We start from the raw sequence: 56,612 nt of genomic DNA, 5'->3' as shown, positions 1-56,612 counted from the left end.
CGCTGCGGGCTGTTGATCACCAGCAGCGACGCGGTGGGCAGCAGCTTGTCGAGCTGTTCCAAGTCGAACGAGAACGACGGGGCGACCAGCGGGGCGTGCACCACCTCGGCGCCCTGATACTTGATCCAGATCTCGGTGGGCGGGTAGCCGGGGTTCGGCGTGATCACCCGCGCCCCCGGTGTCAGGAGCGTCATGAGCGACATCGTCAGCGCATGCTTGGCGCCGAAGGTCACGAGCACCTCCGACGGCCGCGTGGGCCTGCCGCGCGCGGTGTTGTCGGCCGCGATGGCCTCGCGCAGCTCGGTCAGCCCCGCGCCCGGCGCGTAACGTACCTTGCCGTCCTTGAGTGCGCGGCAGCACGCCTCGATCACGTGTGGCGCCGGCAGGAACTCCTCTCCCTCGAAGTCGCCACGTTCGAAGTGGATGATCCGGACCTTCGCCTCGGACTCGAGAGCTGCGGCGGAGCGCATCGGCGCCCACTGCACGGGCATCTCGAAACGCGCCGCCGCGGGTGCGGGCTGCAGGGTTGACGTCATCTGTCGGTTTGCCTTTCTGCGCGAGTACGGCCCAGTCGTTCGAAGACGAAGCGATACCAACCGAGAAGGAGAACCACCCCCCAGGTGATGTCGGGCGTCGTGGCCGGATCGTCGTGGAACGCGGTGGCCAGCCGGCGCAGCCCGGTCCTGCTCAGCCCCAGCTCCTCCGCGCCCGCGCCGTCGTGGAGCAGGTCGAGCGCCAGCGGGCGCAGCGGTCCCGCCAGCCACGACGCGGCGGGGGCGGAGAACTTCTGCTTGGGGCGGTCGACGATGTGCCGCGGCACCATGTGGCGGGCGAGGTCGCGGAGGGGCTGCTTCGGCTCGCCCCGCATCAGGTCGCCGGCGCTGTGCGACAGCGCCCAGGCCACGACGTCGTTGCGGAGGAACGGCACCCGGACCTCCAGGCTGTGCGCCATGGACAGCCGGTCGACGCGCAGCAGGTGGTACTCGGGAAGCTTCTTCACCGTCTCGAACTCGCGGATCGCGTCCGCCGGGGCCGTCCCGCCCGCTACGGCGTCGGTGAAGCCGGCGCGGGACTGCGCGGCGGCCGGCTCGCACCGCCCGGCCATGTCCTCGTCGAGCAGCACCTTCCTGTCGTCGGGTGAGAGCCAGCCGAGCGCGTCCCAGTAGAGCTGCTGCCACGGACGTCCGAGCGCGGCCTCCTGCTGGGCCCGGTGCATGTGGGCGTAGCCGAGCAGCAGCTCGTCCGAGCCGTCTCCGGCGAGCACGGACTTGTAATCGCGCGCGGCGAGCCCGGTGACGGCGAAGGTGCTGAGGCACACGGGGGTGTAGATGGGCTCTTCGAGGTGCCAGAGCGTGTCGAGAAAGCAGGTGAGGAGGTCGGCCGTGCCGAGCACCGTCACCTTGTGCTCGGCGCCGACGTGCCGGGCGACCTCCCGCGCGTATCCGGTCTCGTCCTGCCAGGTCGCGTTCTCGTAGCCGACGCTGTAGGCGTCGACGGCGGCCGCCGTGCCGGCGCCGAGCGCGGTGAGCGTGGTCGAGTCGAGCCCGCCGCTGAGCAGCAGCCCGAGCCTGGGGCCCGGCTGGCCGGTGGTCTCGACGGCGCCGCGCAGCGCCTCCGCCAGCGTGGTCGCGGTCGCGGGCCCTGGGGCGCCGCGTACGTCGAGGACGTGGAATGGGCGCTCGCGCCCGGAGCGTGCGCCGGGGCCGAACTCCAGCAGCGTGCCCGGCGCGACCTTGCGCACGCCGTCGAAGGCGCAGCCGGGCGGGAGCGGGAAGCGTACGGCGATGTAGTCGGCGATCGCGTCGCGGTTGACCGCGAGCGGCACCGCGGGGTCGGTCAGCAGTGCCTTGGCCTCGGAGGCGAAGACCACCCGCTCGCGGTCGGCCCAGTAGTACAGCGGCTTGATGCCACAACGGTCGCGGCCCAGCAGCAGCCGGCGCCGCCGGCCGTCCCACAGGGCGAAGGCGAACATGCCGTCGAGCCGGGCGGCGAAGTGCTCGGGGTCCTCCAGGTACGCGGCCAGGATGACCTCGCCGTCACCGCCGGTCTTGAACGTGTGCCCCCGGCGCTCCAGCCGTTCGCGCAGCTCGCGGTAGTTGTAGATCTCGCCGTTGAACACCAGGTGAACGTCGGCGCCGGAGGCCGACAGCGGCTGGTCTGAGCCCTCGGGATCGACGATCGCCAGGCGGACCGTGCCCATGCAGACGTGCTCGGCGGAGAACAGCCCGGAACCGTCGGGGCCCCGGTGCGCCATGGCATCGAGCATCCGCTTAACGCCAGGGGTTTCCGCCTCGCCGGTCGTATCCCAGACCGCGATACCGGCCAGACCGCACACGCCCGTTTACTCCCCATCTCTGTGAACGGCTGCGAAAAAATAGGCACACCAGCCGGCGCAGCGCACTTGGCTAAAAGCCTATATCGATGATCCAGGAATAGCTAGATTTGAACTGACAAAAGGCGGTGACTCACGGGAGAAGGATGAGTCGAGGTCGCGCCTTCAATGGCGATGCTCGGGTTATCGGATTCCTGTGGGCAGACATGTTAATATGCCCGCAATCGGTTGTCCATACTCGTTTTCCTGGTATTCATCCGGGGTGCGAAGGCACCTTGACTAACATTTGTTGCGACTGCGACACTCTGAACGTGCTGATGGCTGCTCGACCCTGGAGTAATGCCGTGAGTTTGCACGATCGGCGAGTGGACACCACGACCTTCTGTAAGAGGGAGGACGCACGATGAACGCGGAACGAGCGACTCCCGACCTCCTCGATCGCCTGCTGAAAGAACGCTGCGGCAGCAGCGTCGCCGAGCTGGTGGAGGACGTGCGCCTCAAGGACGACGAGACGTTCTTCTGGAGCGGCTCGTGGGTCGAGGGCTTCGGCAACTCACGCTCTGACCTCGACCTTTACCTCATCACCTCCGACAAGGAGCGCACCAGCGGCGTGCCCCAGGTGACCGGCCCCGGCATGCCGCCGATGTACATGACCCTCACTCCGGGCAGGACCAGAATCGACCTCACGGTCGTCTCCACCGACCTGCTGACCGCGGTCGCCGGCTTCCTCGGCCGTTTCAACGGCGAGACCGATTACCCGACCGGGTGGAGCGACAACTTCCGGGAGTTCGTGCACCGACTCGGAATCGGCGTGCCATTGGCGAACGCCGAGCGGTTTGAAGAAGTCAGGAACGGCATCGACTTCATGAAGTTCCGCCAGTACCTGATGCGCTTCTACCAGAATCGCGCCGACAGCCTCTTCGACGACGCCCAAGGACTTTTGGACGAAGGCGACGCCGTCTCCGCCTACCTGGTCGCCAGGCAACGCATGGAAGCCGCGATCGACATGTATCTGGCCGCTCACGGCGAGACCAATACCCGGGTCGACAAGTGGCGCTGGAAAAAGCTCGTCCGGCTGCTGAAAGGCGACACTGAGCTGTCGGACCGTTTCCTCGAATGCGAGGGCATCGCCGGGTCCGACGTCGGGGACGTCGGCGCCCTGACGCGGCGCTGCCTGCAATTCGGTGACGAACTCATTCTCAAGGCGATTTGAGGCGCCGGACCGTGGACACCATCGATCGGAACGCGACGCTGCAGTTTCTGAAGGAGCTGGGCACGGGTGACATCCGGCTCCACCACCGTTCCCTGCTCGACCACCTCGTCGGGACCGAGCAGCTGCTCCTGAGCTGGGATTGCCCGGAGGAGATCGCCGTCGCCGGCCTGTGCCACGCCGTGTACGGCACCGACGGCCTGGTCTCTCCGCTCGTCACGCTGGAGGACCGGCCGAAGCTGCGCGAGCTCATCGGCACCTCCGCTGAGTCGGCCGTCTACCTGTACGGCTGCTGCGACCGCAAGGCGGTCTACCCCCAGCTCGGTCACGGCTCCGACCTGCGCTGGCGAGACCGCTTCACCGGCCGGGAGTGGACGGTCGGCGCGGACGAACTGTCCACTTTCATCCTCCTTACCTGGGCGAACGCTCTCGAAGCGGCGGCTGCGGGCACCGACGGCGACTGGTCGGCGGTGTCCTACCTGTTCCTGCTGACGGCGGACTGGGTGGGCGAGCGGCCCAAGCAGGCGGCGACCGAGATCCTCGGGGTCGACTTCTCAGGCTGAGCCGTGCGGGGCGGCGCTACCCGGCGCCGCCCCGGTACGGGTTGGTCCGGTAATGCCAGACGATCTGTGCCACGGGGAACAGGTTGTAGGTGACGTGACCGAGCACCGCCGCCCACAGCGAGCCCGTCACGTACGCGATCGAGGCGAGCAGCGTCGACAGCACGGTGATCCGCACGACGTAGGCGACGTTGATGACGGTGCCGGCCCAGCGGTTGCCCAGGTGCTCCACGACGAACAGCACGGTCGAGACGGGCACCGCCCACCACCCGACGACCGGGACGAGGAACGCGAAGAGCACGCCGCGGTAGAACAGCTCCTGCCCGATCGCCGCGGCCAGCAACTGGTAGCTGCGCAGCGCGGCCGTGGACAGGCGCAGCGGCGCCATGAGTTCGAGCAGCTCGCGGTCGAAGCCGAGGCGCAGCCGCCGCCAGTCGCTGGCGTACACGGCCGCCGCGACGACGACCGCGAGGACGGCGCCTGCCCAGTCCCACGCGAACGCCGGGCGGACGATCGCCGTCCACGCCACGTACGGCAGGAAGAACAGCACGAAAGGCGCCGCGAACAGCACCTCCGACGCCCAGCCCGCCATGGACAGGCTGCGCCGCCGCACGGCGGGCGCGATGAGCTGCATGGCCCACACGGTCGCCACGGCAGCCAGCATGACCGCGAAGTCCGGCGCGTCCACCGCCCAGCAGGCGAGCGCGCCGAGCGTCACGGCCGCGGGCAGCGCGACCGTGCGCGGGGTGAAAATGGGGGGCGGGGCCGTCTTCGTGCGGGGCGGGGGGTAGATCTGCGCGAGGCGAGGAGGCATTACCGCCCCGCCTGCCTGCTTCGAGTCCGGCCGGTGCGATGGTGCGCGGCGAGCGCACCGACCTGGTCGGCCACGGAACGAGCGAGCTCGTCGATGCCCAGCCTTCCGTCGAACGACACCTGCGGAATCCCCTTCACCTGGTCGTGCAGATCGTTCAGCACCTGCTGCTGGAAATCCTCGAAAGCGGGATAGCTCAGGTCGTCACCGGCGACCTCGAAAACGGTCGGAACGCCGTTGCGCCGCCACGCCTCTTCCAGCGGGACATCGAGCCAGACGATGAGGTCCGGCTCAGGAAGCAGCTCCGTGATGCCGCTCAGCAGCGACGCGGCACCCGGATTGTGAATCGACTCCTTGACCGCCGTGCGATACCAATAGGAATCGCATAGGACGGTACGGCCCTCGGCCAGCGCGGGGCGGATATGATATTCCCATTCCAGCGCGATGATATGCAGAAAGAAAGACGTGCGCACCATGGGCGCCATGTGCTGCACATATTCGCGAGGATGGGTCCGGAGGGCCCAGTTGTAACAGTCGAGGTTCTCGATCGGATATAGGTCCTCCGGCTGCAGCGACGTGAAACGCCACTCCGGCACGAGCTTTTTCAGTCGTGCCGTGAGCGTCGTCTTGCCGGCGCCGTCGGGGCCGAGCAGAACGGTGAGGAAGCCCTCGCCGGTACTCTCCATCGGCGTCACGACCTGCGCTTACGCCGGGGCGACGATCTCTAGGGCTCCGAGGCTCTCCAGTTCTTCCAGGAGCTCCACGACGTCCTTGCGGATCTCGTCCTCCTCGGCGTCGTATTCCTCGCTGATTTTGGTGACGATCTCGGCGACCGACGTAGATCCGGAACAGAGTTGCCAGACCGATTCCGCGGTCTCATTGAGTTCGAGCCCGCCGGAATCAAGAATGAGCACGACCCGGCCGCCGACGCGGCGAACCCGCGTGCCGTCCTGGCGCCGGGGACGAGAGGCGGCGTCGATGACATCACCGGACAAGGTTCGAACTCCCATCTCGCGAGGCTCTCTCGTAACGACTGGATCATAGACCAGCATTCGGATCTTTTGGAGGGGGTGCGTTGATATTTGTGACTCGACCTTTGACTGCTTCCTACAACGGCTGACTCGGCTCCGTGAAAGGCTTCGTGACCTGCGACTTTCATTTTTTCGCCCCGAGAAAGTGAGAACGCGCCGGGACGGGGTATGACCACTTTTCGCGTGCGGCCGCGAGGCGCACGTCCGTCGGCGGTGTGTGGTGTTCAACCAGGAGGGCGGCCGGCCGGCCGAGCAGGGGCGGGCGCAGACCGCCGCGTTCAGCGCCCACTCAGCGAGAAGTGGCCGGCATTCACCGGATCAGCGCCCAGGCGGCGGCAGAGCTCGTTGCCCCCATGCCCTCAGCCCACAGCACGTGGAGATCGTCGAAATCCGGGCCGCTGACGCCGAAGGAGGCCATGAGGTCGTACAGGTCGGTCGGGTACGGCGTGGGCGGTCACCCGGCGAGGCCGCGGCGGTGGGCGCGCCGGCGGCAGGTGGGGCCGCAGTAGCGGCGCGGCCGGCCAGCAGCGCGGCCAGGTCGTCGTTCCGCACGTCGGCACGCACCACCCCGGCCTCCTGAGGCTCGCGCAGCAGCCGGCCGAGCGCGTCCCGGAACCGCTGCGCCGCCGCGTTGAACACCGCGCGCACCCTCGCCGACTGGCTCGCAGAATCCGGAGCTTCCGCCCTCCGCGCCCAGCTGACCGGAGCCTGAGGCGGGCGCGCCGTGGGCGGTCAACCGGCGGCTTGGGTGAACCTGGCCAAAAGGGCCGTGAGCCGCTCCTCGTGCGCCTCGCGGGGGATGCGGCCGCCGCGCATCAGCGTGACCAGCCCGTGCAGGGCGGCCCAGAGGATCTCGGCCAGCACCTCGGGCGCGGTGTCCCCGGTGTAGGGGCGTACGGCCTCGACGAACTCGCCGAACGCGGCCTTCAGCGCGGGCGGCGCCTCCTGGGTGGCGAAGGGCAGATCGACCCGGCGGCTGAACATGGCGTCGTAGAGCGCGGGCCGCCGTTCGGCGAAGGAGATGTACGCGGAGGCGAGCGCGGCCAGGGCGGCGGCGGGCGAGTGCGCGGCGGTGCGGGCGGCGCGCAGTTCCTCGGCCATGTCGGCGATGCCTTCGAGCGCGACGGCCGTGACGATCGCGTCCTTGCTCGTGAAGTGGCTGTAGAGCACGGGCTGGCTGTATTCGACCTCTTCGGCCAGCCGTCGCGTGGTGACCGCCTCCCAGCCTTCTGACTCGGCCAGCTCGCGCGCGGCGGCGATGATCAGCTTCTCCCGCTGGGCGCGTTCGCGTTCCTTGCGGCTCTGGATCGACATGGGCCAAGCCTAGCACCGCTAGAAGTATTGCCAATGCTCTGCTAGCGTCGGCAACGTCCCTAGCACTGCTAGCACTCGTGGAGTCCCGCCATGCTGACCGCTGTCGCGTACGGCCTCGCCATCGCCATCAACCTGCTGTGCCTGCTCATCGGCGCACGCTTCCTGCTCACGCCGTACGCCGCCGCCGCGGGCTACGGCGTGCCCGGCACGACCGACCGCGCGTACCTCACCATCAAGGGGGTGCGCGACGGCACGTACGGGCTGGTCGGCCTGGCCCTGCTGGCCTTCGCGGGAGCGCAGGCGGAGGCGTGGTTCCTGCTGGTCGCCGCCCTGGCACCGCTGAGTGACACCCTCATCGTGCTGCGCAACGGCGGCGCCAAGGCCACCGCGTACGGCGTCCACTTCGCCACCGCGGTCGTGCTCCTGATCGGCTCCGCGCTGCTCTTCACCGTGTGATGATCGGCTCCGCGCTGCTCTTCGCCGTCGGTGGGCGTTCAGGAAGTGGGTCTTCCCTGAGGATGATGCACGCCCGCACCTGGCACCGGTTCCCCGCCGCGAGGACGAGGCGGCCTGACCGCGATCTCGGGCAGGTCCGGCTCCCGCCGCACGCGGGACAGCTTGTCCGGGTTGCGGACGAAGTAGAGGCCGGTGATCAGGCCGGACTCCACCCGTACCGCCATGACGCCGTCGATCTCCCCGTCGATCCGGACGAGGAGCGCGGGGCTGCCGTTGACGTGCGCCGGCTGGAACGACAGCCGCGTGCCCAGCATGCGCAGGCCCGTGGCGAGCAGGCGGGCCACGCGATCGGCACCCGACAGCGGGCGCGGGAGGTTCTGCTTGAGCCCGCCGGTGTCGCTCAGGGCGACCACGTCCGGGGCGAGCAGGTCGAACAGGCTCTGCAGATCCCCCGTCTCGACCGCCCGCTGGAAGGCCGCGAGCACGGCGCGGGCCTCGGCCGGGGAGGCGGCGTCGCGGGGGCGGCGGGCGGCGACGTGCGCGCGGGCCCGGTGGGCGATCTGCCGGACCGCCGCCGGGCTCTTGCCGACGGCCTGCGCGATCTCGTCGTAGCCCAAGTCGAAGACCTCGCGCAGCACGAACACCGCACGCTCGGCCGGCTTCAGCGTCTCCAGCACCAGCAGCATCGCCATCGAGACGCTGTCGGCCAGCTCGACGTCCTCGGCCACGTCGGGCGCGGTGAGCAGCGGCTCCGGCAGCCAGGGCCCGACGTAGGACTCCTTGCGCCGGCTGAGCGCGCGGAGCCGGTCGAGCGCCTGGCGGGTGGCGATCCGCACCAGGTACGCGCGGTGCTCGCGTACCGTGCCGAGATCGACGGCCGACCAGCGCAGCCAGGTCTCCTGCAGGACGTCCTCGGCGTCGGCCACCGAGCCGAGCATCTCGTACGCGAGCGTGAAGAGCAGGTCGCGGTGGGCGACGAACACCTCGGTCGCGGTGTCGGGGCTGTTGTCCGCGTTCACGAGGCGGCTCCTGTTCCGTTCGGCGGTCTCTCCGCATAGGACGTCGCCGGGCGGCGTTCTGTGACACGAGCCAGGTTGTCACAGGATCCGGGCGGCCGCCGTCTCATGCACGACCAGTGAATCAACAGTGAAGGAGCACGCCATGGAAGCCCGCCTGGACCTCATGAGCCGCCCGATCGTCGGCAAGATCGTCAAGCACATCATGTCCGCGGGGAAGGTCCTGCAGGAGTCGGCCACCCTGCCCGTGCGGACGCAGGAGCTCGTGGCGCTGCGCATCAGCCAGATCAACGGCTGCGCGGTCTGCATCGACCTGCACACGAAGACCGCCGCCGCCAAGGGAGAGAGCGCCGACCGCCTCCACATGGTCGCCGCCTGGCGGGAGGCGACGGTCTTCACCGACGCCGAGCGCGCCGCCCTGCAACTGGCCGAGCAGGGCACCCGCGTCGCCGACGGTGCCCCCGGTGTCTCCGACGAGGCGTGGGCGTACGCCGCCGAGCACTACGACGAGGAGCAGCTCGCCGCCCTGGTCTCCCTCATCGCCTTGATGAACACCGTCAACCGCCTGAACGTCATCGTCAGGCGACCGGTTGGGGAGGTGGCGCCGGCCGCCTGACGACCGGGGCCGCGCCGGCCCGCGTGCGGCACGCTGCGGACCGACCCGGTCCACCTGGTCGTACGTTCCGGGGCGATCACGCTCTTCTGGCCGGCCGGGGCGTACGTGATGAAGCGGGTCCTGCGCTCCAGACGAGCAGCGCCACCGCGACGAGCGCGCCGATCAGCCCCGAGCAGGCGATCAGAGTGTCACCTGCGGTGTAGCCGGGCAGCAGCGACGGCATCACGTTGAGCATCGCGTGCACGACCACGGCCGCCGGCACGCTCCCGCCGGTGCCGGCGTACAGCCAGACGATGATCACCCGCGCGGCCACCGTGCCCAGGAACCACCAGGCGATCCAGGCGGGGGAGCGGCCCGCCTGGAGCAGCGGCATGACGTGCCAGGCTCCCCACACCACGCCGATGATCAGGCCCGTGCCGAGCACGCCCCGCCGGTCCAGCAGCGGGCCCGCGGCGTACCCCATCCAGCCCGCCTCCTCGCAGGCCGCCGCGACGAAGAACACCGCGAACAGCAGCGGTGCGGCCAGGAGCGGGGAGTGCTCGCCGCCGAGCGGGCCGCCCACCAGCAGCGCGAGCGCGTAGGCCGCCAGGTCGATGACGGGCGCCAGCAGGAACGCGGTGACCAGCCAGGGCGCCCGGCGCATGCCTCCTGCGGCGAACGTCGTGCGCAGCAGCCGGCGTACCGCACCCGCCCCCTCGCGCCGGTGCAGCAGGATCGCCGCGGCGATGAGGGGGCACGGGAACTGCAGCGCGCCCACCGGCAGGTTCATCGGGCTGCCGGGGAGGTCGCCGAGTAACGCCCCCGCCACCCAGAACGGGACCGAGAGTACGAACACCAGGGCGAAGAAGGGGATCACAGCGCTCGTCCTCATTTTGAGATATGAAATACAGTGTCTCAAACGAGAGGATAGCCATGCCGACCCCGACCCCGCGCACCCCCACCGGTCTCACCGGCCGCCGGCCACGACTGTCGGACGAGGAGACCGCGCGGCGCATGCTGCGGGCCGCGATCACCGCGGTCGCCCGCACCGGCCTGACGGTGAGCCTGGAGCACATCAGCTTCGAGGAGGTGATCCGCGAGGCCGGGGTCTCCCGCAGCGCCGCCTACCGCCGCTGGCCGTACAAAGACCTGTTCTTCAGCGACCTGCTGAAGGAGATCGCGGCGGCGGCGACCCCTGCCGCGATCTCGCGCGAGGGCACTGACGAGATGATCCGCCGCATCGTCCGCGACCGCCTCGACCGGTTGCGGACGCCGGAGCAGCGCCACCGCCTGATCATGGAGCTGATACGCGAAGGGGCGCGGCGCGACTTCCAGCGCATTCACGGCTCCACGGAGTGGCGCACGTACCTGGCGTTGCACGCCACGTTCCAGAGCCTGCCAGACGGCGAGCTGCGGGAGGAGGTCAGGAGCGTGCTCGCCCGGTCGGAGCACGGGTTCATCAGCGCCATCGCGGCCACGTACGAGCAGATGGCGACGCTCCTCGGCTACCGGATCAGGCCCGAGACGGGGGCCACGTACGAGACGGTCGCACTGCTGGCGAGCGCCACCCTGCGCGGGCTGGTCACCACGGCGCTCAGCACCCCGGACGTGGCCGACCGCCGCGTGACGGCGGCGCCCTTCGGCGACTCCGACCCGGCCCACTGGTCCCTGCCCGCCCTCGGCGTCGCCGCCACCCTCACCGCCTTTCTCGAACCCGACCCCGACGTCGAGTGGACCGAGGAACGCATCGCCGAGGTGACCCGCGCCCTGAGCTGACAAACGCCAGGATCAGCGCCATGCCGGACAGGCACCATGGACCCATGACCCATGACCCATGTTGTCCGCCCCGGCAGGTCGAGCCGGAGGCGGGCTGTTCGCCTTCCGGCAATCCGCCGAGAGCAGAACGCGATGGACTTCCGCGACGACGTGATGATCTGGTTGCCAGGGCCCGCAGATCAGACATCGGCAGATAAGGACAGAGTCCGTGGTCGCGGCGTCGTGGGGGCTGCGCGCGCCGATCCTCGTCGGCGTCCCGGTCCTGGCGGCGGCGGCCGCCGTCTGTTTCGTCACCATGCGCGGACACGGTGAGCCCGGCCAGGCTCAGGAGGGGTGACGGTTCCGCGCGGCGGGGTCGGCCGACGCCGGCCCCGGTCCGCCGGAGCAGTCGCCGCACGCTCGGGGTGTGAGCGGTCAGCTCTGCGCGCCGGCCCGCGCGTGCGCGTCGAGCAGGCGCGCCACCGCCTCGGTCACCTGCTTGGCGAACGGGATGTGCAGCCACTCATCCGGTACGTGGGCGTTCGAGTCGTTGCCGAGCGCACCCGTGACGACGAACTGCGCCCGCGGATACCGCCTGCCGAGCATCTCCATGAACGGGATCCCGCCGCCGATCCCCATGCTCTGGCACGGCCTGCCGAACACGTCATCGCCGACCTGCCGCAGCGCCGCCTCCAGCCAGGGGGCCGCCGTGGGCGCGTGCCAGCCGTTCAGGACCATGAACTCGCCGACCTCGATCTGCGCCCCGTACGGCACGTCGGTCGTGAGCACCCGCTCCAGCGCCGCCCGCGCCGCCTCGGCGTCGGCCGTGGGAGGCAGGCGGAAGCTCAGCCGTACGGAGGTCCAGGGCCGCAGCACCGCGCCCGCCACCGCCGGGTCAGGGAGCCCTGCGGCGCCGGTGATGGACAGGGTCGGCCGCCAGGTGTTGTTGAGCACGAGCTCCACCTCGTCATCGGAGACCCGCCGCACGCCCGGCAGCACCGGAAGCTTCGGCACGGCCACCTCGGGATGGCCCGCGACCAGCTCCGCCGCCTCCGCGCGCCGCTCGTCCGGGATGGGAACCACCATCTCGGGCACCTTGATCTCGCCGGTCTCCGGGTCCTCCAGGCGGTCGAGCAGCTGGCGCATGACCCGGAACGAGCTCGGCACGATGCCGCTGCCGAGCCCGGAGTGCACGCCCGTCTCCAGCAGGCGCACCGTCAGCGTCGCCTGCACCGCGCCGCGCAGGCTGGAGGTCAGCCACAGCCGCTCGTAGTCGCCGCCGCCCCCGTCCAGGCAGACCACCAGCGACACCTCGCCGAGCCGGTCGCCGAGATGCTCCAAGTACGCGGGCAGGTCAGGGCTGCCCGACTCCTCGCCGGTCTCCAGCAGCAGCACCGCACGGGCATGCTCGCCACCGGCCTCCTGTACGGCCTCCAGCGCGGTCGTGGCCGCGTAACCCGAGTATCCGTCGTCGGCGGCGCCCCGGCCGTAGAGCCGGTCGCCGCGGATCACCGGCTGCCACGGCCCCAGGCCCTCCGACCAGTCGCCGAGCGGCGGCTGCTTGTCGAGGTGCCCGTACAGCAGCACGGTCCCGGCGGTCGCCGCCGCGCCGGGCGTCGCGGGCACGTCCACGAACAGCAGCGGCGCCCGGCCGTCGAGCCGCACGACCTCGCACCGCGCACCCGGCAGCCCCCGCGCGGCTATCCAGCCGCGTACGTGCTCGACGGCGGCCCGCAGGTGCCCGTTCTCCTCCCAGGCGGCGTCGTAGGCGGCCGACACGGCGGGGATCTCGACCAGCCCGGAGAGACTGGGCAGCACGTCCGTCGCCCACGCGTTGCTGATCGAATCGCGAAGTTTCTGGTGGTCCATTCCGCCATACTCTCGCAGCCGTGCCGTTCTCGGGTCTCGGGAATGATGCCTGCTGTGCCTGATCTGCTGTGGGAGGACGTGAAGCCCTTCCTCGACCCCGCGCTCAACGGAACCCTGCCGGATGTGGTCGTGGAGGGGACGTCCTCGTGACCTCCTCCGCTCGATCGGCCGGCGTCTCGGCATGTCCGTCTGGATGAGCGCGGAGGGAACACCCGCCCATCCGGATCTCGGGTACGACGCAGACGCCGACCGCGTCGTCGTCTGGGCCGGTGCCCCGGCACTCACCGCCCGCCCGGAAGCCCTTCAGGACGTCGCGGAGGGCGGAGAGCGGGAGCAGAACGTCAGCACTTGACCGACGTGACCGACTTCTTCAGCTTTCGGCCCCTTCAGGGCGATGCCGAAGCTCACCGGCCCCGAGTAACACGTGACGCCGTCCCGGTTGATCCTGGAGCTGCCGGCGACCCGTACGTAGGCCAGCGAGAACGACCCGGCGGAGGAGGCGGCCACCGGCCGCGCGTCGAGGTGCGCCGTCGCAGGAGCGGCCCCGGCGAGCGCGCCGGCCGCCAGGGCCACGGCGACCGCCGTGGAGACGAGCGGGAACCGTGGCGTCCTGCGGGGGGCGGGGTCAGGAGCGGCAGTAGAGGTCGCGGGCCGGGAGCTCGCCCTTGGCCAGGAAGGCGACCGTGGCGCGGTCGGCGCAGGCCGAGCCGGTGCCGTACACGTAGTGGCCGCCCTGATCGGCGCCGACGAGGACGGCGCGGTGGCCGAGCGCCTTGCGCATGCCCTTCCCCGCCGCCCAGGGGGTGGCGTTGTCGCGGCGGTTCTGCAGGACCAGGACGTTCCGCGGGCCCCGCGAGGTGACCTTGACCGTCGGCTCGATCGGCTTCTCCGGCCAGAACGCGCACGCCCGGATGTTGCCCGGCATCCCCGCGCTCAAGGGGTACTTCGCGCGGGCGGTCTTGACGGCCTTGGCGTACGAGCCGACGTCCCGCGACCACGAGGTGTCCCCGCACAGCATGGCCAGGGCCATCGTGACCTGGTTGTCCTCCGGGACGCCCGGCGTGGCCGGGGTGCCGGCGAGCGCCTGCTGGAGCGCGGCGGCGCCCTCCTTCGACGGGGCCTTGCCCGCCGACAGATCGGACACCGCCTTCCAGATCCTGGTGAGCGGCGCGAGCGTCTCGTCGTGCAGCAGCATCTGGTACGTCACCGCGCGCAGCAGCCCCCCGCTGACGGTCACCTGCGCGCCCGGCACCGTGGCCGGCTTCCTGTCGAGGCGGTCGGCGAGCGCGATGAAGGTCTTGGTGACCTCGTCGGCGGTGCGGCCCAGGCCCAGCGTGGCGTGGTCGGCGGCGGCGATGCGGGCGGCGTCGGGGAAGCGGTCGTTCATGCCCTGGTTCCAGGTGTCGAGCATGCCCGACCAGATCTTGCGCGGGTCGACGTTGCCCTCCAGCACGATCCGGTCGGTGTGGCGGGGGTACATCGAGGCGTAGACCGCGCCGAGGTAGGTGCCGAAGGACTGCCCCCAGTACGAGATCTTCCGCACGCCGAGCGCCTGGCGGATGCGGTCAATGTCGCGGGCGGTGTTGGCGCTGGTGAAGTACCGGAGCTTGGGGGCGTTCGCGGCGCACTGCTCGGCCACCTTGCGGGCGGCGGCCACGCTCGGCTCGATCGCGCCGCCGGGCCCGGGATAGGGGAACAGGGTGGACAGGCTGTCGGCGCCGCTCAGCCCGCAGCTCATCGGGTTGCTGTGGCCGATCCCGCGAGGGTCGAACCCGATCAGGTCGTACGCGTCGAGCACCGGCTTCGGCAGCGTGTGAGCCATCTGGCCCGGCATGTCCAGGCCGGGCAGTCCGGGGCCGCCCGGGTTGAGCAGCAGGACGCCGCGCTTCTTGCCCGGCTTGGCGGTGGCGATCCTGGAGACGGCGATCGAGATCGTCTCACCGCCGGGACGCCGGTAGTCCAGCGGCACCTCGACCGTGCCGCAGGTCTGCCTCGGGTCGCGTTCCGCGCCCTGCGCGAGCGGCGGGCACTTCCCCCAGGTGATCGGCGTCGCGGCCTTGGCCGGCTGCGCGCCGACCAGCGTGCCCGCCGTCGCGATCGCGGCCAGGGCGCCGGCGATGGCGGTCCGTACGCGGATGGTGTCTCCCATGATCGTGCCTCCTGTGCTGTTCTCCGTTGTGCGGCTGACAGGAAAGTACGAGGTCAGAGGCACGTTCCGAATCACTGTGCTGCGGACAATCCGGGTAGCTCATTTGAGGGACAAACGCTGACGATCAGGGATCGATAGGCTCTGACCCATGTCGTGGGCCCGGGTCGCCGACCGCATACGAAGATCGCGCGACGCGTGGCGCTCATCCGGCGCCGCGATCTGGGACCCGGTGCTGGCCGCCGTGTTCACCGGGCTCGCGTTCGTGCCGCTGCTGGCGAACATGAGCGTCGATTTCGGCGACCTGCCCGAACGCCCCGAGGACGCGTTCGCGATCGTCCTGGCGCTCGCGCAGACGCTGCCGCTCGCCGTACGCACCCGGTGGCCCGCCGCCTGCCTGGCGATCATCGGCACGTCCTTCGCCCTGCACGAGGCGCTCGGCTACCCCATGCGGTTCAGCACCGTGACGGTGTACCTCGCGCTGTACTCGGCGGGCGCGCACCAGGAGCGGTTCCGCCGCGGTGTCGCCGTCGCGGCGTCGGCCGCGTACGTCCTGCTGGTCGTGACGATGCTGCTGCTCGGCTCGCCCGCCGGGCCGAGCCAGTTCGTGGTGTTCTACGTTCTCTTCGCCGCCTGCTGGCTGGTCGGCGCCTTCGTCCGCGGGCAGCGCCGCCAGGAGGCCGAACGCCGCAGGCACGCCGCCGAGGCCGCGACCGCCGCGGAACGCGCGCGCATCGCCCGCGAGCTGCACGACGTGGTCACCCACCACGTCACCGGCATCGTCATCCAGGCCGACGCCACCCAGTTCGTGGCCACGGAGCCGGACCGCGTGCGCGCGGCGCTGACGACCATCGGCGGCACCGGCCGCCGCGCCCTGGCCGAACTCCGCTACCTGCTCGACGTGCTTGAGGCCACCGGGGAGTCGGCAAGACCCGTCGCGGGCAGCCTGCGCGACCTGGTCGAGCAGGTACGCGGCGGCGGCCAGCCCGTCGAGCTCGTGGAGGACGGCGAGCTGCCCGCGCTCCCGGTCGCGGTGGGCCTGGCCGTGTACCGGGTGGTCCAGGAGGGCCTGACGAACGCCGTCAAATACGCAGAAGGCCGGCCGACCACCGTACGGGTCGGCTGCCGGGACGATCGTGTGGAGGTCGAGGTGACGAACGCCCCCGCCGCGCAGCCCGCCGGCGCGAGGAGCGACCTGTCCGGCGGGCGCGGCCTGTCCGGGCTGCGCGCCCGGGTGAGCGCGCTGGGCGGCGAGCTGGCCGCGGGAAAGCAGCCGGACGGCGGTTTCCGCCTCCACGCGTCGATCCCCATGGACGGTGCCGCGTGACCATCCGCGTCATGATCTGCGAGGACCAGGAGATCGTCCGCGCCGGATACCAGATGGCGTTCGACGCCCAGCCGGACATGACCGTGGTCGGCGTGGCCGCCGACGGCCCGGCCGCGATCGAGGCGATCCACGAGCTGAAGCCCGACGTGGTCGTCATGGACATCCAGATGCCGCTGATGGACGGCATCGAGGTGACGCGGCGCATCGCCGGACCCGGCGCGGAGTCGCCGCCGAAGGTGCTGGTCGTGACCACGTTCAACGTCGACAAGTACGTCTACGAGGCCCTGCGCGCCGGCGCCAGCGGCTTCCTGCTCAAGGACGCGCCCCTGACGGAGCTGGTGAACGGCGTCCGCACCGTCGCCCGCGGCGAGGCCCTGCTGTCGCCCGCCGTCACCCGCAACCTCATCGGCCGCTACGCCGACCGCCTCCGCCCCGCCTCCCCGCAGCCGGCCGATGACCCGCTCGCCGTCCTCACGCCCCGCGAACGCGAGGTGCTCCGCCTGATCGCCCGCGGCCTGTCCAACCAGGAGATCGCCGAGGAGCTGGTCATCAGCTTCGAGACCGTCCGCACGTACGTCTCCCGCATCCTCACCAAACTGAACCTGCGCGACCGCGTCCAGGCCGTCGTCCTCGCCTATCGCACCGGCTTCGCCGACGACCGCTGAACCCGCCGCCGACCTGGGCAGATGTGCCCTGACGTGCGGATGTAACCCTTCCGGGCGGTTCTCACCAAGCAGGGACGAACCGATGAAGGGAGCATGACCGGTGCGTCGTAAACAGGCCATCCAGAACCCGTCCGCACCGGGATTCGCCTCTCTCCGTGCCACCGTCACCGACGCGGACGGCGTTTCCCTCACCCAGACCATCACCCGCGCCTACGGCATCTCGTGACGCCGTCCGGGGCTCTCCGGCTCGGATCATCCCCGAGCCGGAGAGCCCCGCGGCGCTCCACGCGTGGATGATCTCCGCTGCGCGCCGGTGACCTGTCGACCAGGGAGGGTCGGCGATTCCCGCGAACGCTCGCTGCTTCGCGGGCTCAGGAGGCCGGATGCCCCTTCGGGCCGGGCGGCACGTCCGCGATGGGCGCCGCGTTCCGGTGGGCTCTCGTGGTCCCGGACATGACCTGCGCGTTCGTGGGCACATGAGTACATCAGGAGATCGGCGTCGCCGTGTAAGGGGGGAATGCGGACATGGCTGCGTCGGAGGCAGGCGCGTTCTATCAGGGACGGGCGGGGGCGGCGCCGCTCATCGGCGGCCGTAAACCGGTCGCGGCGGTGGTCGCGTTGTGGGTGTTCGTTCTGGTGCCGTTCGCGGCGCTGGTCGCCGCCGTGCCGGTGGCCTGGGGATGGGGCCTGAGCTGGACCGACGTGGTGATCGCCGGCGCGGCGTACGTCCTGACCGGGCTCGGCGTCACGGTGGGCTTCCACCGCTACCTCGCCCATGGCGCGTTCAAAGCACGGCGCTGGCTGCGGATCGCCCTGGCCGTGGCCGGGTCGCTCGCGGTGCAGGGCTCGGTCATCCAGTGGGTGGCCGACCACCGGCGCCATCACGCCTTCTCCGACCGTGACGGCGACCCGCACTCGCCCTGGCGCTACGGCCACAGCGTGCGCGGCCTGGCCAAGGGGTTGGTGTTCGCGCACGTCGGCTGGATGTTCGGACGCGACCTCACCAACCGGGAGCGTTTCGCCAAGGACCTGCTGAACGACGCCGGCATCGTCCGGGTCGAGCGGCTGTTCGGGCCGCTGGTGGCGGTCTCGATGCTGCTGCCGCCCGCCGTCGGCCTGCTGGTCACCGGCACCTGGGCGGGGGCGGTGACCGCGTTCTTCTGGGGCTCGCTGGTACGGCTCGCGCTGCTGCACCACGTCACCTGGTCGATCAACTCCGTCTGCCACGTCTTCGGCGAGCGGCCGCTGAAGACCCGCGCCGGGGACCGGGCGGCGAACTTCTGGCCGCTGGCGATCCTTTCGTTCGGTGAGAGCTGGCACAACGGCCACCACGCCGACCCCACCTGCGCCCGCCACGGCATGCTGCCCGGCCAGATCGACATCTCCGCCCGGCTGATCAGGTGGCTGGAGCGGCTGGGCTGGGTGCGCGACGTCCGCTGGCCGACCCCGTCCCGCCTGGCCGCCCGCCGCCGCGACCCCGGTCCGTGACGGCCCGGGCGTGACATGCTGTGACGCGCAGGCTCGCCATCGCCAATGGAGGCGGTGACGTTCGGCGCGAACCGCACCGCCCTGACGTTCGGACGCACCAAGATCAATCTGCACCAGGCCGGCGGCGAATTCGAGCCGAAGGTCCACCGGCCCAATCCGGGTAGCGCCGACCTCTGCCTGATCACCACGGATCCGCTGGAGCAGGTGATCGAGGAACTCGCGGCGCACGGCGTCCCGATCGAGGAGGGGCCGGTCGAACGCACCGGGGCGACCGGCCCCATCCGCAGCGTCTACATCCGCGACCCCGACCGGAACCTCGTCGAGATCAGCACCTACTCCTGATCGGCATCGCCGGCGAAGGAGCATGCGGCCAGGCCGGTGAACGTCCCCAAGGCGGGAGCCGGCTTCGCGGGGACGGGCATCGAACGCGCCGCCGCCTCCGCGGAGACGGCCGTCGCGGCCGTGCACCGCAAGAGCATGACCTGCTCGAACTCGGCACGCAGATACGTGAACTCTTCGTGGAGCGACGGCATTTCGAGCGCGACCGTGTACTTCAACAACCACTGCACCTCAGGCAGAGCGCGAAGCTGCATTTCCGGGAGGCGGCGACCGCGAGGCCCGGCGGCCCGAAATCAACGATCACGCTCACCACCTGCGGGCCGGCACGATTTGGCCAGAAGGGGCCTACAGGACTAACAGGAATTCTGCCGGCCGGCTCTCTGTGGCCTTTCGGGGGATACGATGCGATTGGGGCCATGTCAAAGGGGGATCGTTGACTGAGTCGGAGCAGACGCAGCACGTCGTCATCGTCGACCTAGACCAATTACCTGATGCCCGTGCGCTGGCAAATGCTCACGGCGTCGAAGTGGAACAGGTGCCGCGCCTCGGCATCGAGCCCGTGGCCACCGTGACCCTGGTGCTGATGGGTACGGCGGCCGCGGTCGGCACGGTGGTTCACGTTCTGGAGCAGCGCAGAGGCGGCCAGGTCATCGACCTGCGACCGGAAGCGCCGAAGGCGTTCTACCGCACACCGGATGTGGTCTACGGAACCGTCGTCATCGTCTCGAAAGACGGCACGGTGACCGTAGAGGTCAAAGAGCCGGACGGCATGTTCGGCAAGGTGGTCTCCGGCCTCTCTGAGCTACTCGCCGGTGGCGATGAGAGCGTGGCTCAGATCACCCAAGCGGTCACCACGAAATTCGGCTCCGACGTAGAGGTGGATACGGTCCGCAGCCCGCGCCGGGGCGGTGAATCGTGAGCGCGGCGCATGACGAAGCGCGGCGCTTTGTCGAACAACTCCGAATGCAGAACCGGGCCGCACTCGGACTTCCTCCCACTACCGCGCATCCTGGTCAGGATGCGGTGAATGATGAGCTGTTCAATCGGTTTCTGCGTGAGAGCCTGATTCCTGAGGATGCTCGAAATCCAGAAATTCGGCGCCTGTGGGAGCAGGCGCGGGCACGAGACAGAGAAGAAGCCGGGACTGAGATGTTCGGGCAGATGCATGAGAACATCGAGAGGATCGCCGTTCGCAGCATCACTCGTGCCGACGGAGGGCCCATCGATTTCACCTCCCTCCGCCCGTTCGTCGCCGAGCTTCAGACAGGGCAGCTCAACGCCGTGAGCATGCGGGTGCCCGGCCGTCACGGTGCCTATCTGGTGCTTTTCGAGACGGAGATGAAACTCTTCGCCTCGAAGATCAGTAAAGCGATCGCGTGGGCCATACCCTGTTACCCCCACCCGGCACAAGAACACATGATCGCGTTCGAGTGGGGCACAGGTCCCATCGCCGAGCGGATCAAGGCCGACCCCGAGATCACCGTACGCTTCGCCGACATCGTCATCAGCTATGCCGCAACAGGCAGTGTCGCCGAGGCGGCCCATCATCTGATGCCGCCGGGCTATCTGACCCTCGCCTCGAACCTCCGTGATTCTTTGGAGTATTTCGTTCTGGGGCATGAGTACGGCCACATCCTGTGCGGCCACTTGGACACGGCCGCGACGCGCAAGGGGGTCTTGCCGGCCGAGGAAGCCGAGGTGCTCGCCTACTCCTGGCACATGGAGATGCAGGCCGACTGGCTCGGCATGGCTCTGGCCATCCACGCGCTCATGAACTACGAGAATCAAGATTTCGACCTGACTTTCGCAGGTATCAGCTTGTTCTTCGACGCCATGGACATCATGGACCGGGCGGTCGCTCTGCTTGAGACCGGCGATGAGGACGCCCGTCAGCTCGGGTCCCATCCTCCCTCCGATGTACGGAGGAAGTACCTGGCTGACTCCTTGCCGCAGGTGGTCGGAAACGATCCCTCCGATGCGGAAACCGTGACAAGGGCGTTGCACATGGCCGAAAGCCAGAGCGAGATCGTCCGCCTGCTGTGGGAGCGCACCCGGCCGATTCTCCTCGACCTGCGCCGGCAGGGGCTTTCAGCGGCCCATACCTGGCGCACCGTCCCGAAAGAGGGCGGTGCTAGGTCCTGGTGAAGAGACTTCGTCGAGCAGGTGGATGGGGCCCCTCACCGGCGAGCCCGGTATGGGCCCCTTGCCGTTCCGCACATGGTCCGGATCTTGGTTGGTGCGCTCCGAGCCGTTACCCGCAGAGCGCTCCTGCCGCTTGACGCCCGGGGCAACGGCTCTTTCGAGCTCGGCGATCGGCCGCGTTACCCGGCGAACCTGGTCGCCGAGTCGCGGATCACCAGTTCGGGCTCGGGGTCGGTGATGACGCCGCCGGCGCTCGGCCGTCCCGCGATCAGGTCGTACAGCGCCTCGACGCCGGCCCGGCCGAGCTGGTACATGGGCATCCTGACCGCGGTGACGGCAGGGCGCAGGTGCTGCATCAGGTCGACGTCGTGAATGCCGACCACGGACAGCCGGTCGGGGATGGCGATGCCGAGGTCGTGGGCGGCGGCCAGGACGCCGACCGCGCTCATGATGTTGTTGACGACGATGGCGGTCGGCGCCGTGGCCGCCTGCATGGCCTGCCGGAGCCCGTCGGCGCCGGCCTGCTCGCCGAAGCCGGTGTCCAGGTGCGGGGCGGGGGCTAGGCCTGAGGCGTCCATCGCCTGCTTGTAGCCCAGGTAGCGCTGCTGGGAGAGGTATCCCGTACCGCCGACGAAGACGATGTGGCGATGGCCGAGGTTGATCAGGAACCGCGTCGCGATCTCGCCCGCGCGGAGGTCGTCCACATCGATCCAGGGGTGGTCCAGTGCGTGTTCCAGGACGAGGATCGGCTTGGGATGGGAACGGAGCTCGGCCTTCACGTCGTCGTCGAGCAGCCCTTCGCCGCGGATCAGGATGCCGTCGACCGTGCCCTGGCTGAGCAGCCGGGTCAGGAACCGGCTGCCTGAGCGCATCGTGTCGGCATCGCCCAGCAGGACCGTGGCGCCGTGCTCCGCCGCCGCCTCGTAGACCCCGCGCCGCAGCGGCCCGTAGACCGGGTTGTCGACCTTGTTGAGGATCATCGCGATCATGTCGGTCCGGTTGCGCCGCAGCGAGCGGGCCGTCTGGTTCGGCTGGTAGCCCAGCTGCTGCATCGCCTCGAGCACCCGGGCGCGGGTGGATTCCTTCATCCGGGTGTGGCTCGTGCCGTTGACCACCGCCGACACCACGGCGAGCGACACGCCGGCCGCCCGTGCGACGTCACGTTGCGTCACCAAATTGAAAGCCTCCTCGGTCCTTGACGCAACGTCTCACCATCCCTATTTTGAATTAACGTTGCGTCAACAAGGAGTATATATGACATCAACACGTCGTACCGTCCTCCTGCGGTCCTCATGGGCGACGGTGAACATCGGCGACGTGGCTCACTCCCCTGGCGTGGTGCGGGCGTTTCAGCGGTTCGCCCCCGAGGTCGAGGTCGTCCTCTGGCCGGTGCGGCTGGAAGAGCGCGAACGGTCCATGCTGCGGCACGCGTTCCCAGGCCTGCGCATCGTCGATGGCACCCTCGGCGCGGACGGGCCGAGCACCCCGGAGCTGGCCGCCGCGATCGACGGCGCGGACGTCCTGATGCACGGATCGGGTGCCGACGCCTTCCAGGGCAGTGAGATCGACTGGTGGCGCGAGCACGTGGGCCGCCCGTACGGATATTTCGGGATCACTGTGGACCCGCTCTGCCCGCCGACCACGGCGACGCTGCCGGAGCTGGCCCAGATGGTCGAGCTGCTCCCGCCGTCCTACATCCAGGACGACGTCAAGGACCGTTTCGACGGCGCCGACTTCGTGTACTGCCGGGAAACGCTGACTCTGGCCACCCTGCGCGGCCAGAAGATCACCGGGCCCGACCTCGCCTTCGGCCCTGACGGCACGTTCGCGTTCGACCACACCGACGCCGTCGCCGCCGCCCGCCTGCTGGAGGATTTCGGCCTGCGACCCGGCCGGTTCGCCTGCTTCGTCCCGCGGCTGCGCTACGCCCCGTACGCGAAGATCTACGGCACCGAGCCGACCCGCGAGCAGATGCGGCGCGACGCGGTCAACCGGGCCACCGCGACGCACGACCTGGCGGTGCTGGCGGCGGCGATCGAGACCTGGGTGCGCGTCAGCGGCCTGCCCGCCGTCGTGGTGCCCGAGATGAGCTACGCCGTCGAGCTCGCGCACGCACAGCTTCCCCAGCTCCTCAGCCCGCAGACGCTCGATCAGGTCCGGCTCCTCGACCGGTACTGGCCGCTCGAGGAGGCGACCGGGGTCTACGCCGCCTCGTCGCTGGTGGTCAGCATGGAGTGCCATTCGCCGATCATGGCCGTACGGCATGCGACCCCGGCCATCTACCTCCGGCAGCCGACCGAGACCACGAAGTCGCAGATGTTCGCCGACCTCGGCGCCCCGGACATGGTGATCGAGCTCGACCATCGTGCCGCGGCGGCGGTCGTCGCGGCGGTCACCGAGATCGCCACCGACCCGGCGCCCGCGGCCGCCCGGAGCAGGAGGGTCGCGGGCAACGCCGACGACCGGCTGCGGGCGGCGGTGGAGGCCTGCGCGGCGGGCCGGCCCCTATCGGCGGGGACCTGCGATGCGTAGCCTGCGCGACCGCTGGCGGCGCGACCGGGTCCTGCTGCTGCTCGCGCTTCCCGGGGTCACGGCGCTGCTGCTGTTCCACTACCTGCCGCTCGGCGGGCACATCATCGCCTTCCAGGACTTCCAGCCGTTCCTCGGCGTCTGGCACAGCCCGTACGTCGGGTTCGACAACTTCGAGCCGGTGTTCACCGGCGACCCGGTCTTCCTCAACGCGCTCGTCAACACGGTGATCATCACGCTGATCCAGGTGATCTTCGTGTTCCCGCTGCCGATCTGCCTCGCGTTGATCCTCAACGCGACGATCAGCGAACGGCTCAAGCGCCTCGCCCAGTCGATCCTCTACATGCCGCACTTCCTGTCCTGGGTGATCGTGGTCGCCCTGTTCCAGCAGATGTTCGGCAACGGCGGGATGCTCAACGCCTGGCTGCGCTCGGCGGACCTCGCCACATTCCAGATCATCGGCGTGCCCGAGCTGTTCAAGCTCATGATCACATCGCAGGTGATCTGGAAGGACACCGGCTGGTCGACGATCATCTTCCTCGCCGCGCTGTCCCGGGTGGATCCGGCGCAGATGGAGGCTGCGGTGGTGGACGGCGCATCGGCGGCGCGCCGCCTGTGGCACGTGACCCTGCCCGCCATCCGCCCGGTGATCGTCCTGCTGCTGATTCTGCGGCTCGGCGACTCGCTGTCCGTCGGGTTCGAGCAGATCATCCTGCAGCAGGCACAGGTCGGCGCCGGCGCCGGCGAAGTGCTCGACACGTACGTCTACAACCACGGCATCGTCGGCGGCGACTGGGGCACTGCGGCCGCGGTGGGGCTCATCAAGGGCATCGTCGGCGTCGCGCTCGTGCTCGGCGCCAACAGATTGGCCCACGCCCTGGGCGAGCAGGGGGTGTACGCCAAATGACGAGCCGACCCGCGGCGGCCGCGGCGCCCGTGGCGCGCCGCGCCGCACGCACCAGGCCACGTTCGGGCCGCGGTGAGCGTCCGGTCTGGATGGGCGAGCCGAGCAAGCTGGGGGTCGGCGCGCGGGGACTCGTGCTCGGCCTGGGCTGCCTGGCGGTCCTGGTGCCGTTCTGGGCGGTGCTCGTGACCAGCATCGCCTCCCCGGAGGAGGTCAACAAGGCGGGCGGCTTCGTGCTGTGGTCGAACGAACCGACGCTGGACGCCTACCGGGCCGTCCTGTCCGGCGGCATCGTCACCCGCGCGCTGCTGGTGAGCGCCGGCATCACCGTGGTCGGCACGGCGCTCAGCCTCGTCGCCACGATCGCTCTGGCGTACGCGCTGTCGCGGCCGGGTTCGCTGCTGCACAAGCCGGTCCTGCTGATGACGCTCTTCACCCTGCTGTTCAACCCGGGCATCATCCCGATGTACCTGACGGTCAAGCAGCTCGGCCTGCTGGACAGCTACTGGGCACTGATCCTGCCGGTGCTGGTGAACGCGTTCAACGTCATCGTCATGCGCGCGTTCTTCCAGGAGATCCCGCGCGAGCTGAGGGAGAGCGCCCACATCGACGGCGCGGGGGAGCTGCGCATCCTGCTGCGGATCGTGCTGCCGCTGTCGAAGGCGGTCGTCTCCGTGATCGGGCTGTTCTACGCGGTGGCGTACTGGAACGCCTTCTTCTCCGCGATGCTGTACCTCCAGTCACCGGAGAAGTGGCCGCTGCAACTGGTGCTGCGCACCTACGTCGTCAACAACACCCCGATCGGGGCCGACCAGCTCAGCTCGAGCCTGGAGAACCTGCCGCCGCAGATCTCCGTCCAGATGGCGATCCTCGTCATCTCCGTCCTGCCCATCCTGCTCATCTACCCCTTCATCCAGAAGCACTTCGCCAAGGGACTCATGGTCGGCGCCGTCAAGGGCTGACCGCTCGTCCACGCAATGTGGAAAGGAGACGACGTGGCACCCACCTTCAGCCGCCGCCACGTCCTGGCACTCGGCGCGGCGGCGGGGCTGGCCCCGCTGCTCGGGGCCTGCGGTGACGGCGGCCCGAGCGCGCCGAACGGCTCATCAGGGCCGGTCAAGCCGCCTACCTACAAGCCCGTCACCGTGGCCGAGCCCGACCTGGCCGCCAAGCCGGCCGGTGTGTCGCCGGGCTACTTCACCTACCCGTCCGGCGCCGGCGCCGCAGCGCAACCGGTGCAGGGCGCACCCGTCACGGCACTGACGTACACCTATGACCCGATCGCCCCCGCGCTCGACGCGAACCCCTACTGGCAGAACCTCAACAGGCAGATCGGCACCGAGCTGAAGATCACATACGTCGCCTCGGCCGATTACAAGAGCAAGGTCGCCACGACCATCGCCGGTGGCGATCTGCCGGACATCGTGGCCATCCAGGGCGTCTTCCAGCAGATGCCGGCCATGCTGAAGGCGACGTTCACCGACCTCACCGAGTACCTGTCAGGGGATGCGGTCCTCGCGTACCCGAACCTCGCCGCCCTCCCCACGGACGCCTGGCGCGCCACCATTTACGACCAGCGGATCTGGGGCGTCCCCGTGCCGCGGGCGCGGATCGGGACCGTGCTGTACACCAGGGCCGACCTGCTGGCCAAGGCGGGACTCAGCCTTCAGCCCGAGTCGTGGGACGAGTTCAAGGAGATGGCGCGGGCGCTGACCGACGAGCGGGCCGGCCGGTGGGCGTTCGGGCAGATCCCGTTCACCACGATCCTCGAGATGAACGGGATCACCGGCAACTGGCCCGGCGGCGCCGGCGTCTGGCAGGCGGAAGGCGGCGTCTTCACCCACTCGGGGACGACACCGCAGTTCATGCAGGCACTCGCGGACACCGTCGAGCTGGTGAAGTCGGGGGTGATCCACCCCGACCACGCGGGCGTGCCCAACACCAAGCGCAACGCGTGGATGCTGGCCGGCACGACCGCGTTCACGATCGGCGGATACGCCGGGTGGGGCAAGTTCTACGGCCAGGCCAAGGACGTGCCCGGCTTCCGCCTGACCGGCATGCTCTCGCCCACCCGCGACGGCAAGGGGCAGCGGGTACGCACACCAGGCCCAACCCTGTCGAGCTTCACCGCCATCGCCAAGACCGGCGACGCCGATCGGATCAAGCAGATACTCAAGGTCCTCGACTGGCTGTGCTCGCCCTTCGGCAGCAGCGAGTACCTGGCACTCCGGTACGGCGTCGAGGGCGAGACGTTCACCCGCGACGGCTCCGACCCGGTACTCACCGAGGCCGGGCGCAGCCAGGTGTTCCTGCCGGTGCGGTACATCGCCGAGGCCTCGCCCGTCATCTACGAGCCGGGCAACCGCCAGGCCGTCAAGGACCAGCACGACCACCAGGTCGCCGGCGTCCCACTCGCCGTTGCGGACCCGACGCTCGGGCTGTACTCGGAGACCGCCGCCAGCAAGGCGGCCAGCGAGCAGCAGGAGCTGGACGCGGTGCTGCTGGAGATCCAGCTCGGGAACAAGCCCGTCTCCGCGTGGCAGCCGGCCATCAAGAAGTTCATGGACCGGGTGGGCAACAAGATCAAGGCCGAGTACGAGGAACAGGCGGGTGATTGACCGTGGCTCTCAAGGGGTGGACGGGCAGGTTATGCGCGGCGGTCGCGCCGGCTCTGGTGGCGGCGCTGCTCGTGCCGGCCGGTGCAGCGGCCGCCGACATGTCGGATCTCGGCAGGCTGCTCGACCTGACCCGCCCGGGGCTCGGCGCGGTGGCGGCCGAGCTGGCCGCCGGTGACGAGGAAGGCGCCGCGAGCGAGCTCAAGGCGTATTACGCGGGCCGCACCGACGTGCACTACCCGGCTCCGGCCGCGGGCCTGGGCGGCGGCGACGCCACCGCCGACGAGATCGCGGCGGGAATCTTCCGGTTCGGCTCCCAGACCAGGAACTTCTACGACAGCGCCGAGCAGCGGATCGACATCGACTGGCAGGACCTCTGGGGCGGGACGCAGGCCGCCCCGGGCGGCGCGCAGACGCTGATGAGCGACTTCACGTTCATGCCCAAACTGACCTACGCGTACGTGTCCGAGAGCGACCCGGCCAAGCGCGCGGCGTACGCGAAGGCGTGGATGGACATCTCGCTGGACTTCTTCGCCGACAACCAGAGCTGGCCGAAGGGCCGCAACCTGTCGGCGGCCAAGCGGCTCGCCCAGATGGTCAGCGGGTTCTCCGTGTTCAGGGCCGATCCCGGCATCGACTCCGGTGATCTCGTGACGTACCTGACCGGCGTGCACGTCACGACGAACTTCCTCGCCGGCGTGATGCAGGAGCACGTCGGCAACAACTGGTACATGTCGATGGCCCGCTCCGTCCACGCGGCGGCGGTGTACCTGCCCGAGTTCTCGGCGGCGTCCGGCTGGGAGTGGTTCGCGGTGCGCTCGGCCGAGCGGTTCCTGCGCGCGTTCCTGAAGGGCGACGGCGTGTACCGCGAGCCGGCCTTCAACTATCAGGCGTACGTGGCGGACCTCCTCAACTCCGTCATCGCGGTCGCGGAGCTCAACGGGCGGAACGTTCCCGAATACCTCGTCCAGGCGGCGGACTGGATCGCGGACTCGCTGTTCGCGACCCGCCAGCCGAACCTCGAACCCGCGGCGATCGGCGACACGCCGAACACCACCGCGGGCACGTCGGCCATCCGCAGGAGCGGCGTGCGCAACTCCTGGCCCGACTTCACCTGGGTCGCCTCGGGCCGGACGCAGGGGAGCGAGCCGACGCTGTCGTCCACGGTGTTCCCGATCAGCTTCGCGGTGCAGCGTTCCGGATGGGACGCCGACGCCCGGTACATGCTGATCAACAACCAGCATTCCAGCTACACCGCCTCGCATCGGCATCCTGACGACCTCAGCCTGGTGATGGCCGCGTACGGGCGTCCGCTGATCGTCGACTCCGGGGTGGGGGACTACAGCGCCACTCCGACGAACGAATGGATGCGCCGCCAGACCGAGGCGCACAATACCATCGAGGTCGATGGAGAGCCGCAGGCCAAAGGCGTCCCCCGCACGACGTCGCTGTGGCGCTCGAACGCGGGCCTCGACATCTACCGCGGTGCGGCGATGGGGTACCGGCCGGTCGAGCACGATCGTGCGGTCTACTTCGTCAAGCCCGGCTTCTGGGTGGTCTCCGACTCCCTCACCGGCGACACCGCCAGGCACGCCTACCGGCAGCTCTGGCACTTCCCCGGCGATCCGGTGACCGTCGATCCGTCGACGAAGATCGCCACGGTCGGGTTCGACACCGTGCCGGGGGCCGCGCCCGTCGCCGGCGTGCGGCTCATCCCGGTGGCGACGTCCGGCGCCGCGGTGACCCCCAGGATCAGCAAGAACGGCGCGGTGCGCGTCGGCGACCGGGTGCTCACCAACGTCGACTACCTGTCGTACGACTGGTCCACCACTGGTGCGACGGGACTGGACACGGTCGTGGTCCCCGGCCCGGCCGGCGCGGCGCCCTCGGTGACGGCAAGACGCATCGCCATGTCCGGGGTGCCTCACTCCGTGGCGACGGCGCTGGAGATCGGCCTGCCGGGCGCGACCGGGCGCTTCTACCTGTCGCGGGAGGCGACTCCCTCGTCGAGGACGTTCGGGGCCGCCACGACCGACGGCGAGACCGCGTACCTCGAGCGCGCCTCGGGCGGCGGGCTCACCAGGTACGCGCTGACGAGGGGGACGTCGCTGACCGACGCGGGCGACACCGTCATCAGCGCGTCCGCGCCGGTGTCCGACATCAGTGTGGAACTGCGCGGCACGACCGCCCGGATCTCGCTCGGCGACCCGTACACCGGCACGCTCTCCCTCCACGCGCCGGACGCGACCGCGGTGACGGTGAACGACGCCTCTGTCGCCTTCACCCGCACCGGCGACCTGGTCACCGTGTCACGTCAGGAACGCTTCGCCCCGGCGCCCGTGCTCGGTGAGGAGTTCGACGACGCCGGCCTGGACCGCACCGTTCACGACTTCAGCGAATCCTTCGGCGGCTGGCGGCCGGTCCAGGGGACCTGGGTGGTGACCGGCGGGCAGCTCGCCCAAACCTCGACCGCGGACATGGTGTCGTTCGCGGCGCTGTACGACGTACCCGACGACGTGGTCATGTCCGCGGACATCGTCCCCGGGCCGCGCGGCCAGACGACCTCCCGTACCGGTCTCGCGTTCCGCTACCACGATTCCCGCAACTACTACCGGGCAGAAGTGCTCAACTCCACGTCGGGAGCGACGCTGAAGCTCGTCAAGATCTACGACGCGCAGACCACGGTTCTCGCGGAGACCGAACTGCCGATCAGCGCCAACGTCCCGCACAAGCTGGTCGTCTCCGCGATCGGGAAGCACCTGAGCGCCAAAGTCGGCGATACGTCGATCACCGCGGAGGACACGCAACTGCCGACGGGCGGCGCCGCCGCCTACACGCACCGGCGGGCCGCGTCCTTCGACGACATCGTGATCAGGGAAGGCATCGATCAGGCCAATTGGCGGGGGATCACCGGATCCGTGTCCGTCGCCTCGGGCGCACTGCGCCTCACGCCGCCCGCCGGGGGTGGCCGGGCGCACGTCCTGGCCGACTCGACCCTGCCGAAACGCTTCTCCGACACGTGCGACTACGCCGTGGAGACCACGCTCACGCTCGAGGGATCGGCCGGCAACGCGGGAATCTCGCTGCGCGACAGCACGGACGCGTACGGGTACCGGATCCATGTCGGTAAGACCGGTGACGGAGACCGGTACGCGAGCATCATCCGCGAAGCCCACGCCTCGGGCCCCTTCATCGTGGCCAAGGCGGACATCACCGACCCGCTGACGGGTCCCGTACGGCTGGGCGCGGCGATCCACGGCGACCGCCTCACCGTGACGTTGAACGGCACGCAGATCCTGAAGGGCCGCGACACCGTCGTACGCAGCGGCGGCGTCGGGCTCTACGCCTCCACGCAGACCTCGTTCGAGAACGTCACCGTCGCCGGCTCCTGCGGAGGGCGGTAGCGATCACGCCGTCCTGACCTGCGGACGTACAGGAGGGAGGTCGGCGCGGGCCACGCGCTCGAAAGCGTCCGCAGGTCGCGCCCGGTATCAATGGTGCCCATGACTGCCTTCTTGGGCATATCCCTCCTCCTGCTGTCTCTAGGCTGGCCCCTGGTCGCGCTCGTCGCGGCGGGGCTGGCCGTCCACATTGCCGTCAGTGCGCTGAAGAAACGCCGGCGGCGAGCGTGGACGGTGTGGATCGAGGGCAGCGTCACGGCGGCCTGCGCCGCGGTGGCGATCTATGGGGCCGGATTCTTCTACGGCGGCTTCTTCTAGAAGGATCTGGAGGATCCATGCATGTCCCGTGGGTACGCCTACTCGGATGCCCTTCCGGATGACCACAGCCTGTGGCCACTGAGCGACCCGTGGTGCACATCCGGCGACCAGGTCGTCGATCTGGTCCCGGCCTTCGTCAATCCCGCCCTGTACGTCGCCATCGGTCTGTCCGTGGCGTGCGCCATCGCCGCACGGCGGTGTAACCGCTCCTTCGCGGAGCTTTCCCGCGACCCGGCGGCCCGCGTTAGCACGCCGATGCGGGGCTCATGACGTCTCTCGTGGCTGACGCGTCGAGTTTCATCTTTCCGACACCATGTTGGTATCTTGTCGACGGCGCGTCGGTAACTAAGGCGTCGGTTCCGTGAAATCCCCTTTCCCGTCAAGGAGTGCCATGTTCCTGGCCTGGCGCGAGCTGGTCTTCGCCCGCGCACGTTTCGGCCTGATGGGCGGAGTCGTCGCCCTTATCGCAATCCTCGTCGTCCTGCTGTCCGGCCTCTCCTCGGGGCTCGTCAACGACGGCGTCTCCGGGCTCCAACGGCTGCCCGTCACCGCGTTCGCCTTCGCCGAGGGCACCAAGACCGACTCCGCCTTCTCCCGCAGCACCGTCGACGTGAGCAAGGCCGAGACATGGAAGGGCCGCGACGACGTCGGCGACGCCGCGCCGTTCGGCGTCATGCTGGTCAACGCCAAGGCCACGACGCGAGCCGGCACCGAGGTGCCGATCGACCTGGCGCTGTTCGGCGTCGAGCCCGGTTCGTTTCTCACGCCGCCCGTCTCCGACGGCGCCGGGCTGGGCGACCTCGACGGGATCGTGGTCAGCCAGACCGTCCTGGACGAGGGCCTGGCGATCGGCGACACCGTCGTCATCGACCGCCTGGGCACACAGCTCAAGATCGTCGGAACCACCGGCGACCAGCGCACGTTCGGGCACGTCGATGTGGCGTACCTGCCGTTGCGCTCCTGGCAGCAGGTGCACGCCGGCGCCGGCCCGGGTGACGAGGTGCGTGCGGAAGCGTACGAAGAAGCCACGGCCATCGCCCTGCGCGCACGGGACGGTGACGAGATCGACCTGGCCGGGGGCGACGCCGCGGCGGGCACCGCGAGCATGACGCTCGAAGAGTCCTTCGGAGCCTCGCCCGGCTACACCGCCGAGATCTCCACGCTCACGCTCATCCAGGTCTTCCTGTACGCCATCTCCGCGCTCGTCGTCGGGACGTTCTTCACCGTGTGGACGATCCAGCGCAAGCACGAGCTCGCCGTCGTACGGGCCATGGGCGCCTCCACCGGCTACCTCATGCGGGACACGATGATCCAGGCGGCCGTCATCCTGACCGTGTCCACCGCCGTGGGCTTCCTGATAGGGGTCGGCGGCGGCGCGATGCTCACCACCACGCCCATGCCGTTCGCCCTGGAGGCGGGCCCGCTCGTCCTCGCCGCCCTGATCCTCGTCGGCCTCGGCCTCGCCGGTGCCGCGGCGGCCGTGGGCCGCATCGTCCGCGTCGACCCGCTCGTAGCCCTGGGAGGGCAGCGATGACCACTCGTTCCAGGTCCCAGCGTCCGGACTCCCGCCTGGCCGGTGCCCAAGAGCGCGGCGGCCTGCTGATGGAGGGCGTCACCCTGTCACTCGGCGACGGCGACGCCACGGTCACCGCGCTCGATGATGTCAACCTCGACGTGGCGGCCGGCGAGTTCGTCGCCATCGTGGGGCCGTCAGGAGCCGGCAAGTCGAGCCTGCTCGCCGTCGCCGGCGCGCTCACCACACCCGACACCGGCAGGGTTCTGATCGACGGCGTCGACATCACCAAGGCGAGCTCGCGAGAGAAGGCGCGCCACCGGCGCGAACGGATCGGGTTCGTCTTCCAGTCCGGCAACCTCATCCCGGCCCTCACCGCGCTCGACCAGCTCCGCTTCGCGCTCGACATAGCGGGCAAGCGCGCAGGCGGCGGTCACGATCCGCGAGAGCTGCTCGACCGGGTCGGGATGGGACACCGCGCCGGGCACCGCCCCCACCAGCTGTCCGGTGGCGAGCGGCAGCGCGTGGGAATCGCCCGCGCGCTGGTCACCCGCCCGGCCGTGCTGCTGGTGGACGAGCCGACCGCCGCGCTCGACCGTGCCCGCAGCGACGATATCGTGAAGCTGCTGGCGCATGAGGCGCACGAGTTCGCCGTCGCGACGATCATGGTCACTCACGATCACGAGGTGCTCGACCACTGCGATCGCGTCCTGTCGATGGTGGATGGAAGACTGTCGGAGTAGGCCGACCATGGGGGAGGGCAGGTGCCGCGCATTCAAGCCCCTACTGTCGCCGAGCATCGGGCCGCCCAGCGCCGGGCGCTGCTCGACGCGGCCAGGGAGATCCTCGCGGAGACCGGCCGGCCACCGACGCTGGCCAGGGTCGCCGAGCGCGCCGGGCTTGCCAGGTCCAGCCTCTACCAGTACTTCCGGTCGTCGGGAGACCTGCTCAACGCGGTCGTGGAAGACGTCTTCCCCCGCTGGTCGGCGAGGGTGGCAGCGGCGATGGACGCTGCGGCCACCCCTGCCGACCGCGTACTCGCCTACGTGCTGACCAACTTCGAGCTCATCGCCGAGGGCGAACACGCGCTGGCCACCGTCCTCGCCGAGGTCGTGCCGGGCGACACCGTCGCCGAGCAGACCCGTGCCATGCACGCGCAGCTCTTGGAGCCCCTCGTGGAGACGCTGCGCCTCCTCGGAGTTCCCGCGGTGCCGGAGACGGCGGAGATGATCAACGCCATCGTGTTCACCGGGTCCCGGCTGATCGAGTCCGGCACCGACCTGCACACCGTCTGGGAGTCGGCACGGGGCCTGCTGGAGCCGTTCGTCCGCGCCTCGGAGCAGACGACGCCCTGAGCGCCTGAGGGTTTGCCGACGCCATGTCGGTAAAATGGCGGCACCGGCAGGCTCGATCCTCGGAGGAACACCATGTACGTCGTGCACAACCGCATCGAAGTCGCTCCCGAACAGGCCGCCTCCTTCGAGGAGACCTTCAGCGCCAGCATGCGCGCGACGCTCGCCGGGGTGCCCGGCCTGCGGCGCAGCCTGCTGATGCGCCCGGCCAAGCCCGGTGACCCGTACGTGTCGACCATGGAGTTCGACTCGGCCGAGGATTTCCGCGCCTGGATGAAGTCCGACTCCTTCAAGGCCGCGCACGCCAACGCCGACGCGCCCGGCATGCAGGCCCCCTCGGCGATCGAGCTCTTCGACGTCCTGGAGGACTTCTCCGCCACGCCTTGACGGCTTCATCGCGGCCGCCCTACCCGGAAGCGACGAGACCGGGTGCGTCCCAGCTCGCCGGCGCAGCAGAGTCGCGATCACTTCGATCGTGGTCGCGGAGCCGGCCGCGATGACGTCCTCGTTCTTGACGTGCACCCCCGTGGGCGCGGAAAATTCAGGACTTCTCCAATCCGCCGGGGTGTACGTGGGCGCTCGCGGCACGCGTGGTGCTCTATAGGAGGAATTCCGGTGGTATCCGTCAGGGATCCAAGTCGCCTTCGACTGCACTTCATCTGAGCGTGTCGGCCGCTTCTGATGCGAGGTGCTGGGGTACGTCCCGCCGGAACCGCCTGAGGGCATCGCCACTTGGTACGACTACAGCCGCAGCCTGCCGCCCGAGCAGCGGGACTCCTGGTTCGCATGCACGACCCCACGGGTGCCGGTCCGCGGCTGTACTTCCAGCGCGTCCCTGCCCGGACGAGGTGACGGCATGCAGTGCGACGACCCGGACGAGCTCGTGGAGATAGACGAGAGCGTCAGCTCGGCCTTGGCGCTGATCGGCCGCGTCACGGGAACGGACGTCGCCGCCGACTGGTTCCAGGCGCGGCACTCCCGCGTCGAGCCCGCTCCTTGACCCTTCGGTCCGGCCGTGGCTCAGAGCCTGCGGGCGGTGATGTCGCCGTTGGACGTGGTGGCGTGGATGGCCGGCTCGGCGGTGCCGGTGTTCTTGAGGGCGTTGGTGATGCGGCCGTGGTGGTGCTGGCGTTCAGGGAAGCCGAGGCACCGGCGGCGGTGACGGAGACGTCGCCGGACTGCGGGGCGAGCACGAGCGTGCCGCCCGCAGCACTCATCGGAGCCATCGTCGGAGAGACGACGGGCATTCTGGTCGCCATCGACGGAGCAAGCGTCTCTCAGTGCTGCATGGCGGGCGCAGGGGCCTTCGCCGGCAGCCTGGCCCTGATCCTTGGGGTGCTCCACGCGCCAAGCTGCTGTGACGACTGGGGGACAGGTTTCCCGGTCCGGGTTCCCGGCGACTGGGGGACCTGTCCCGAGTGGAGTCGTGGAGAGGCGGCATCGAGGCACGCCTTTTAGCAGATCCGTTAGCGAACACCCTCGGACGAAGATCGTTCCAAGGGCGTTTCGGCTGGTAGGGCACCCGGGGCTCGAACCCGGAACCTACGGATTATCAGCTCGGCCGATCATGGTTCCAGACAGTTCATTGCAGGTCAGGACGCATGCACGGTCCCCCTTGAACGCCCCTGAACGGCATGGAACTGCAACTGGGACGGCTCACACTGCGTTGCCCGGTGCCTGGCGGCCTACGGAAAATCACTTCCGAACGCCTTTTTGTAGCGGCTATGGTCGTCCAGGCGACGGGGTCGATCGCACGTTAACGGGCGGGGCCTCGGGCTGAGTCCTCGTAATTCACCGCCGATCGCCGCCCGTTCTGGCGCGCATCTGGCATGACGATCAAGTCAGCGCGCGACGCTGTGTCAGCTGCCTGTGTTCACAATGGCCGACAGGAGCTGACGGTCGTAGGGCAGCCCTAACAGGGCGAACAGCATGTCCGGCGGCAGCCCGAACGTCTCTACGGGCGACAGGTTCCAGATCTCGTCGTTCTCCAGCAGAGCTTGGAGGTAAGCACGCTGAGCATCGTTCAGCGAACCGGTCGTCGAGAATGGTTCGGGAAAGGCGGCTTGCAGCAGCATGCTCCAGTCCGGATAACCGGTGGAACGGCTCGACCTGGATGCCACCGCAAGCGCTGTCGGCAGTAGTTCGGCGAAGTCTGGCACTCGCCGGATGGCCTCAATGATCAGCCGATCCGGATAGTCGTCGGGGAGCGTTTGCAGGTCCGAGTCGGGATACCAGCCGGCGATGTGGTCCGGATTGGCGATCGCGTCGAGGATGACCTGTGTTCCGTCCGGGTCGTCCGCGAGGTTGGATGCGAAGGCGGCCCTGACCCGGATCCTGGTATCGTGGTCGAAGAGAAACGCTCGATTTACGGCGCCGAGCCGGTCGAGTGCAAAGAGGGCTTTGGCTCGTTCGTAGTAGGTGTCGGCGTCGCGTGCTCGGCTTTCGAGCAGGGTGATGATCTCGGTTCGTCGGTTTGCGACGGTCGGTACCTGGCATAGCATCGCCGCTGCATCCGCAGCCTGTACCCGAGTTTGCAGCTCCTTGTGGCTTACGCACCGGAGAACAGGATCGACCAGGACGGGGGCGACGACCCGGCAATGGATGATGGCGTCGTAGTCCTCGGTATCCAGTTCCTTGTCCTCACCTCCCGAGGTATCGCGGTCGCAGATCGTGCAGTAGGCCTGCCAGAGTTCGCTCTCGGTTCTGTCGGGCTCGGTGCCCTCGGCCACTGCGTGAAGGAAGCCGAGTAGGTGGGCGCGTACTGGCTCTGTCGACCACCCAAAGATCGAGATCGGCCGATCGAATCGAGGATCTTCCAGTAGGCCGGCCACTACGAGCGCTGCTGGTGCGGTGGCGGAGTAGAGAGAGCTTTGGTGGACGACGGACTCGAAGAGGTGCTCAATCGCCTCGACCCAGCCGGCCTCATCGTTTTTTCGTAGCCGCATCAAATGACCCCGGGTATCGACCGCCCTCCCATACGCGTGCGACAAGCGCGACCAGTCGTAGCCGTGCAGGGCGTCCCAACCCAAGCGCATGGCGGCATTCTGCCGTATGGGAGAGATGCCAAGAGCAGAAGGCAGTGGCCAGGAGGAGGTCTCTGACTTTGGCAGTTGTACGTGGAGCGCGCTGCTGACGTACTCCTTCCTGCCTGAAAACCGGCGTCCCGTTCCGACTCCGGAGATCGCGGAGGAGCTGTCCGCCAACCCGCTGCACAAGGTCAAGTTCCGCAAGGTCAAGGTCAGTGGCGAAGTGGACCGGCGCGCGGTGGTCAATCCGCAGCAGGCACGCGCGCTGCTGGCCGCCGTCAGCTACGTCGGCAAGAGCAGGGGGCCGATGATGGTGGCGATGTTCGCCTGCATGTACTTCGCCGGGCTGCGGCCGGGCGAGGCGTCGAGCCTGCGCAGGAAGGACTGTAACCTCCCCGACGAGGGATGGGGCATGCTCACGCTGGAGAAGACCCGCCCGGAGAGCAATAGGCGCTACACCGACTCGGGGGAGAGCCACGATGAGCGGGGGTTGAAGCATCGGGACCAGAAGGCGACACGCCTGGTGCCGATCCCGCCCGAACTGGTGAAGATCCTGCGCGAGCACATCGACCGGTTCGGGGTGGCCGAGGACGGTCGGCTGTTCAGGACGGGATCGGGCAAGCCTTTCCCCGGCTCGACCGTCTCGAAGGTCTGGCGCGAGGCGCGTACGTACGCGCTGACCCCTGACCAGGTGGCCTCACCGCTGGCGGCTCGCCCGTACGATCTTCGGCACGCGGCCGTGTCGCTCTGGCTCAACGCGGGCGTGCACGCTCCCGAGGCGGCCGAACGGGCGGGGCACGGCGTCGATGTGCTCCTACGCGTCTATGCCAAGTGCATCGACGGTCAACGTGAGGTGGCGAACCAGCGCATCCTGGCCGCGCTCAATGCCGCATGACCAGCACCTTCAGGACAGGACCCCGGGGCGTCTCGGGATCCTTCGTCGTTGCCGCGGAATGGCCCGGTAACGACTCCCGGATTGCCGCTGCGACCTGGGAAAACGCGCCAAGATCCATTCCGTGTATTCCGCGGAGGGTGGCATCCGGCGGCGTCCAGCGGCGTACGGCTGCCTACCAGCCCGAAGCCCGGCAAGGGAAAAGCCCCAGCTCAGGGGCATGATCCGAGGTGGAGGATAGTAGGGCGCCCGGGGCTCGAACCCGGAACCTACGGATTAAAAGTCCGCAGCTCTGCCAATTGAGCTAACGCCCCTAGCAACAGCAAGGGTACAGAGATTACCGCGCTGTCCGCGACGCCACCATCATCGGTAAGCCGACAGCCCGGTCAGCGCCTCGCCGAGCACCAGGGTGTGGACTTCCTGGGTGCCTTCGTAGGTGAGCACGCTTTCGAGGTTGTTCATGTGTCTGATCACAGGGTACTCCAGCGTGATCCCGTTGCCGCCCAGGATGGAGCGGGCCTGGCGGGCGATGTCGAGCGCGGCCCGTACGTTCGCCAGCTTGCCGAAGCTGATCTGCCGGGGCTCCAGGGTGCCGGCGTCCTTGAGCCGGCCGAGGTGGAGGGCGGTGAGGCCGGCCTGGGCGAGGCCGACGTACATCCAGGCCAGCTTCTCCTGGGTGAGCTGGAACGCGCCGATCGGCTTGTCGAACTGGACGCGGGTCTTGGAGTAGTCGACGGCGGCCTCGACGCAGGCGCGGGCGGCGCCGGTGACGCCCCAGACGATGCCGTACCGGGCCTCGGACAGGCAGGACAGCGGCCCGCGCAGGCCCGTGACGCCGGGCAGGACGGCGGAGGCGGGCAGGCGTACGTCGTCGAAGTAGAGGGACGAGGTGACCGAGGCCCTCAGGGACATCTTCTTGCGGATCTCAGGGGCGCTGAAGCCCGGGGTGTCGGTGGGGACGACGAAGCCGCGGATGCCGTCGTCGGTCTGCGCCCACACGACCGCGACGTCGGCGACGGATCCGTTGGTGATCCACATCTTGGAGCCGTTCAGGATCCAGTCGGAGCCGTCCTTCTTGGCGTACGTGCGCATGCCGGCCGGGTCGGAGCCGTGGTCGGGCTCGGTCAGGCCGAAGCAGCCGATGGCCTCGCCGGCGGCCATGCGGGGCAGCCATTCCTCTTTCTGCTCGTCGGAGCCGTACTTCCAGATGGGGAACATGGCGAGCGAGCCCTGCACGGAGACGAAGGAACGCAGCCCGGAGTCGCCCGCTTCGAGCTCGCGGCAGGCCACGCCGTAGGAGACGGCGTCGGTGCCGGCGCAGCCGTACCCCTGAAGGTGCATGCCGAGCAGGCCGAGCGAGCCGAGCTCGGGTGCGAGCTCGCGCGCGGGGAAGACCGCCTCCTCGAACCAGTCCCCGACGTGCGGCAGGATGCGGTCGGCGACGAAGGACCTGACGGTGTCGCGGATCAGTCGCTGGTCGGCGTCGAGCTGATCGTCCAGGCGCAGCAGGTCGTCCATCACAGGGTCCTCTCCTCACATAGGGGACTACCAGGGTTCTACCAGGGGCAATCCTGATGTGCGAACATCGGGCCGCCGGGCAGTCTTGGGGCATGAGCGAATACAAGAAACTCCGCAGGACCCACAAAGGCCGGATCATCGCGGGCGTCTGCTCGGGCGTCGGCGAGTACGTCGGCATCGACGCCAACCTCGTGCGGATCGCGCTGGCGATCTCGACGCTGTTCGGCGGGCTCGGCGTCGGCATCTACGCGATCGGCTGGCTCCTCATGCCGGACGAGGAGCACGACACCTCGATCGTCCAGGACCTCATCGCCAAGCAGCAGCAGAGCAGAGCCACGACGACGGACTGGAGCGGCGAGCACAAGCCGCAGCCGTGATCAGACGGGCGCCTGGGCGCGTACCCGGCCGCTCTTGCCGCGGGACTCGGCCCAGATCATGGAGAGCACGGCGGCGCTGACCAACCCGGCGAGCCCCGCGATCGCGATCACGGGCTCGGGGCCGAGTCTCTCAGCGGCGAACCCGCCCACCAGGATCCCCACCCCCTGGACGGCCATCAGCCCCGACTGCACGAGGCCGAACGCTTGGCCGCGACGTTCGGCGGGCACGTGCTGGACGAACGCGGCGTTGGCGGCGAGCTGGTAGGCACCGCCGATGCCCGACAGGACCCACGCGGCGAGCACGACGGCGAGCGGTGGCTTGATCGCGGTGATGATGAGCGGCGCGCAGCTCAGCATCGCCATCCATCCCATGAGCCGCAGCCGGCGCGCGGGCGAGACGAATCTGCTGAACAGGAACGCCCCCACCACCGTCCCGGCCGGCATGGCGGCCATGAGCAGCCCCGTGATCACCGCGGCGGGCAGCTCGTCGGTGGCGAGGCGGGCCGCGTAGGGGGCGGCGATGCCCTCGGGCAGGATGTAGAAGCCGCAGAGCCAGGCGAACAGGACGAGCGTCCGCAGTTTCCGCGAGCCGAACACCAGCCGGGCGCCGCTCGTGGTCATGTGCCACATCGACGGCTTGGCGCCCTCGCCTTGGGGCGCGGGACGGCGGCGTACGCCGGAGACGAGGATCAGCGCCGAGCCGAGGAAGGTGGCGGCGTCGATGGCCAGCGCGCGGTACGGGCCCATGCCGGCGATGAGCGCTCCGCCGGCCGCGAAGCCGAGCATCTGCACGGCCTGGTTCGTCATGTTCTGCAGCGCGGAGCCGATGACGTACGCGTCGCCTTCGAGCACTTCGGGCAGCAGTGCCGCCCGCGCGGCCGAGAAGGGGGCGCTGAGCAGCACGACCAGGAACACCAGCGCGCACAGCGCCCAGAACGGCACGCCCGGCACCGCCATCACGGCCACCAGCGCCGCCCTGATGAGGTCGCAGGTCAGCATGACGCCGCGGCGCGCGAACCGGTCGGCGAGGCCGGCGAGCAGCGGCCCGCCGAGGATGGAGGGCAGGTAGGTCAGCGCGTAGACGGCGGCGGTGGCGAGCGGGGAGCCGGTGCGGTCGAAGACGAGCACCGCGAGCGCCACCTGGGCCAGCTGGTCGCCGAGAAGCGAGAGGCCCTGGCCGTACCAGAGGGCCCTGAACTCCCGGATGGCGATGACTTCCCGGTATGTGGCTTGTGTGGCTTCCCCGGCACGGCGATGCCGTCCCGGGTGCCGTCGCGCCCGCATGGCCCCCATTGGACTCCGCTGTGCCTGACTCAGGGTGTTCGCTATGTCACCTAAGGTGCCCGAGAGTGCCCGCCGTCCGCAACCGGAAGCAGCCAACCAAACGCAAAGGGTTACCAGCCCAATTCGTGAAGTCGGGCGTCATCGATGCCGAAGTGATGCCCGACTTCATGGACGACCGTGATGCGCACCTCTTCGATCACTGCCTCTTCGGTATCGCAAATCTCACATATCGGGTTGCGGTAGATCTCTATGCGGTCGGGCAGAACCGCTGAGTACCAGTCGCCGCGTTCCGTGAGGGGGACACCGGTGTACAGGCCGAGCAGGTCGGGCTCAGGCGGGTCATCGACGACGGTGACGATCACGTTGCTCATGGCGCGCGTGAGGTCGGGCGGAATCGTGTCCAATGCCTCGGCCACGAGTTCCTCGAATCTCTGCCGCGATACCTCGATCACACTTGCCATTCTGCCCCGCCGGTCAGGTAAGCAAGAATCTGTATGAAGTTCGTGCACTGGTCAAAGGCCATTCTCCGGTCACGTGCCGCGAAGGCCGTGGCCGTGCTTTTCGTGGCCGCCGTGGGCGCGTGGCTCGGCATCTTTCTCAGCGGTACGGAGACCGCGCGCGTCGGCCCAGTGGAGGCCGGGATGTCCCTGCGGCCCGCCTGGACCGGCGAGACCGTCGTGGACGCGAGCCCCCTCGGCACCTTGACCTTCCGCACGCACAGCGCGCCGCTCAGGCTGCGCATCACGCTGGAGAACATCGACCAGGAACGCGCCAAAGCCCTCATCGAGGACCCGCGGGTGGCCGACCGGCTGCCCGAGATGATCGAGGACGATCTCCTGGACGGCGTGCGCGCGCTCCTCATCCGCTCGCTGCTGTGTGCGGGCGCCGGGGCCATGGTCGCCGTCATCCTCGTTCACCGGCGCCCCAGAACGGCCCTGATGGGCCTTCTGGCGGCCTCTGTGACCCTTTCCGCCACCGGGGCCCTGGCGGCCCTCACCTTCCGCCCCAACTCGCTTGTGGAGCCGCGCTACTCGGGCCTGGTGGCCGCCGCGCCGTCGCTGGTCGGCAGCGCGGAGTCGATCGTGACGCGTTTCGAGTCGTACCGGGCGCAGCTCACCAAACTCGTGACGAACGTCTCAAAGCTCTACGACACGGTCTCCACCCTGCCCCTGTACGAGGCCGACACGAAGACCATCAGAGTCCTGCACGTCTCCGACATCCACATCAATCCCATCGCCTGGAACGTCATCCACTCGCTGACGGACCAGTTCAGCGTCGACTTCATCGTCGACACCGGCGACATCTCCGACCACGGCACCAAGGCCGAGAACAAGTTCGTCGAGGAGATCGGCAAGCTCAAGGTCCCGTACGTGTACGTACGCGGCAATCACGACTCGATGACCACGCAGAAGGCCGTGGCCAAGCAGAAGAACGCGATCGTCCTCGACGACACCACGAAAAAGGTCGCCGGCCTGACCATCTACGGCCTCGGCGACCCCCGCTTCACCCCGGACAAGACCACCGACGCCTACTCGAACCCGGAATCGCTCCGCGAGTTCGCCCGCGCCCACCTGGGCAAGGTGGGCAAACCCGACCTGATCGCCGTACACGACCCCGACGCCGGGCGCGGCTTCTCCGGCCTCGCCCCCATGATCCTCTCCGGGCACACCCACGACCGGCGCACGAACATGCTCCCGACCGGCACCCGCCTGCTCATCCAGGGCTCCACCGGCGGCGCCGGCCTGCGCGCGCTCGAACACGCCCAGCCCACCCCCGTCCAGGCGTCCGTCCTGTACTTCGACAAAGAGACCAGACGCCTGCGGGCCTGGGACGACATCACGCTCGGCGGGCTCGGCGAGCAGTCGGTGTACATCCAGCGTCACGTGGAGCCCGACCCGCAACGTATGATTTCCCCGGAGCCGAAGAACGCCCCGTCGCCAACGGGATCGATCAAAGGCACCGGGTCATCGACCGCCGGTACGCCACTTTGGCATCAGGGGCAATCGTCCCCTATGCTTCAGGGGTCTCCGACGGAAGGCGACAGGGAATCCTGAGCCCCCATCGTCTAGCGGCCTAGGACACCGCCCTTTCAAGGCGGCGGCACGGGTTCGAATCCCGTTGGGGGCACTGCGAGCGCCTAGCGCACCCGCAAAACGGCTGGTCCAAGACCTCCGGAAAGCTGGTAAGCTAAGCGAGCGCAAACAGCAAGAAACGCAAGGTCCTGTGGAGCAGTTTGGAGTGCTCGCCACCCTGTCAAGGTGGAGGCCGCGGGTTCAAATCCCGTCAGGACCGCTCTGGGTCAGGTAGCTCAGTTGGTACGAGCGTCCGCCTGAAAAGCGGAAGGTCGGCAGTTCGACCCTGCCCCTGACCACAAGAACGACCATCAGAAACGCCCCGGACGGAATCGTCGTTCGGGGCTTTTTGATCTCCGCTGACAGCAACAGCGACAGCAACGATGCGCCTCAGGCGGGTGGGCGGGAAGGTTGACCGCAGCCGACCAGTGAATCCGCCTCACGCAAGTGCCGAAGCGGCCGGATTCAGGTGGCGGCTGAAGCTGCACAGGAATCGCAACGGCCATCGTGCGATGGTTCACCGATCGCGAGGACAGGGCGCCCCGCCCTGATCGGGCTGCAACGGCCTGAAGGCCAGGCACCACCCACCGCCCAGCCGTACAAGCAGTAGCTCGAACCTCAGTAGACACACGACGGTCGGGCCAGAAAGCAACTTTCCACGTCCATCAGGGCAGCCCGCCTGCGCCAGCCCGGTCGCCGGCCGGTCGCGGCCGACGTCGCCCACGCGCTCGACATCGTGAGGGATGCCCAGTCATGTGGGTGCCCTTCAAACCGCCCAGGAGGTGTTCAAGCCGACCTCACCGACGCCCTGTGAGGAAGCGACTGTGAGCTCCCTCACATCAGGGCGTTTTGGTCATCGGTGAGTGATACCTGACGGCTGCGCGACATTCACCAGGTGGAAGGCACAACGTGCACCGCAATGGTGGAGGGGAGGCGGCGTGTGAGCGATGAAGACAGCTTCACCCGCATGTTCGAGGACCATTACGAGGCGGTTCTGCGGTACGCCTGGCGGCGGGTCGGTCCTGCGGACGCTCCGGATATAACCGCCGAGACGTTCAAAATCGCCTGGGAGAAGTACGAGCGATTGCCCCGGGAACATCCGCTGCCCTGGCTGTACGCGACGGCCCGGAATCTCATGCTGAATCTGATCAGACGAGACAACCGGCGAGACGCACTCGCAGGGCCGTTAGGCGAGGGTTTGACGCACCACTGTGCCGAAGCAGATCACGCGACCGCAGTCGTCGCACGCCAAACGGCGCTCGCCGCGCTGAACAGCCTGAGCGAGGACGACCGGGAACTGGTGCTCTTGATGTCTTGGGAAGGACTCGACCTCCGCGAAGCCGCGAAGGTGGTGGGCTGCTCCCGGCCTACGGCTGCCATGCGACTGCACCGCGCGCGCAAACGGCTGCGGCGCTTGCTCGGAGAAGAACCGCAAACCGTCGCTGCTCGCCAGCCTTCCTGCCAGGGGAATGCCGTATGACCGATCCTCTCAAGCAGTTGACGACTACGCTCAAGACGCACGACCCTGCCGGCCATGTCCGAGCGGATCCTCTCGTGATGTCCGCCACTCTCCAAAGCGTCATCGCTGCGTCGGTACGGGAATCCCCCAAGACCACACGGTCCTGGCAGAAGTGGCTCACCCTCATCCCCGTCACGGCACTCCTGGTCGGAGCAGCGGTCTTCGCGCCGGTCATCATGCACCCCGAGGAGATCGGTCCTATGACCGTGGGACCGGCCAAAGCGTTGGCGTTCACCAGGAACGGTGACTATATCGACGTCAGGATCCTGGACCCGGATGCCGACCCCGAGCGATACCGGCAGGACTTCGCGGCGTATGGCCTGAGCGTCGACTTGAAGATGAAACCCGCGTCGCCCAGCCTTGTCGGCGCGCTGGTCTCTGTCTCGGCTCCCCAAAGAATGGTGGTGTTCCACGGCGACGGTTTCGAAATCAAGGACGGAACTAATAGCCGCAGAATCAAGAAAATCGAAGGGACGGACTGCGGCCGGACATGGTGTCTGGCCGGGGTGAGTATTCCTGTCGATCTGCACAGCCCTTTCGAAGTCACCTTCGGGCGGGCCGCTCTGCCTGGCGAACGGTATGAGATCACAGGAGATCCGACGGCTCGCGGCGAGATCCTGGAAGGAATGAAGCCGGCGAACAAGACGGTGGGTGAAGTCAGGATCATGCTTCAGCAGCGGCATGCAACCGTCTCGCGCTACTACAAGGCACCTCCTGAGCCCGCCGGTCGTGGCGGCTCAGGCTTGGATGTGACCGAGCACCCTCTCCAAGCCGAAGACGTTCCCGACACCTGGTACGTGCATGAGGCATTGGGCGGTCCTGAGAAGGGCACGGTAAGGCTCATCGTCGCGCCCCGGCCCGCTGCCGACCCGCACTGAGTGGCCCTCACGCCTGCACGGCCGCACCTTCGACAGTGCGCGAGCGCGTTGCTGTCGTCCGCTGCACAGCCGGGAAGCACAGCAACGCCGCCACACGCACTACTTCGCATGTACGGTCCCCGCTGCTCGCGGCGCGTGGAAGATCAAGCGCAGGATGAAGGTGTCCAGGATGAACATGTCGGTGCCGTCCCAGTCGAACAGCCCGACCTGCCCCGGCGGGGCCTCAGGGGAGGCGGCCGCGCGCGAACTCGGTCACTGACATGAGGACATACTCAACGATGTCGCAGGTCCCGGCGAAGTGGTGACGGTAGCGCTGACACCAGCGCCCCCGCTCACGCCCGTACGGGTCAGACCTCCCGGGGCGGCGGGGAGTCAGTCGCCTGGATCGCCGAGGTCGCGGGTGAGCCGGCCCGGGGTGTCGAAGCGTACGGGCTGCCTGCCCACCAGCTCCGTCAGGTGCGCTTCGAGGGCTCCGAGCTCGGCGGTGCCGATCTGCCGCCCACCGCTCGCGTAGCTCGTCGAAGATCGCTTCGCCCCCCGGGCCGCGGGCGTCCGTGCCGGCGGTCGGCGCCGGCGGCGGCTCCTTCACGGCGGACACCTTGTCCCAGGCCGCGTCGGCCGAGGTCACGTCCGTGCTGCTCGACGGCGTGGGCCACTACGTCGCGATGGAGGCCCCCGAGGCGCTGGCGGGCGCGATCCGCGGTTTCGTCGCGGGCATCGACGCCTGAGCCGGGCGCGCTATGGTCACGGCCGGCGGCGGGTGAGGGAGCGGACCAGCATGGTGCCGGTGATCGCGGCGATCAGCAGGCAGCCGACGATCTCGGCGGTGAGTGCGAGGCCGGTGCCGAGGTTCCCGGCGAGGGCGTCGGCCGCCATGCGGACCGGCAGGAAGCCCATGGCGGTCCAGCAGAACGCGCGGTAGGCGAGCATCAGGACCCCGTCCCACCGGACGGGCAGCAGCCCCCACAGCAGCACCCCCAGGCCGATGAAGGCCAGGTAGAGCCAGTACGCGAGCGAGCCCTTCACCTCGGGCGGGAACCACGCGGCGCCTCCCGCCACCTCCACGCCGACGACCTCCCCGCGCCAGAGCCGGAGCGTGGCCGGCCGGCCTTCCTCGGCCTTGGCGTAGAAGCGCGCGTCCACGTCACGGGCCTGCCGGGTGCCGTCGGCCCGCTGCCAGGTGATCTCGTGGTGGGTGATCGTGCGCGTGGACGTGCGGGTGCGGCCGTCGGCGTCGGTGTGGGTGGTGGTCTCGGTGGTGGTGTACGTGCGCCGGTCGGCGATGGTGCCGCCCTCGGCGCCGAAGCAGCCGCCGCCGCTCCGCTCGCAGGCCATCATCTCGCGGAACTCCGTGGTCTGCCGGTACGGTCCCACGGCGGCGATGAGCGACACCACGAGCACCGCAAGACCGGCCGCGACCACGATCCACCGCGCCCATGAACGCCCGCCCGGCGAGACGCGGCGCGGCGGCGGAGAGTGCTGGGGAAACGTCACAACCTGTCCCGCATTCCTTCGGCTGTGTCATTCTTGCTCGAACCGTCCGTCCTCCCGTGCGGAGGGCGTCGGCGTTCTTTGCCGTGCCGTACGCGCGATCGCACGGATTCCGCTGCCTGCGGCCGCCGCGCGCCACGGGCATCGCCGGTACGCCGTGCCACTCTGCCCGCTCTTGCCGCACGCCTCCAAGTCGATCTGGGAGGGTGAATGATCACGAGATGTCGCGATCTTTCACCTGTACAACATGGACTTCAGCCCCCTATGTGGCTTCTGGCGCTTCTGCAACCAATGTTGAATGTGGTATGAACTGTCCTTTACGGGGGTAGTAAGATTGATGAACAATTTCGAAGCTTCGGTCGAGGAACTGGCAGAGCAGGTCAACGAGCAGATCTCGCGCGTACGCGAGACGTACGGGGCGCTCGACGCGGTGGAGGCCACCAAGACCTCGTCCGACGGCATGATCAGCGTCACTGTGGGGTCGCAGGGGCAGCTCCGCGACCTTCGCCTGGACCCGCGTGTCTACCGCAAGCTCTCCGCGTCCGAGCTGGCCGACGCCATCATGGTGCAGATCCGCAGGGCTACGGCGGACGTCGACGAGCAGCGGCGGCGGCTCATGGAGCCGCTGCTGCCGGAAGGGCTGCCGTACGAGCAGGTCTTCGGCGAGCGCGTCTCGCTCGACGCGTTCGTGCCCCCGACCGTGGATCCCGGCGCATGAACGCTCTGATCCGCCGCCTCCGAGCGGCCGGCGCCGGAACGTTCCAGGGCTGACGGTTCATGGGGTTCGACGGGTTCCTCGTTCCCGACTGGGCCAAGCCGTACGTGGGCTGGGCCGTCGGCATGGACTGGCCTGAAGGCGACGAGACCGGGTGTTTCCGGCTCGCCGACGCGTGCGTGACCGCCGCGCACCGCGTCGTCGAGGGCACCGCCGCCGATCAGCCGTGGAGCGCGGACAAGATCGGAGCGGACTGGGACGGCGCCGCCCACCTCGCCTTCGCCGAGCACGTCGCGAAGAGAGTCGGAGGCCGGGCCGCCGAGCTGGTCGACCGGCTCATCAAGGCCGCCGTCGCGCTCAACGGCGTCGGCGTGCAGATCCAGTACGCCAAGTACATGATCGAGATGACGGTCTGGCTGCTGGTCGCGCAGCTTTCGTACCTGCTGGCGATGGCCGTCGCCACCAAGGGAGCGAGCCTGCTGCTCATCGGGCCGCGCGTACAGATCGCCCGCCTCACCATCGCGCAGATCGCCAAGCTGGCACTCAAGAACATCGCCATCTTCGCCGGGATCGTCGCGGGCATGGACGCGGGCGTCCAGCTCGCGCAGATCGCCAAGGGCCGCAGGGACGAGCTGGACCTGCGGCAGATCGGGGTGTCGGCGCTGAGCGGCGGCGCCATGGGCGGGCTCATGGGGCTGCTGAGCGGCGGGCTCACCCGGCTCGCCACGCCCGCCCTGCGCGCCGGGCTGACGAAGGCGGAGATGACCACCATGGAGCGGCTGCTGGCGGCCGCCCACTCGTCCGTGTACGGGCAGGCCGCCCAGTACGCGCTGACCGGCGGCATCACCACGGCCGGGACCATGCTGGCGCAGGGCGACTTCGACTGGGACATGCTGGCCAAGGGCATCACGTCCAGCGCGCTCGGCGCCGACGGGCAGCACCTCACCACGACGCTTCCCGGCCGTCGCGTCCCGTCCTCGTACGGCGACTCGCTCACCGGCCCCGCCCCCGGCTCCGGCCCCGGCCCTGGCTCCGGACCTGGCCATGGCTCCGTCCCGGATCCCGGTCCTGGTTCCCGGCCCGACGTCACCTCGGGCGCGGGTGCGCGGGATGGCCAGGATCCGGGGGCCGCTCCTGGCTCCCGTTCCGGATCTGAGACGCAGGGGAACGACGGCTCCGGCGGCGGGCCGGGCACTGTGTCCGTGCAAGGGGCGCCGTCGACTGTCGCCGGGCCGGGTCCCGTCGCTGACGGCGGCGCCATGCTGAGCCAGGCAGGTGACCCCGGTGCCGGTGCCGGTGCTGGCGCTGGTGCGGAAGGTGCCCGTCAGGCTTCCGCCGCGCCGTACCCGGGGCTCGATCGGCAAGCGCACGTGCCGCAGGGGGAGGTCCGGCAGCAGGGCGGGCCGGAGCAGCGGACCACACCCGGCCAGGGTGGCGAGGCCGCTCCACGTTCCAGAACGCCGGAGGCGTCGCAGGCCCGCACCACGCCCGAGGCGTCGTCGGTCCGCACCGCGTCGGAGGCGTCGGTCCGCACCACGCCGGAGCCTTCCGCTGCTCGGCACGCATCCGCCTCTTCGGCGGAACGCGGCAGACCGGAGCAACCGGCCGCGACACCGTCCGATCGTGCTGCGGCGCCGTCCGACCGCACCTCCGCACCCGCCGACCGCGCCGCGGCACCGTCCGATCGTGCGTCCGCACCGTCCGACCGCACTTCGGCCGCGGCGACCGGTACGGCGGGCGCGACCAGGGCTGCTGGGACGGCCGGGGACGCGCCGCCCTCCATCAGGTCGAGCGAGGCGCTGTCACCCAACAGGGCGGATGAGTCGTCGGCCGCCGCCAGGCCGGGCGAGGTGCCGGGCCCGAGGCCGAGCGAGGCACCGGGGCCGAGCAGGATCGAGCGGCTGCTCAACCACCTGCCCGAACCCGACTCCGCGCCGCCCACGCGGGCGGTGAGCCGCGCCGAGGGCGCGGTGACGGACCGGCCGGGGGAAGGCACGCCACCACCGCCCCAGGCGAACGGAGCCGTGCAACCGCAAGGCCGCGCCGCCACACCACAACTCACCGGCGACGGTGCACCCCCAGCGCGGCCAGGGGAGGACTCCGGGGGTGCCGGCCAGAGCGGCCCGCGGGCGGCGCGGGTGCCGTTCGACTTCGAGCGGTTCTACAACGACCCCCGCTGGTACGACGAGGCCACCAGGTTCGAGCAGCGCCTGGGCGCGTACTACTTCAACGACCCCCGAACGCTGGACGCCGCCAGGGCCGCGCTCGCCAAGATGCGCGACGTCCTCATGCAACTAACCCCGAGACGGCCGGATGAGACCCCTGAGGCGTTCGCCCGCCGCGTGGAGAGCGTCTTCTTCAAGGACGACCCGGCCAGCGCCGGCCAGGTCGGTACGCGGGCCGGCCTGACCGTGGACGACCTGCTCGCGCACGGGAACCTCCGCGAGCTGGTGACGGCGTTCTACAACGGCGCCTACTACAACCGCGACAATCTCGGCATCTTCGGCAACGCGCTGCTCGACATCATGGACACCGGCGGCTGGGACCGCGCCCGGCAGGCAGGGCTCGACGTCGAAGCGGTACGCCGCGCGCACCACCAGCTCGACGAGCGGCTGCACCGTCCGGTGCTGGGGCGGCTCGAGTCGAGGTTCATGGACGGCAGTTACACCTTCACCCGCGACCCGTTCGGCACCGGCAACGTGGGCATGATGTCGGAGCGCGGTGCCAGGGACGTCGTGGAGATGGTGTCGAGCCAGTACAGCAGGCGCGACCGTACGGAAACCGAGATCCAGGAGCTGGGACTCAACACGACGCCGGCGCACTACGAGCGGCTGGGCACGCCCCTCGGCAGGTACGAGCGGGCGTACGCGGAGCAGCACACCGGCGGCCGGCTCGACCCGGACACGCCGCTGCCGTGGCGCGAGGGCGTGACGATGCACGACACGACGTCGAGCCGGTGGGCGCGCAAGGTCGCGAGCGAGGGCTTCCCGGTGATCGACGGCGTCTCGGGCACCACGGCGAAGATGCTGACGGCGGTCAAGTTCCTCAACCTCGGGCCGGCGATGACGGAGCGGTTCCTGGGCGCGCTGATGGGGTGGATGCTGCCGGGCCGGGATCACTCGCTGTTCGAGATCGCCAGGGGCGCGCAGATCGCCGGCGTGGGCGGGATGCGGCTGGAGCCCGGCGCCCGGCCCACCGCCGTGGACTTCTACCGGAACCTGCCCGGCATCGACCTCGCCACGCTGCGGCGCGAGGTGCTGCCCGACGGGATGTTCCCGCACGAGTCCCGCTATTACACGAACGCCAGGGACATCGCCGGATTCTCCGAGACTCAGCACCACAAGGTGATCGATACCGTCGATCGCCTGTGGCCGCAGCTCGAAAGCGGCCGGGTGACCGACCCGGACCTCGCGGCGTGGCTCGATCGTTCCGGCATCGACCCGGGGAACCCCGACGCCGTCCGGGCGCTGGGCGAACGTCTGTCACCGGCGCACGTGATGGCGCTGACCGTGTACACCAGGCACAGCCACTACCTGATCAACAACGTCACGCGCTTCCAGCTCTGGACCGACGGGATCTCCGAGTCGCTGGTGCGCAACCGCATGGCGGCCAAGGTCGATCAGCTCGTCGGCAACTACCTGGACAACATCGCCGCGCGCACCAAGGCGCTCCCGCTGCCGCTGGCCCTGCGCCCGATGCTGCACGAGGGCGCCGGCCACCTCACCTCGGAGTCGCCGCTGAACCCGCTCGCCGACGCGTACGTGGACGCCGTCCGCCGATCGGACGAGGCCGCCGAGCGCTTCAAGCAGGCCAGGGACGAGGGCCGCAGGGACGACGCCAGGCAGGCGAGCCAGGACATGCGGGCGGCCAGAAGGGACCGGCAGCACGCATGGGATGCGCTGAAGGAACACGTCGGCCGGGTCGTCCCGCGGCTGTGGGACGAGATGCGCTGGCACGCCGACATGGTGCACGACGCGATGATGCAGCTTCCCGGGGTGGGCTCGCCGGAGCGGCCCGTGATCGCCTATCGGGGGGACTGGCTGTCGCCGGCGCAGTGGCCCATCTACGGTGCGCCGTTCTATCCGCACGGAATGGCCCGCGAGTTTCTCAGCGTGAGCAGGCTGCTTGAGGTCGCGATCAGGTTCATGGCCGAGAACCCGGCGGGAGACCATAAGGTCATCGTGGCCTATCGGCTCACTGGCGGGCAGGCCAAGGACATCTCGGTCTTCTCCTCCTTCGCCGAGGACCAGGAGGCCGTCTTCCCGCCGCGCTCGCGCATGACCAGGGTGGACGATCCGGAGTTCGCGGCGCGGCTGCGCGAGGAGGTGGACCGGGTGGCGGCCGATATGGTCGAGCGAGGCGTCATCCCGGAGGTGCCGCGCTCGTACGACATCATCGTGATGGAGGAAGGCTGACGTGAGCACCCCATGGGGCGCGCTGGACGACCGGGCCTGGCGGCTGTACGCCGGCGTGCACCGGCTGCTGATCCGCCTGGCCGGGCGGCTGCCCGACGAGGTCGTCACCCGGGCCAGGACCATGCTGGCCGCGGGCGACCTGGCGTACCTGCCCGACATGCTGACGCTCGCGGCGGCCGAGAACGGCGTCTCGCTGACGGCCGGGGACCTCGACCTCCTGCGCGACGTGCTCGCCGCACTCGGCCTGGACGGCGAACCCGCCGGGGCGGCCGCCGTGCCGCCGCAGGACGGCACGGAAGCCCCCGGATACGCCTTCTCTCCTGATTCGGTACGTCCCCCGCGCATCCCGCCAGGGCTCGACCTGAGCAGCGGGGTCCCTCCTGAGTCGGCCGACCTGGAGGACGACCTGTTCGACCTCACCGACCACCTCGTGGTGGACGCGCTGAGCGAGCGCGCGGGTGTCGTGACGGTACGGCGGGCCTGGCGCGCGACCCTCGACGGCTCGGGAGCCCCGCACCGCGTCTACCTGGCGGAGGTGGATCCGGGCGTCGCCGCCTGGGAGCTGACCGCTGAGGCGCAGACCGAGATGGATCAGATGGACGAGCCCGACCCGCAGGTGGAGGTCTACTGGACCGGCGACGACCTGCCGCCCTACCACCGCGCCGCCCTGACCGCCGCCGTCCTCCTCTGGCACCGCTGAACGCAGGACGAAGAGCAGGCCGGGCTCACCCCCTGAGCGGCGGGTGAATCACCCCCTGAGCGGCGGGTGAAGGGGAGGCCGAGCCGCCCGGCTGATGGGCCGGGCCCGTGCTGACGGCGGGCCCGGCTCGACGCGAAGGTCGGCGCAGGTCAGGGGACGGTGGTGCAGGTGGTGCCGTTCAGGGTGAAGACGGTGGGCAGGACGTTCGGCCCGGAGTAGTTGCCGACGAACCCGATCGTGGCCGTGGCCCCGGTGTCCAGCGTCGGGTTGGCGGCCTCGTTCACGGCGCGCACCTCGCGTCCGTCCTCCGTCCACACCGCGCTCCAGCCGCTGTCCAGGCTCTGCCAGGCTCGTGGCCAGGTGAAGGAGAGCGTCCAGCCGTCGAGCGGGGCGCCGTGGTTGGTGATGTCGAGCGAGCCGACGTAGCCGCTGGACCAGTCGGACTGGACGGTCAGCTTCACGCTGCACGAGCTGTCGGCGGGGGTGCCGGTGGTGAAGGTGAGCGGGGCGGACGGCCAGGACTGCGCGCCGCCGGTGTCGCGGGCCAGCACGTTCACGGTGTAGCGGGTGCCGGGCTTGAGGTTGCGTACGGTGATGGTGGTGCCGGAGGTCTCGCCGAGCTGCTCGGTGACGGCGCCGTGCTGGCGGACCACCTCATACTTGGCGATCTTGCGGGTGCCGGGCTTTGCGGCGGGCCAGGTGAGGGTGGCGGTGGTGCCGGTCACGGCGGTGAGCTTCGGCTGTCCCGGGCTGCCAGGGTGGTCGGCCTGGGGGTCCGCGGGGCGCAGGATGACGGTGGTCATGGACAGCGGCGGCAGCGTCTGCGCGGTCGGGGTGCCGGTGGAGCCGCTGGTGATCGAGGTGGCACCGTTGGTGTGGGTCAGTACGGTGGGCGCGCCGGCGGCGGGGGCGAAGCCGGTGTAGTCGAGCTCAACCGGGTACGACGTGTCCTCCGAGGTGTTGATCAGCAGGACGGCGAGGTCGCCGTTGGGCCGGCGTACGGCGTGCGCGGCCACCTCGGGCCGGTCGGTGGCCGCGCGGATGAAGCGGTCACCGGGCCTGGCGAACTTGCCGACCATCTGCAGCGCGTAGTAGGGCGCGAAGGGGGTGTTGAGCGGCGGCTCGCAGACGCTGCCGTCGGAGGTGCAGGAGGCGCTCGACAGCAGGCCGAAGTCGCCGTAGTCGGTGTGCCCCGCGACCTCGGTGACCTCGCCGATGCCGTTGTGCACGTTCCACCAGTCCACGGTGAAGACGCCGTTCGCGAGCAGGGTCGCGTACGAGTCGGCGGCGGCCAGCGCGCCCGGCTGGGTGTTGGTGCCGTTGCTGCTCGACCCGGTGTTGAACTCGGTCATCGCGATGCCGATCCGCTCGGAGCCGGGCCCTGCGTACGTGGCGATCTGCTCGCGGGTGAGCTGGATCATGTCGGAGATGTGTCCGGTCCTGTCGAGGGCGCCGGGGTACCAGTGCAGGATCACGAAGTCGATCTTTGAGCCGGCGGTGGACAGCACGACCTGGTTCCACGAGCCGCTGTCGCCCTCGGCCACGATGGCGTCGGGCCAGTTGGCGGGGGTGGTCAGCACCGCGCCGATCTTGATGGTGGGGTCGACGGCCTTCATGGCGTCGGCGTAGGCGACGACGTTGCGGGCGTACTCGTGGGGGCTCTTGTCGGGGTGGTCGTCGGCCTCCCACTCGGCGCCGTAGTGGCCGTTGCCGTAGATCTCGTTGCCGATCTCCCAGTACTTGATGCCGTACCGCTTGGTGATGTTGGCGTAGCGGACCCAGCCGGCGGCCTCCTCGGCGGTGCCGGTGCCGTAGTTGGCGGTCACCATGGCCTGCGCGCCGGTCCTGCGCACGCCGTTCATGAACGTGTCGAAGTCGGTGTCCGGCGCCACGTAGCCGCCCGGGGCGGTGTGGGTCTCCCAGTGGTAGATGTCGGAGTAGGAGCCGCCGGGGTAGCGCAGCAACTTCACGCCGGCGTCCTTGAGCAGGTCGGCGGTCTCGTTCGTGCCCAGGTTCGTGTCCCAGATGGCGTGGTTGGTCCCGATGCCGGTCTCGGGGACGGTGGCCAGGCCCGCTCGGGCGTTGACGGCGACGTGTACGGGCTCGTCGTCTGATGCGTACGCGGTGGTGGCTGGAGCGTTGAACGCGGCCAGCGTCAGCAGGACGGCCAGCGCGGCTCGTAACGGGACTTTCGGCATCGGCGCACCTCGTGCTGGACGGCGGGGGACTCAGGCGGGGGATTCACTCGACGCCTCCTCCTGACCAGGAAGCAAGGCGATCATCAGGGGTCGCCTCACGCCCGTCAATCGCGGCTGAAACTTTCATGAAATGCCTCGGATGCCATGATGGAGCGCATGCTGGAGGCTGCGGGACTGGACGAAACGGAGGAGCGGGCCTACCGGGCACTCGTACGAGCGGGGGAGGGCGACGTCGCCGGGCTGGCCGCCGAGCTGGGCATCAGCGACGACGAGGCGGCCAAGGCGCTGGCCGGGATGCGCGAGCAGGGGCTGGTCAGGGAGGTGGCGGCGGGCAGGTACGCGCCGGTGGCGCCGGACGTGGCGCTCGGCCCGCGGCTCGTACGCGGCCAGGAGGCCATCGACTGGGCCCGCCAGGCGGTCGAGCAGCTCTCTGAGGAGTACCGGGCGAGCGTGCGCAGGCGGGACGCGCACCGGCTGATCGAGGTGCTGCCGAGCCGGGCCGCGCTGCGCGAGCAGGTGCGCCACCTGCAGGACCGCGCGCGCGATGAGGTGCTGTACTTCTGCCGCGCCGGTCACGTGGTGATGCCGTCGCAGGACAACGACGAGGAGCTGGAGGCGCTCGGCCGGGGCGTGAGCTACCGCGTCATCTACGAGCGGGCCCTGCTGGAGGAGCCCGGCATGGTGGAGAACGTCGCGTACGGCATCAAGCTCGGCGAGCAGGCCCGCGCCGTGCGGGCGCTGCCGGTGCGGATGATGATCGTGGACCGGGAGACGGCGCTGCTGCCGCTGGTGCAGCACGTCGGCGGGATCGCCGAGCTGACGGCCGCGCTGGTCAGGGAGAGCAGCCTGCTGGAGGCGCTGATCGCGCTGTTCGAGGCGCAGTGGGAGCGGGCGACGCCCATCAGGTTCTCCGAGGACGGCCAGGTGGCCGACACCGGGTCATGCCCGCTGGACGCCGACGAGCTCTACCTGCTGTCGCTGCTGGTGGCGGGCGTGCCGGAGAAGACGATCGCGAGCCAGCTCGGGCTCAGCCTCCGTACGGTGCAGCGCCGCGTCTACCACCTGATGCGGCTCGCGGGCGCGCAGACCAGGATGCAACTTGCCTGGCATGCGGCCCGCGAGCGCTGGTTGTGACCGGTCAGCGCACGCCGTACGCCCTGGTCACGGTCTGCTCGAACCGGCTGCCCTTGTCACCCGTCACGGTGACCCGCAGGGACACGCCGGTCTCGGTCTTCTTGTGCCCGACGAGGGCGGTGTAGCGGCCCTGGCCGAGCGGCAGCACCGGGATGGGCTTCCAGGTCTTGCCGTCGTCGTACGACAGCTCGGCCTTGAAGGTCTTCGCCCCCTTGGCGGTGAAGCCGAGCGGCACGGGGAGCCCCTTCGGCACCCTGCCTTCGAGGTCGGCGGGGATGTCGTAGTCCACGCCGAGCAGCGGCAGCGCCTGAGTGCCCTGCGTGCGGGCCGACCTGAACGTCCACGCCGACTCGGTGGCGGTGGCGTAGCGCCAGGTCTCCGACGTGCGGGCGGTGGACAGCTCCATGCGGTACTCGGCGTCCCGCTCGGCCGCGGTGAACGTGCCGCGCAGCGAGTCGCGCTCCTCCACCAGCTTGCCGTCGCGGTAGAAGCGGGCCTTGACGGTGTCCGTGGTGTCGCTGCCGCCGGCGTAGCCGGTGTGGCCGTCGGCGTCCACGAACTCGGGCACCTGGATCGCGAGCACGTCGCCCGTACGGGTGGCGCTCGTCACGGCCGGCCGGACGACGGGGGCGAACCACCGCTCCTTGACCGTCTCACCCGCCCGGTACGAGCGCGGCCCGTCGGTCAGGCCGCCGCGCAGCCGCG

Annotated in this window: 54 protein-coding genes, 4 tRNA genes and 1 pseudogene (2 of these 59 only partly in view); 37 read left to right on the top strand and 22 right to left on the bottom strand. The window is 69.5% G+C overall.

Translation table 11 applies throughout. The annotated features are described in order from the left end of the window. A protein-coding gene (locus AB0K67_RS22980; protein ID WP_364063567.1) for an aminotransferase class I/II-fold pyridoxal phosphate-dependent enzyme crosses the window boundary here: on the bottom strand, positions 1–536 show its 5' portion. It extends 655 nt beyond the left edge of the window; the window shows 536 of its 1,191 coding nt (coding positions 1–536); the start codon lies at positions 534–536; the stop codon falls past the left edge of the window. Then, on the bottom strand, positions 533–2,335 hold the full coding sequence (asnB, locus tag AB0K67_RS22975; protein WP_364063565.1) for an asparagine synthase (glutamine-hydrolyzing): 1,803 nt from the start codon (positions 2,333–2,335) through the stop codon (positions 533–535). The genes AB0K67_RS22980 and asnB overlap by 4 nt, the downstream gene beginning before the upstream one ends. 400 nt (positions 2,336–2,735) lie before the next feature. Here asnB and AB0K67_RS22970 point away from each other — a divergent pair, with 400 nt between their 5' ends. Together AB0K67_RS22970 and AB0K67_RS22965 are read left to right on the top strand one after the other, a co-directional pair. Further along, a complete protein-coding gene (locus tag AB0K67_RS22970; RefSeq protein ID WP_364063563.1) occupies positions 2,736–3,545 on the top strand; it encodes a hypothetical protein in 810 nt (269 codons plus the stop codon). An 11-nt stretch (positions 3,546–3,556) separates the two neighbouring features. After that, on the top strand, positions 3,557–4,105 hold the full coding sequence (locus AB0K67_RS22965; RefSeq protein WP_364063560.1) for a DUF6817 domain-containing protein: 549 nt from the start codon (positions 3,557–3,559) through the stop codon (positions 4,103–4,105). Between the two features lie 16 nt (positions 4,106–4,121). Here AB0K67_RS22965 and AB0K67_RS22960 read toward each other — a convergent pair whose 3' ends face one another. The 5 genes and pseudogenes from AB0K67_RS22960 to AB0K67_RS22940 form a co-directional block, all read right to left on the bottom strand. Next, the gene (locus AB0K67_RS22960) at positions 4,122–4,916 is read right to left on the bottom strand and encodes a CPBP family intramembrane glutamic endopeptidase (RefSeq protein WP_364063557.1); all 795 of its coding nucleotides are present in this window, start codon (positions 4,914–4,916) and stop codon (positions 4,122–4,124) included. Further along, positions 4,916–5,608, bottom strand: coding sequence for a hypothetical protein (locus AB0K67_RS22955; RefSeq protein WP_364063554.1), 693 nt, complete (start codon positions 5,606–5,608; stop codon positions 4,916–4,918). Before AB0K67_RS22955 ends, AB0K67_RS22960 begins: the two co-directional genes overlap by 1 nt. Positions 5,609–5,617: 9 nt before the next feature. Continuing rightward, positions 5,618–5,908: a PqqD family protein gene (locus tag AB0K67_RS22950; protein WP_364063551.1), complete on the bottom strand. Its 291-nt coding sequence runs from the start codon at positions 5,906–5,908 to the stop codon at positions 5,618–5,620. Between the two features lie 354 nt (positions 5,909–6,262). Beyond that, positions 6,263–6,616, bottom strand: a pseudogene (locus AB0K67_RS22945) (hypothetical protein); the annotation flags it as partial. 60 nt (positions 6,617–6,676) lie between these two features. After that, the gene (locus tag AB0K67_RS22940) at positions 6,677–7,258 is read right to left on the bottom strand and encodes a TetR/AcrR family transcriptional regulator (RefSeq protein WP_364063548.1); all 582 of its coding nucleotides are present in this window, start codon (positions 7,256–7,258) and stop codon (positions 6,677–6,679) included. A 90-nt stretch (positions 7,259–7,348) separates the two neighbouring features. Between AB0K67_RS22940 and AB0K67_RS22935 the strand changes: the two genes are divergently transcribed. After that, a complete protein-coding gene (locus AB0K67_RS22935) occupies positions 7,349–7,714 on the top strand; it encodes a DUF4267 domain-containing protein (protein WP_364063546.1) in 366 nt (121 codons plus the stop codon). A 38-nt stretch (positions 7,715–7,752) separates the two neighbouring features. Here AB0K67_RS22935 and AB0K67_RS22930 read toward each other — a convergent pair whose 3' ends face one another. After that, positions 7,753–8,733, bottom strand: coding sequence for an RNA polymerase sigma-70 factor (locus AB0K67_RS22930; RefSeq protein ID WP_364063543.1), 981 nt, complete (start codon positions 8,731–8,733; stop codon positions 7,753–7,755). Positions 8,734–8,875: 142 nt separating this feature from the next. On the opposite strand from AB0K67_RS22930, the gene AB0K67_RS22925 reads away from it, so the two are divergent. Then, positions 8,876–9,346, top strand: coding sequence for a carboxymuconolactone decarboxylase family protein (locus AB0K67_RS22925; RefSeq protein ID WP_364063541.1), 471 nt, complete (start codon positions 8,876–8,878; stop codon positions 9,344–9,346). A 76-nt stretch (positions 9,347–9,422) separates the two neighbouring features. Here the strand turns inward: AB0K67_RS22925 and AB0K67_RS22920 are convergent, their stop codons facing one another. Next, entirely contained in the window at positions 9,423–10,217 is a 795-nt protein-coding gene (locus AB0K67_RS22920) for a CPBP family intramembrane glutamic endopeptidase (protein WP_364063538.1), read from the bottom strand. A gap of 41 nt (positions 10,218–10,258) precedes the next feature. On the opposite strand from AB0K67_RS22920, the gene AB0K67_RS22915 reads away from it, so the two are divergent. Together AB0K67_RS22915 and AB0K67_RS22910 are read left to right on the top strand one after the other, a co-directional pair. After that, positions 10,259–11,101, top strand: coding sequence for a TetR/AcrR family transcriptional regulator (locus AB0K67_RS22915; RefSeq protein WP_364063535.1), 843 nt, complete (start codon positions 10,259–10,261; stop codon positions 11,099–11,101). A 208-nt stretch (positions 11,102–11,309) separates the two neighbouring features. Next, a complete protein-coding gene (locus AB0K67_RS22910; protein ID WP_364063532.1) occupies positions 11,310–11,438 on the top strand; it encodes a hypothetical protein in 129 nt (42 codons plus the stop codon). A 77-nt stretch (positions 11,439–11,515) separates the two neighbouring features. Here AB0K67_RS22910 and AB0K67_RS22905 read toward each other — a convergent pair whose 3' ends face one another. The 3 genes from AB0K67_RS22905 to AB0K67_RS22895 all read right to left on the bottom strand — a co-directional run bounded on the left by AB0K67_RS22905 (position 11,516) and on the right by AB0K67_RS22895 (position 15,098). Further along, positions 11,516–12,949, bottom strand: coding sequence for a M20/M25/M40 family metallo-hydrolase (locus AB0K67_RS22905; protein ID WP_364063529.1), 1,434 nt, complete (start codon positions 12,947–12,949; stop codon positions 11,516–11,518). 303 nt (positions 12,950–13,252) lie between these two features. Next, positions 13,253–13,522, bottom strand: coding sequence for a hypothetical protein (locus tag AB0K67_RS22900; RefSeq protein ID WP_364063526.1), 270 nt, complete (start codon positions 13,520–13,522; stop codon positions 13,253–13,255). A 52-nt stretch (positions 13,523–13,574) separates the two neighbouring features. Further along, positions 13,575–15,098 carry an alpha/beta hydrolase gene (locus AB0K67_RS22895; RefSeq protein WP_364063523.1) on the bottom strand — a complete coding sequence of 508 codons (1,524 nt, stop codon included), beginning with the start codon at positions 15,096–15,098 and terminating at the stop codon, positions 13,575–13,577. Positions 15,099–15,246: 148 nt separating this feature from the next. On the opposite strand from AB0K67_RS22895, the gene AB0K67_RS22890 reads away from it, so the two are divergent. The 5 genes from AB0K67_RS22890 (at position 15,247) to AB0K67_RS22870 (ending at position 18,917) form a co-directional block, all read left to right on the top strand. After that, positions 15,247–16,422: a histidine kinase gene (locus AB0K67_RS22890; protein ID WP_364063520.1), complete on the top strand. Its 1,176-nt coding sequence runs from the start codon at positions 15,247–15,249 to the stop codon at positions 16,420–16,422. Between the two features lie 11 nt (positions 16,423–16,433). Continuing rightward, a complete protein-coding gene (locus AB0K67_RS22885; protein ID WP_364064732.1) occupies positions 16,434–17,087 on the top strand; it encodes a response regulator transcription factor in 654 nt (217 codons plus the stop codon). 100 nt (positions 17,088–17,187) lie between these two features. Then, complete coding sequence (locus tag AB0K67_RS22880; RefSeq protein ID WP_364063517.1) at positions 17,188–17,313, top strand: hypothetical protein; 126 nt, start codon at positions 17,188–17,190, stop codon at positions 17,311–17,313. Positions 17,314–17,612: 299 nt separating this feature from the next. After that, positions 17,613–18,575, top strand: coding sequence for an acyl-CoA desaturase (locus tag AB0K67_RS22875; protein WP_364063514.1), 963 nt, complete (start codon positions 17,613–17,615; stop codon positions 18,573–18,575). Positions 18,576–18,629: 54 nt separating this feature from the next. After that, on the top strand, positions 18,630–18,917 hold the full coding sequence (locus AB0K67_RS22870) for a VOC family protein (RefSeq protein WP_364063511.1): 288 nt from the start codon (positions 18,630–18,632) through the stop codon (positions 18,915–18,917). Here AB0K67_RS22870 and AB0K67_RS22865 read toward each other — a convergent pair. Next, positions 18,908–19,132 carry a hypothetical protein gene (locus AB0K67_RS22865; RefSeq protein WP_364063508.1) on the bottom strand — a complete coding sequence of 75 codons (225 nt, stop codon included), beginning with the start codon at positions 19,130–19,132 and terminating at the stop codon, positions 18,908–18,910. The genes AB0K67_RS22870 and AB0K67_RS22865 overlap by 10 nt on opposite strands. A 215-nt stretch (positions 19,133–19,347) precedes the next feature. Here AB0K67_RS22865 and AB0K67_RS22860 point away from each other — a divergent pair, with 215 nt between their 5' ends. Both AB0K67_RS22860 and AB0K67_RS22855 read left to right on the top strand, forming a co-directional pair. After that, entirely contained in the window at positions 19,348–19,833 is a 486-nt protein-coding gene (locus AB0K67_RS22860) for a hypothetical protein (protein WP_364063505.1), read from the top strand. Then, positions 19,830–21,059, top strand: a complete 1,230-nt coding sequence (locus tag AB0K67_RS22855; RefSeq protein WP_364063502.1) for a hypothetical protein — start codon at positions 19,830–19,832, stop codon at positions 21,057–21,059. Before AB0K67_RS22860 ends, AB0K67_RS22855 begins: the two co-directional genes overlap by 4 nt. A gap of 176 nt (positions 21,060–21,235) precedes the next feature. Here the strand turns inward: AB0K67_RS22855 and AB0K67_RS22850 are convergent, their stop codons facing one another. Continuing rightward, positions 21,236–22,228 carry a LacI family DNA-binding transcriptional regulator gene (locus AB0K67_RS22850; protein ID WP_364063499.1) on the bottom strand — a complete coding sequence of 331 codons (993 nt, stop codon included), beginning with the start codon at positions 22,226–22,228 and terminating at the stop codon, positions 21,236–21,238. An 82-nt stretch (positions 22,229–22,310) separates the two neighbouring features. Between AB0K67_RS22850 and AB0K67_RS22845 the strand changes: the two genes are divergently transcribed. The 11 genes from AB0K67_RS22845 to AB0K67_RS22795 all read left to right on the top strand — a co-directional run bounded on the left by AB0K67_RS22845 (position 22,311) and on the right by AB0K67_RS22795 (position 34,688). Next, a complete protein-coding gene (locus AB0K67_RS22845) occupies positions 22,311–23,588 on the top strand; it encodes a polysaccharide pyruvyl transferase family protein (RefSeq protein WP_364063496.1) in 1,278 nt (425 codons plus the stop codon). After that, on the top strand, positions 23,581–24,492 hold the full coding sequence (locus AB0K67_RS22840) for an ABC transporter permease subunit (RefSeq protein WP_364063493.1): 912 nt from the start codon (positions 23,581–23,583) through the stop codon (positions 24,490–24,492). Before AB0K67_RS22845 ends, AB0K67_RS22840 begins: the two co-directional genes overlap by 8 nt. Further along, complete coding sequence (locus AB0K67_RS22835; protein ID WP_364063490.1) at positions 24,489–25,451, top strand: carbohydrate ABC transporter permease; 963 nt, start codon at positions 24,489–24,491, stop codon at positions 25,449–25,451. Before AB0K67_RS22840 ends, AB0K67_RS22835 begins: the two co-directional genes overlap by 4 nt. A 33-nt stretch (positions 25,452–25,484) precedes the next feature. Continuing rightward, the gene (locus AB0K67_RS22830; protein WP_364063487.1) at positions 25,485–27,107 is read left to right on the top strand and encodes an extracellular solute-binding protein; all 1,623 of its coding nucleotides are present in this window, start codon (positions 25,485–25,487) and stop codon (positions 27,105–27,107) included. Between the two features lie 2 nt (positions 27,108–27,109). Continuing rightward, positions 27,110–30,508 carry an alginate lyase family protein gene (locus AB0K67_RS22825; protein ID WP_364063484.1) on the top strand — a complete coding sequence of 1,133 codons (3,399 nt, stop codon included), beginning with the start codon at positions 27,110–27,112 and terminating at the stop codon, positions 30,506–30,508. A gap of 99 nt (positions 30,509–30,607) precedes the next feature. Further along, on the top strand, positions 30,608–30,823 hold the full coding sequence (locus AB0K67_RS22820) for a hypothetical protein (protein WP_364063481.1): 216 nt from the start codon (positions 30,608–30,610) through the stop codon (positions 30,821–30,823). A 391-nt stretch (positions 30,824–31,214) separates the two neighbouring features. Next, the gene (locus tag AB0K67_RS22815; RefSeq protein WP_364063478.1) at positions 31,215–32,357 is read left to right on the top strand and encodes an ABC transporter permease; all 1,143 of its coding nucleotides are present in this window, start codon (positions 31,215–31,217) and stop codon (positions 32,355–32,357) included. After that, a complete protein-coding gene (locus tag AB0K67_RS22810) occupies positions 32,354–33,079 on the top strand; it encodes an ABC transporter ATP-binding protein (RefSeq protein WP_364063475.1) in 726 nt (241 codons plus the stop codon). Before AB0K67_RS22815 ends, AB0K67_RS22810 begins: the two co-directional genes overlap by 4 nt. A gap of 21 nt (positions 33,080–33,100) precedes the next feature. Further along, positions 33,101–33,691 (top strand): TetR/AcrR family transcriptional regulator, encoded by a 591-nt coding sequence (locus AB0K67_RS22805; RefSeq protein WP_364063472.1) that lies wholly within the window; start codon positions 33,101–33,103, stop codon positions 33,689–33,691. A gap of 72 nt (positions 33,692–33,763) precedes the next feature. Further along, a complete protein-coding gene (locus AB0K67_RS22800; RefSeq protein ID WP_364063469.1) occupies positions 33,764–34,075 on the top strand; it encodes an antibiotic biosynthesis monooxygenase in 312 nt (103 codons plus the stop codon). A gap of 469 nt (positions 34,076–34,544) precedes the next feature. Then, complete coding sequence (locus AB0K67_RS22795) at positions 34,545–34,688, top strand: hypothetical protein (RefSeq protein ID WP_364063466.1); 144 nt, start codon at positions 34,545–34,547, stop codon at positions 34,686–34,688. Positions 34,689–35,547: 859 nt separating this feature from the next. On the opposite strand, the gene AB0K67_RS22790 is transcribed toward AB0K67_RS22795, so the two are convergent. Further along, positions 35,548–36,723, bottom strand: coding sequence for a hypothetical protein (locus AB0K67_RS22790; RefSeq protein ID WP_364063463.1), 1,176 nt, complete (start codon positions 36,721–36,723; stop codon positions 35,548–35,550). Between AB0K67_RS22790 and AB0K67_RS22785 the strand changes: the two genes are divergently transcribed. Next, complete coding sequence (locus AB0K67_RS22785) at positions 36,722–37,609, top strand: tyrosine-type recombinase/integrase (RefSeq protein ID WP_364063460.1); 888 nt, start codon at positions 36,722–36,724, stop codon at positions 37,607–37,609. The genes AB0K67_RS22790 and AB0K67_RS22785 overlap by 2 nt on opposite strands. A 238-nt stretch (positions 37,610–37,847) precedes the next feature. Here AB0K67_RS22785 and AB0K67_RS22780 read toward each other — a convergent pair. Further along, positions 37,848–37,920 (bottom strand) — tRNA-Lys (locus AB0K67_RS22780). A 49-nt stretch (positions 37,921–37,969) separates the two neighbouring features. Then, on the bottom strand, positions 37,970–39,124 hold the full coding sequence (locus AB0K67_RS22775) for an acyl-CoA dehydrogenase family protein (RefSeq protein ID WP_364063457.1): 1,155 nt from the start codon (positions 39,122–39,124) through the stop codon (positions 37,970–37,972). A 92-nt stretch (positions 39,125–39,216) separates the two neighbouring features. Between AB0K67_RS22775 and AB0K67_RS22770 the strand changes: the two genes are divergently transcribed. Next, complete coding sequence (locus tag AB0K67_RS22770) at positions 39,217–39,501, top strand: PspC domain-containing protein (RefSeq protein WP_364063454.1); 285 nt, start codon at positions 39,217–39,219, stop codon at positions 39,499–39,501. On the opposite strand, the gene AB0K67_RS22765 is transcribed toward AB0K67_RS22770, so the two are convergent. Further along, positions 39,502–40,785: an MFS transporter gene (locus AB0K67_RS22765; RefSeq protein WP_364063452.1), complete on the bottom strand. Its 1,284-nt coding sequence runs from the start codon at positions 40,783–40,785 to the stop codon at positions 39,502–39,504. Positions 40,786–40,895: 110 nt separating this feature from the next. Next, complete coding sequence (locus AB0K67_RS22760) at positions 40,896–41,237, bottom strand: metallopeptidase family protein (RefSeq protein WP_364063449.1); 342 nt, start codon at positions 41,235–41,237, stop codon at positions 40,896–40,898. Positions 41,238–41,333: 96 nt separating this feature from the next. Here AB0K67_RS22760 and AB0K67_RS22755 point away from each other — a divergent pair, with 96 nt between their 5' ends. The 7 genes from AB0K67_RS22755 (at position 41,334) to AB0K67_RS22725 (ending at position 45,982) form a co-directional block, all read left to right on the top strand. Next, positions 41,334–42,839, top strand: coding sequence for a metallophosphoesterase (locus AB0K67_RS22755; protein WP_364063446.1), 1,506 nt, complete (start codon positions 41,334–41,336; stop codon positions 42,837–42,839). After that, positions 42,840–42,912 (top strand) — tRNA-Glu (locus AB0K67_RS22750). Between the two features lie 90 nt (positions 42,913–43,002). Next, positions 43,003–43,077: transfer RNA gene (locus tag AB0K67_RS22745), tRNA-Asp, on the top strand. Between the two features lie 5 nt (positions 43,078–43,082). Then, positions 43,083–43,156: transfer RNA gene (locus AB0K67_RS22740), tRNA-Phe, on the top strand. A gap of 641 nt (positions 43,157–43,797) precedes the next feature. Further along, positions 43,798–44,337, top strand: a complete 540-nt coding sequence (locus AB0K67_RS22735; protein ID WP_364063443.1) for a sigma-70 family RNA polymerase sigma factor — start codon at positions 43,798–43,800, stop codon at positions 44,335–44,337. Beyond that, positions 44,334–45,254 carry a hypothetical protein gene (locus AB0K67_RS22730; RefSeq protein WP_364063440.1) on the top strand — a complete coding sequence of 307 codons (921 nt, stop codon included), beginning with the start codon at positions 44,334–44,336 and terminating at the stop codon, positions 45,252–45,254. The genes AB0K67_RS22735 and AB0K67_RS22730 overlap by 4 nt, the downstream gene beginning before the upstream one ends. Before the next feature lie 554 nt (positions 45,255–45,808). After that, positions 45,809–45,982 carry a hypothetical protein gene (locus AB0K67_RS22725; protein WP_364063437.1) on the top strand — a complete coding sequence of 58 codons (174 nt, stop codon included), beginning with the start codon at positions 45,809–45,811 and terminating at the stop codon, positions 45,980–45,982. Positions 45,983–45,998: 16 nt separating this feature from the next. On the opposite strand, the gene AB0K67_RS22720 is transcribed toward AB0K67_RS22725, so the two are convergent. Then, entirely contained in the window at positions 45,999–46,748 is a 750-nt protein-coding gene (locus AB0K67_RS22720; protein ID WP_364063434.1) for a hypothetical protein, read from the bottom strand. A 334-nt stretch (positions 46,749–47,082) separates the two neighbouring features. Between AB0K67_RS22720 and AB0K67_RS22715 the strand changes: the two genes are divergently transcribed. Genes AB0K67_RS22715 through AB0K67_RS22705 form a run of 3 tightly spaced genes read left to right on the top strand, consistent with a single transcriptional unit; the run spans position 47,083 to position 52,575 of the window. Next, positions 47,083–47,463 (top strand): YbaB/EbfC family nucleoid-associated protein, encoded by a 381-nt coding sequence (locus AB0K67_RS22715; RefSeq protein WP_364063431.1) that lies wholly within the window; start codon positions 47,083–47,085, stop codon positions 47,461–47,463. A gap of 59 nt (positions 47,464–47,522) precedes the next feature. Beyond that, positions 47,523–51,875, top strand: coding sequence for a hypothetical protein (locus AB0K67_RS22710; protein WP_364063428.1), 4,353 nt, complete (start codon positions 47,523–47,525; stop codon positions 51,873–51,875). A gap of 1 nt (position 51,876) precedes the next feature. Continuing rightward, positions 51,877–52,575 carry a hypothetical protein gene (locus tag AB0K67_RS22705; protein ID WP_364063425.1) on the top strand — a complete coding sequence of 233 codons (699 nt, stop codon included), beginning with the start codon at positions 51,877–51,879 and terminating at the stop codon, positions 52,573–52,575. 149 nt (positions 52,576–52,724) lie between these two features. On the opposite strand, the gene AB0K67_RS22700 is transcribed toward AB0K67_RS22705, so the two are convergent. Then, positions 52,725–54,773 (bottom strand): cellulose binding domain-containing protein, encoded by a 2,049-nt coding sequence (locus AB0K67_RS22700; RefSeq protein ID WP_364063423.1) that lies wholly within the window; start codon positions 54,771–54,773, stop codon positions 52,725–52,727. Positions 54,774–54,929: 156 nt separating this feature from the next. On the opposite strand from AB0K67_RS22700, the gene AB0K67_RS22695 reads away from it, so the two are divergent. After that, positions 54,930–55,907 carry a helix-turn-helix domain-containing protein gene (locus AB0K67_RS22695; protein WP_364063420.1) on the top strand — a complete coding sequence of 326 codons (978 nt, stop codon included), beginning with the start codon at positions 54,930–54,932 and terminating at the stop codon, positions 55,905–55,907. Positions 55,908–55,911: 4 nt separating this feature from the next. Here AB0K67_RS22695 and AB0K67_RS22690 read toward each other — a convergent pair whose 3' ends face one another. Next, a protein-coding gene (locus AB0K67_RS22690) for a S8 family serine peptidase (RefSeq protein ID WP_364063418.1) crosses the window boundary here: on the bottom strand, positions 55,912–56,612 show its final stretch. It continues 2,893 nt past the right edge of the window; the window shows 701 of its 3,594 coding nt (coding positions 2,894–3,594); its start codon lies off the right edge, out of view; it ends in the stop codon at positions 55,912–55,914.

Source organism: Nonomuraea sp. NPDC052634, from assembly GCF_040678535.1.
Classification (GTDB): domain Bacteria; phylum Actinomycetota; class Actinomycetes; order Streptosporangiales; family Streptosporangiaceae; genus Nonomuraea; species Nonomuraea fastidiosa.
Note: the sequence above shows the minus strand (reverse complement) of the source record. Positions and strands in the feature narration are given on the sequence as shown.

Bases quoted from the DNA above. Each gene is read 5' to 3' on its own strand.
- AB0K67_RS22845 (WP_364063496.1), top strand. From the start codon at position 22,311: ATGACATCAACACGTCGTACCGTCCTCCTGCGGTCCTCATGGGCGACG.
- AB0K67_RS22815 (WP_364063478.1), top strand. From the start codon at position 31,215: ATGTTCCTGGCCTGGCGCGAGCTGGTCTTCGCCCGCGCACGTTTCGGC.
- AB0K67_RS22875 (WP_364063514.1), top strand. From the start codon at position 17,613: ATGGCTGCGTCGGAGGCAGGCGCGTTCTATCAGGGACGGGCGGGGGCG.
- AB0K67_RS22810 (WP_364063475.1), top strand. From the start codon at position 32,354: ATGACCACTCGTTCCAGGTCCCAGCGTCCGGACTCCCGCCTGGCCGGT.
- AB0K67_RS22970 (WP_364063563.1), top strand. From the start codon at position 2,736: ATGAACGCGGAACGAGCGACTCCCGACCTCCTCGATCGCCTGCTGAAA.
- AB0K67_RS22885 (WP_364064732.1), top strand. From the start codon at position 16,434: ATGATCTGCGAGGACCAGGAGATCGTCCGCGCCGGATACCAGATGGCG.
- AB0K67_RS22920 (WP_364063538.1), bottom strand. From the start codon at position 10,217: ATGAGGACGAGCGCTGTGATCCCCTTCTTCGCCCTGGTGTTCGTACTC.
- AB0K67_RS22790 (WP_364063463.1), bottom strand. From the start codon at position 36,723: ATGCGCTTGGGTTGGGACGCCCTGCACGGCTACGACTGGTCGCGCTTG.
- AB0K67_RS22905 (WP_364063529.1), bottom strand. From the start codon at position 12,949: ATGGACCACCAGAAACTTCGCGATTCGATCAGCAACGCGTGGGCGACG.
- AB0K67_RS22715 (WP_364063431.1), top strand. From the start codon at position 47,083: ATGAACAATTTCGAAGCTTCGGTCGAGGAACTGGCAGAGCAGGTCAAC.
- AB0K67_RS22795 (WP_364063466.1), top strand. From the start codon at position 34,545: ATGCAGTGCGACGACCCGGACGAGCTCGTGGAGATAGACGAGAGCGTC.
- AB0K67_RS22835 (WP_364063490.1), top strand. From the start codon at position 24,489: ATGACGAGCCGACCCGCGGCGGCCGCGGCGCCCGTGGCGCGCCGCGCC.
- AB0K67_RS22700 (WP_364063423.1), bottom strand. From the start codon at position 54,773: ATGCCGAAAGTCCCGTTACGAGCCGCGCTGGCCGTCCTGCTGACGCTG.
- AB0K67_RS22765 (WP_364063452.1), bottom strand. From the start codon at position 40,785: ATGCGGGCGCGACGGCACCCGGGACGGCATCGCCGTGCCGGGGAAGCC.
- AB0K67_RS22730 (WP_364063440.1), top strand. From the start codon at position 44,334: ATGACCGATCCTCTCAAGCAGTTGACGACTACGCTCAAGACGCACGAC.
- AB0K67_RS22940 (WP_364063548.1), bottom strand. From the start codon at position 7,258: ATGTCGATCCAGAGCCGCAAGGAACGCGAACGCGCCCAGCGGGAGAAG.
- AB0K67_RS22915 (WP_364063535.1), top strand. From the start codon at position 10,259: ATGCCGACCCCGACCCCGCGCACCCCCACCGGTCTCACCGGCCGCCGG.
- AB0K67_RS22820 (WP_364063481.1), top strand. From the start codon at position 30,608: ATGACTGCCTTCTTGGGCATATCCCTCCTCCTGCTGTCTCTAGGCTGG.
- AB0K67_RS22895 (WP_364063523.1), bottom strand. From the start codon at position 15,098: ATGGGAGACACCATCCGCGTACGGACCGCCATCGCCGGCGCCCTGGCC.
- AB0K67_RS22840 (WP_364063493.1), top strand. From the start codon at position 23,581: ATGCGTAGCCTGCGCGACCGCTGGCGGCGCGACCGGGTCCTGCTGCTG.
- AB0K67_RS22960 (WP_364063557.1), bottom strand. From the start codon at position 4,916: ATGCCTCCTCGCCTCGCGCAGATCTACCCCCCGCCCCGCACGAAGACG.
- AB0K67_RS22890 (WP_364063520.1), top strand. From the start codon at position 15,247: ATGTCGTGGGCCCGGGTCGCCGACCGCATACGAAGATCGCGCGACGCG.
- AB0K67_RS22785 (WP_364063460.1), top strand. From the start codon at position 36,722: ATGGCGGCATTCTGCCGTATGGGAGAGATGCCAAGAGCAGAAGGCAGT.
- AB0K67_RS22770 (WP_364063454.1), top strand. From the start codon at position 39,217: ATGAGCGAATACAAGAAACTCCGCAGGACCCACAAAGGCCGGATCATC.
- AB0K67_RS22710 (WP_364063428.1), top strand. From the start codon at position 47,523: ATGGGGTTCGACGGGTTCCTCGTTCCCGACTGGGCCAAGCCGTACGTG.
- AB0K67_RS22925 (WP_364063541.1), top strand. From the start codon at position 8,876: ATGGAAGCCCGCCTGGACCTCATGAGCCGCCCGATCGTCGGCAAGATC.
- AB0K67_RS22800 (WP_364063469.1), top strand. From the start codon at position 33,764: ATGTACGTCGTGCACAACCGCATCGAAGTCGCTCCCGAACAGGCCGCC.
- AB0K67_RS22775 (WP_364063457.1), bottom strand. From the start codon at position 39,124: ATGGACGACCTGCTGCGCCTGGACGATCAGCTCGACGCCGACCAGCGA.
- AB0K67_RS22695 (WP_364063420.1), top strand. From the start codon at position 54,930: ATGCTGGAGGCTGCGGGACTGGACGAAACGGAGGAGCGGGCCTACCGG.
- AB0K67_RS22935 (WP_364063546.1), top strand. From the start codon at position 7,349: ATGCTGACCGCTGTCGCGTACGGCCTCGCCATCGCCATCAACCTGCTG.